Consider the following 57,671-nt stretch of genomic DNA (forward strand, 5'->3'; position numbering starts at 1 on the left):
CCAAGTTAAAACCTGTTGTAAAAGCAGACGGTACAGTAACCGCAGGTAATGCATCAGGCATTAATGATGGTGCTGCTGCGATTCTGATTGCTTCTGATGCAGCTGTAGAAAAATATGGTTTAAAACCTCGTGGCAAAGTGATTGGTGCAACCACCGTTGGGGTTGAACCTCGCATTATGGGCTTTGGTCCGGCACCTGCGATTAAAAAGTTACTGGCTCAAACAGGTTTAACACTAGAGCAAATGGATGTGATTGAGCTGAACGAAGCGTTTGCAGCACAAGCATTGGCGTGTACACGTGACCTAGGTTTAGCCGATGATGATGCACGTGTAAACCCAAATGGTGGTGCAATTGCATTAGGTCATCCATTGGGTGCATCAGGTGCGCGTTTGGTGACGACTGCTCTCAACCAACTAGAGGCAACTGGTGGCAAATATGCATTGTGCTCTATGTGTATCGGTGTGGGTCAAGGCATCGCTTTAATAATTGAAAAAGTTTAACAGCAATTTTTGGACAGACGCTTTATGGTGAAACACATGATGAAGCGTAATAGGGATAAGTTATGAGTCAGTTATATGCAAGTTTGTTTTATCAGAATGATGTAAATATCATATTTAGTGATGAAGCACTCGTAAAATATATGTTGCGTGCAGAGGTTGCACTGGCTCAAGCTCAAGCTGAAGTTGGTGTTATTCCCTTAATTGCTGCTGAAACGATTCAACGTGTTGCAGAACGAGAAATTCATTCCATTATTAATTTTGATCATTTGGCACAGTCCAGTGGTCTCGCTGGCAATATTGCAATTCCATTCGTAAAGCAATTCACTGCTGCTGTGAAAAAAATCAATGAAGATGCTTCTCGTTATGTGCATTGGGGTGCGACCAGTCAAGATATCATTGATACGGCCTTTATGCTGCAAGCTCAAGATGCGTTACAGCTGATCGAAATGCAACTTATCCAGGCTATTCAGGCAACTAAAAAACTGACGATTCAATACCGTGATCAGGTGATGATCGGACGTACATGGTTGCAACAAGGTTTACCGCTTACCTTTGGACATAAAACAGCACGGTGGCTCTCTAGTTTAGATCGAGATTTAAAGCGTGTTCAGCAGTTACAGCAACATGTCTTAACAGCGCAGTTAGGTGGTGCGGTAGGTACTTTAGCTTCATTAACTGAATATGGTTCGGCTGTAGTGAGTAACTACGCACAAAAACTTGGTTTAAATACACCCGTATGTACATGGCATGGGGAACGAGATCGTGTAGCCGAAATTGCACATGTACTTGCAACGATTACAGGAAACTTGGGCAAGATGGCCCGTGACTGGTCACTCATGATGCAAACAGAAATTGCAGAAGTGTTTGAACCGAGTGGTGCTGGGCGTGGAGGGTCATCGACGATGCCTCATAAGCGTAATCCTGTTGCAGCTGCTTCAATTCTAGCCGCTGCAAATCGCGTCCCTGCATTAATGTCAAGTATCTACCAAAGCTTAGTACAAGAACATGAACGAAGTTTAGGTGCATGGCATGCTGAATGGCTAGCGTTACCAGAGTTATTTCAACTGACGGCGGGTAGTTTAAGTAGAGCAATCGATGTATTTACGGGATTAGAAGTAGATCCTGAAAATATGTTCAGAAATTTAGAGTGCACGCAAGGATTAATCATGGCTGAAGCACTGATGATGTCACTCGCACCTCAGATGGGTCGATTGAATGCACATCATCTTGTGGAAGCTGCTTGTAAGCAAGCAGTTACCGAACAACGACACTTACTCGATGTTGTACAAAATAATCCAGAAATATTAGCTATTTTTGATCTAGATCAACTCCGTCAGATTTTTAATCCGCAACATTATCTAGGAAATACTCAAGCACAAATAGATGCGGTACTAGAGAGCGTTCAAGGAAGTACACCATAATGACATTAATCAATAATCGTAATGGTCAGCAGCTTGCGGTCTATCGTTTTGGTGACGATACAAAACCAAGCATCATTTTTTCAAACTCACTGGGCACTGATCATGGCATGTGGCAAGCCCAAATTGATTATTTTTCCAAAGATTATGATGTGATTTGCTACGACACACGTGGTCATGGAAGAAGTAATGTCATTGAAAATACCACAATCATTGATTTAGCCAATGATGTCCTTGATGTACTCAATCATTTCTCTATAGAAAAAGCGCATTTTTGTGGTATCTCCATGGGGGGAGTTACTGGGATTCAATTAGGCATAATTGCACCAGAGCGTTTTAACTCTATTACGATTGCAAATTCAGCAGCAAAAATTGGAAATGCCGAGGCATGGTTGAGTCGTGCAGATGCGGTTGAACAAAATGGTTTGGCTGATATCGTCAGTACTACACATACGCGTTGGTTTAGTGAACAATTTGATTATTTACACGATGTGACAGCTCAAAAAACCATTCAGAGTTTGTCTGTCACTCAACCTAAAGGCTATGCAGCCTCTTGTCGTGCTTTAGCTCAGACGGATTTACGCAATCAACTTGGGAAAATTATTGTGCCTTGTTTGGCATTATGTGGTGGCTTAGATCCTGTGACCACAGTGAATGATGGTGAGTTTTTAAAACAACATATACCTGACTGTCAACTTGCAGTCATAGATGCATCGCATTTATCCAATATTGAGCGACCAGTTGAATTTAACCAAGCATTGCTTGCTTTTATTCAGTCTTAAGCACATCTGAACATCAAATAATTTCAATTTTAAAGAGGAACAACCTCATGAATGATGAAGAACGTTATAAGCAGGGGCTAGAAGTCCGTACTGAAGTCTTGGGTGAAGCCCATGTCGGGCGTTCACTTGAAAATTTAAATGAATTTAATGCTGATTTTCAAAACTTCATTAGTCGTTTTGCATGGGGTGAGGTTTGGTCACGACCAGGATTGCCAAGACATACACGTAGTTTGGTGACGATTGGAATCTTACTTGCATTGGGGCGTGAAGCAGAGCTCAGAATGCATATTCGTGCTTGTTTCAACAATGGCGTCACTAAAGATGATCTTAAAGAATTATTTTTGCATGCGTCTTTATATGCAGGACTTCCTGCAGCCAATGCTGCAATGCATATGGCAGAAGAAGTATTTGCAGAGTTAGGCATTTCGCCTGAGAAAATTAAATAAACGGACGATATTTTAAATTGAATAAGGAGAGATTCATGTCTCAAATTCTGATGGGTGCTTATGCACAGCGAAATACAGATGATCATCCACCAGCATATGCACCGGGGTATAAAACCAGTGTATTACGTTCCCCGAAAAATGCACTGATTTCGATTGCGCAAACATTAACCGAGGTTACTGCACCTCACTTTAGCGCAGAATTATTGGGTCCTAAAGACAATGATTTAATTTTAAATTATTCAAAAGATGGTTTACCTGTTGGTGAACGCGTCATTATTCATGGTTATTTACGTGATCAATTTGGTCGTCCTGTTAAAAATGCTTTGATTGAAGTATGGCAAGCGAATGCCTCAGGACGTTATCGCCATCCAAATGATCAGTATGTGGGAGCTATGGACCCTAACTTTGGTGGTTGCGGTCGAATGCTCACAGATGAAAATGGATTCTTCATTTTTAGAACGATAAAACCAGGACCTTATCCGTGGCGTAACCGTATCAATGAGTGGCGTCCAGCACATATCCATTTTTCTGTGATGGCAGATGGCTGGGCACAGCGTTTGATTTCCCAGTTTTATTTTGAAGGCGATACATTAATTGATAGCTGTCCAATTTTAAAAACTGTTCCTTCAGAACAACAGCGAAGAGCTTTAATTGCGCTCGAAGACAAGAGCAACTTTATTGAAGCAGATAGTCGTTGCTATCGTTTTGACATTACTTTACGTGGTCGTCGTGCGACATATTTTGAAAATGATTTGACTTGATAGGGAGCATCAGGATGAATGGCTGGAAATTTGAAGAATTACATGAAACACCATCTCAAACAGGTGGTCCATATGTCCATATTGGATTAATGCCTAATCAAGCTGGTATAGAAGTATTTGAGCATAGCTTCAATAATCAAATGGTGAAAGATGGCACTCAAGGTGAACGTATTCGCCTCGAAGGGCAAGTTTTTGACGGATTGGGTTTACCACTTCGCGATGTACTCGTAGAAATTTGGCAAGCTGATGCCAATGGTGTTTATCCAAGTCAGCAGGATACGCAAGGGAAGCAGCCAGATCCAAACTTTTTAGGTTGGGGTAGAGCGGGTGCGGATTTTGACACTGGTTTTTGGAGCTTCGATACGATCAAACCAGGTGCTGTTCCTGGACGTAAGGGTTCACAGCAAGCACCACATATCGCGTTGGTTATTTTTGCGCGTGGTATCAATTTAGGTTTACATACTCGAGTTTACTTTGAGGACGAAGCTGAAGCGAATGCGAAAGACCCAATTTTGAATGGTATTGAGTGGGCGCCACGTCGTCAAACACTCATTGCTAAGCGTGAAGAGCGTGATGGTCAGATCGTTTATCGTTTCGATATTCGTATTCAAGGTGAAAATGAAACAGTATTCTTTGATATTTAAACTCTGAACAAGAAATTAAAAAGGTCAGTGATTTCACTGACCTTTTGTTGTTTCTATCAATAGAATTTGATGAAACAACTTATCTTAACAATACAAAGTTATATATTCGTGAGCATAAATTATTGAGGCTCTTTTTGTAAAACGACATATGGTGTATTGACTACGGATTTTTGTTTTAACTTATAGATGATGAAAATGGCAATAGCTGCTAAAACAAATGCAAAACCAAAATTTCCGTACAATTCTAAAGGCGAGTTCCCTAGGTCTAAAAAGTATCCCGCAATGATTGGAGAGAAAATACCACCAAAACGACCAACACCAGTTGCAATCCCCACGCCTGTTGATCGTACATCTGCCTCATAGAGCTGTGTAGAAATGGCATAGATTCCAGCTAAACAGCCATTAATAAAGAATCCTAGCGTTGTGGCAACGATGATTAATATATTTAAATTATCTGTATTGTTCACAAACAATAAAATACAAACGTACGTGAGGATTAAAAAGGCAATTTGATTGATGTATACGCTGACTTTAGAACTAAGAACACCAATGATAAAACTACCCAAAATACCACCCACGCTGATCATCATGGCAGTTTTAATCGATAATGAGTTATCTAGACCAGAACTATTGAGAATTTTAGGTGTCCAGCCCATCACGAAATAAAAACCAAAAAGAATAAAGAATATAGAAACCCATAATACAAGGGATTTAACTAAATACTTGTGGTTAAATATTTCTACGTAAGAAGACTTTTGATTTTCTTTGTATGCTTTAGGGAGTGCGAGAATTGGTTTTTTATGCATTTTAGAGAAAATTTGATTCAATTTTTCCAAAGCATGTTTTGGTTGTTTTAGTAATAAATAATCGATCGATTCTGGTAAAAATTTCAATGAGCAAAGAAAAGCAAATGTAGTAACGAATCCACCAATTAGAAATACTTGTCTCCAACCGATACTTTCTAAGCTATATACAGCAAGTAGTGCTCCGCTAATTGCTCCAATCCCATAACCGGCAGATAATATCCCAACACTAAAACTTTTATATTTAGTCGGAGAATATTCACTGGCCAAAATCATAGCACTGATTTGAACACCACCAATACCAACACCAGTGAAAAATCTGCACAGAACCAATTGCTTAAAATCGGTGGCAAATGCAGATGCAAACATGCTCAAACCACAGATTAATAGACAAAGGTTAATTAAATTACGTCTGCCGATTTTATCTGCGAGAGGTGCAAGTAAAAATGAACAGACGGTCATACCAATTAAACCAGCACTAATTAAAGTTCCTATATTAGTACCAGTTAATGAAAACTCATTGGCAACTGAACTTGCCAAATAAGCCATTATCATGAAATCGAATCCATCGATAATGTATAAAATAAAACAGAAAAAAACGACGAATTTTTGATATGAACTTATTTTGTCGTTATCGACACAGTCCTTTAATTTTAAGATATCCATTCTTTTTTTAATCCTTATAGAACCATAAATGCAGCACTGGTTTTTGCCACTAACTTTCCATGCTGCCAAGCTTCACTTTCAATGCTTAAAATTTTACGTCCTTCTTTGATGAACCACGCTTTTGCCAATACTTCACCAACTTCACATGGTCTGAAGAAATCAATTGTTAAATTAATTGTGGCAGCTGGTTTTTCTGTTTGATTTAAGGCAGCTAAAATGCCCATTGCATCATCAAGCATGGCACAGACCATGCCTCCTTCAACACTTCCCCTAGGATTAGTAAAACTTTCAAGAGCAGTATATTGAACTGAAATTTCTCGCTTTTCCTTGTCCCAGTGAAGTTGATGACCACCCAATAAATGATGAATAGGAGGTAAATTAGATAAAACTTGTTCGTCCATTGAAAAGTACTCCTTTTAATATTTATTTCACTGCAAATGCATCATAGATCACGGCTTTTCCGAGACGCATTGCACTTCCAACTGCAATTGTCTGATTTAACCACGCATATTTTTCTGAGCTAGTTTCAAACTGCATGGTTAACTTGAAGTAATATTGAGTGGGATTAACATCTTCGCCACGACTTAATTGTTCTAGTACTTGTGGTGAAGCATGGCGATAACCTTTAGTTTGTAAATAAATCAGAGCACCATCATCAGTTTCTAATAAATAGCGCGTATCTATATATGCCAAACCTTTGCTATCGACCTTTTGCCAATCTGCACCATTGTTAAGAATACGCCCCTTCAAACTTGGTCCAGAAAAAGTTCCTCCAGTGATTGGGATAATGCGTCTTTGCCCTAAATCTGAAGTTTTACCGAGTTCCCAAACTGGGGCTGTGAGTTCAACATTGAATGTCGCAAGGGGTTCAAGTTTTATGGGTTGTGGTGAATATTGGGTATTTGCCAAACTTAATGTAGTGGTGGTATAGACCAATAAGCCGATTAAATATTTCATACTTATTATCCTTAGAGAGGGTAGGGTTCCTCAGTAAAGAACCCTTTTGTTATTATTTAAATTTCCACGTGTAATCAATATTGATACGAGTTTCATTGGCTGGCTTAATATTGGCGGTAATTGGCATATCATTATCGTAGATCGCGTAACGCGCGCGTAAACCTAAATTTTTTAGTAGGCCATTTTGAACTATGTAAGCTAGATCAAAATCCAATTCATCTTCCGAAAAATCTGTACCACCCAACTGTGGTGCGTAAATATTGCTACCATGGGTATAGCGGGTCATAAAACGAAGACCTGGGATATAGTCTTTAAAATCGTATTCATAACGCAGGCTATAAACACGCTCTTTCGCATTCAAAAACTCACCAGTCCAAGTATCAATTGCTAGTCCAGTTTCTCCTCCAGTTAAGTACGGAAAAGCAGTATCTCCAAAGTGGTGAAATGTAGAAAAGATAAACTTATGGTTTTGGTGTTGAAGTTCTGAATGGCTATGAAGTAAATTATTGTCAACTAAACCTGCTTTAGCAGTCCCATCTTCATCGCTAATGTAGTAACGCAACTGTGTTGTAAAAGTGGATTGATTTGAGATTGGATATTTATAGGTTATGCCTAACAACGATTGGCGATATAAGTCGTTAACATCCATATGAAATGCAGTCAACCGCAATGGATTATGAGTCAAGTCATAATGTCCACCTAAGTAATACAAATAATCCGTTTCTTCAGAAATATAACGACCATTTACTCCAGAGATCTTTATAGCTTCATAATTTGTAGAATCACGTTGATTGACTTCATCAATATAGGATGCTTGGAGATCCAGACCTTGAATATCTTTAGATTGAACTGCAACACCTCGATACGTTTGAGGTAAAAGTCGTGCTGGAGAGCCGACTAAAACAGGAGTCATGGGTTGAAGAGTCCCTATACGTACCTCGGTTTCAGAAACTTTAGCTTTTAAAGTGACTCCAACTTCACCATATTGATCTGCAGGCTCATTGGTTGCCAAGGAACGAATTAAGTTTCCTGTACCTCCATATTTAGCATCAGCATCCAGTTTAAAACCTGCGGTCGCTAATAGATCTAAACCAAAACCAATCGTTCCATCGGTGAATCCAGATTGTGCTTTAAAGATAAATCCTTGTGTCCAGTCTCTTAATGCGGGGTATCTATTCTCAACTTTAAAGTCACGGTCAAAGTAGAAGTTACGTGCAGTTAATTCGACTTTACTTTGGTCGATAAAATTATTTGCAAATACTGGAGCGGTACATAATAGAAGTGGTGTGATCCATAATTTTTTCATCTTTATTTCATCCTGAAATAGTATTAATACATAGAGGTAATCTTTGTGTTATTTTCCTAAAAGTTCTCTTGCAACGATTTCTTTCATAATTTCATTGGTTCCCCCATAAATTTTTTGAACACGTGCATCGACATAAAATCGAGATATTGGATATTCCCGCATGTATCCATATCCCCCGAACAATTGCAGAAGTTGATCAATGACTTCACATTGGGTATCAGTGATGAAGCATTTCAATGCCGCAACTTCGCTTACATCCAATACTCCCTGTTGATAAAGCGACTTACATTTTTCGACAAAGGCTTCGGCTGCTAGAGTTTTAATTTTGGCTTGAGCGATTACAAAACGAGTATTTTGAAATTGTGCAATTGACTGTCCAAAAGCTTTACGTTCGAGGACGTATTCTTGAGTAATTTCTAAAGCACCTTGCAAAGCGCCTAATGCCATGAGTGAAATACTCAAACGCTCACGTGGAAGTTCTTGCATGAGATAGCTAAAGCCTTGACCTTCCTGACCTAATAATTGGTCTTTAGGAACTCTGACTTGGTCAAAAAATAATTCGGCAGTGTCTTGAGATTGAAGTCCAATTTTTTTTAGACCACGACCTTTTTTTACTCCATCTAAATGAGCATCCACCAATAAAATCGAAATACCTTTAGCTCTTGCTTGAGGATCAGTTTTAGCAACTAAAACTATGAGATCTGCATGTTGACCATTCGATATAAACGTTTTTGAGCCATTTACCACATAATGATCGCCATCTAATAAGGCTTGAGTGCGGATGGCTTGTAGGTCTGAACCTGCATTGGCTTCAGTCATTGCAATAGCTGTAACAACTTCACCGGATACCATTTTAGGTAACCAATATTGTTTTTGATCTTCACTACCAATATTCTGGATATAGGGTGAAACAAGTTCACTCTGACCACCGATTGCAACGGCTAACGCAGAGAAGCCCGCTCGAGCCGTTTCTTGAACGATCATTTGTGAATAATATATCGGTGCGCCGTAACCTCCATATTGTTCAGGCACATCGACGCATAAAAATCCATTTTGTCCAAGTTGATCCCAAACTTGTCGAGGCATGAGTCCTTGCTCTTCCCATGACTCATAATATGGGGCGACAAACTCTGCTAGGAAGCGTCGATAATTGTCCCGAAACAGCTCAAAATCACTATCTTTCTGCATAGCGTTATCCTAATTTTGAATGCAACTGTCTAAGCAGCGTTTGGCTAAACGCTGCTGAATAAAAAAGTTGAGTTAATTTCTAAGGGTTGGAATGCGAATAATGAGTGGATTATTGATGTTTTTTTCGTATAACTCTTCCACCATTGCTATGCGACGTTTCAAGATACCACTTTGATTGAGATTGCCTTTATCAGTGGTTTCTCCTGCATCAAGAAGTGGAGGTTCAATCATGAGGTAAAGCATCGAAACAGTGTTTGAACTACCTGTCGCATCTTTATTGAAATCAATTAAAAACTGCTTGAACCACTGTTGAACTTTAGGGTGTAGAAGCACCTCTTTAGCACTAACTAGACTTAAATCTAATCCTGCATACTCAGCGCAATCTGCAATTTTGGGAAATATTAAAAATCCAATCGCACTTAAATTAGAACCAGTAATACAAACATCTTGAATAAATCGATTACCTGTAATGAGAACTTTATTGCGTAAAGTTCCAACATTGACAAAGGTACCTGTATTTAACTTAAAATCTTCAGCTATACGGCCATCATACATGAGTCCCTGACTCGGGTCGGATGGATCCACTAATTTCACTGCATCCCCGGTGCGGTAAAAGCCTTCATCATCAAAGATGTCAGCTTGTTGTTCCATAGGTAGACGCCAGTAATGTTTCATGACATTTTTACCACGAACACAAAACTCAAGTTTGTCACCATAAGGAACTAATTTCACTTCACAACCTGGAGCTGGATATCCAATGAACCCAGCCATTACTTTGGGACCAGTTGTAAACACACATGATGGTGCAGTCTCAGTCATCCCCAAACCGCTCATGATACGAATACGTTCCCCACAGTGTGACTGCGCAATTTGGTCAAGTCTGTTCCAACCAGCTTCTGATAGTGCAGCACCAGCAAAAAACAAAATTTTAACTCGACTAAAAAATTTTTCACGTAACTCAGCATCTTGTTCAAGTGCTACGGTTATTTCTTCCCATCCTTTAGGAACGTTTAAATACACAGTAGGTGCAATTTCCTTAAGATTCCTGATGGTTTCTTCCATCTTTCCTGGAACTGGCTTGCCGTCATCAATATAAATTGTGCCGCCGTTATATAATGCGATTCCTACATTATGACTGCCACCAAAAGTATGATGCCATGCTAACCAATCAACTAATACTGGGGGGGTCTCTTCAAACTCAGGGAAGGTCTGAAGCAGCATCTGTTGATTGGTACATAGCATTAGATGCGTTGTAGGTACCGCTTTCGGCATTTTAGTTGAGCCAGATGTAAATAGAAATTTCGCTATTTGATGTTCATCAATGGTCTCATAATGATCTTTAATATCACTAATTTCAGAGGAGAGGAGTGAAGAGAAAGCAAGGCAATTTTTCTCACCAAGTTTTCCAGAATTCGTAACGATCACAATATCATCTGTATCACAGCAATGTTCAATCGCTTTAGCAAAAGCTTGACCATCATTAGCAAAAACCAAACCTGGTGTTAGAACATCAAACACATGTTTGAGCTTGCCAAAATCCTTAGAAATAAGTGAATAGGCAGGAGAAATTGCAGAGAATGGAATTCCTGCAAGCATTGCTCCCATTGACAAAGTAAGATGCTCTAGATCATTTCCAGATAGAATGACAATAGGACGTTCAGTTGAAAGATGTGAATATTGTTTCAAACTTTGTGCAATACGCCATGCTCGATCTAATGTTTCTGCGTATGTAAGCTTAATCCATTCATCATCATGACCACGTTTTGCTGCGAATACACGATCGGGATGTGTTTGAGCATATTGAATTAAACGGTCAGTAATTTTTTGTGGGTATGGTTTAAGTTGTTCTTTTGGGGAAATATACAAAGTGCCATTTTTAGATTGAAACTCAATCTCGTGACTGCCTAATTTAACAAATCGCTCAGGATATTTATGCGTATGAACCGTCATATTCGACATTGTTTTCACTCCATGTATTTTTAGCTATTCTTTTCCAACGAAAAGAGCTGACTTCATGTCAACTCTTTGAGATATTCGTTAAATAGGGTAGTGACGAGTTTTGGTTTGCATGGTGATCCAACGCAGCTCAGTGAACTCTGCAACTGAGACTTTACTCCCAAATCGTCCATAACCACTTTGTTTCACGCCACCAAAAGGCATTTGCGCTTCATCATGAACGGTTGCACCATTAATATGACAAATACCTGATTCGATACGTTTAGCAACATCTAGAGCTAGGGATAAATCTTGACTAAAAACTGCTGCAGATAATCCAAATTCTGAGTCATTTGCTAAATCGATTGCTTCATCAACAGTTTTAAAACGTTGAACGGTGCACACAGGACCAAAAGACTCTTCGGCATAAATCTGCATATCTTTAGTGACGTCAACTACGATAGTAGGTTGCATCATAGCACCATCAATGCTTAAACCTAGTGGTAAATATGCACCTTTTTCACGTGCATCTTCAATTAAATTTTTGATTCTTGTTGCAGCTTTTAAACTTTCTAGAACGCCCAGGGGTTCTTGACTCTCAAGTGGATTTCCTGCTCTGATATTCTGAACTTTATTGATCAATTTTTCGATGAATTGGTCTGCAATTTTTTCATCCACAAGAACACGCTCTGTCGACATACAGATCTGTCCCTGATTGAAAAAAGCGCCGAAACTGATGGCATTAACGGCTTCGTCCAGGTCCGCTTGCTCCAATACAATGACCGGTGCTTTGCCACCAAGTTCCAGCAACACTGGTTTGAGGTATTTCGCTGCAGTTTCTGCAATTATTCGTCCTACATGCGTTGAACCTGTAAAATTAATTCTTTTAGTCAATGGATGACTGATTAAACGCTCTACAATCTGTGGAGCATCTTGCGGGGCATGAGTAATGACATTGACAACACCATCGCCAATACCTGCTTCATGAAGTACTTCCCCAATTAATCGATGTGTTGCAGGGCAAGCTTCAGATGCTTTAAGTACGACTGTATTCCCACAAGCCAGAGGCATCGCTAAGGCACGAGTGGCTAAGATAACAGGAGCATTCCACGGCGCCATACCAACGATGACACCACATGGAACGCGAACACCCATAGCGATATTGCCAGGAACATCTGATGGAATAATATTTCCATCAATTTGTGTAGTCATGGCTGCCGCTTCTCTCAGCATATTGGCAGCAAGATGGACATTAAAGCCATACCACGTCGCAGTTGAACCTATTTCATGTATTGCAGTTTGAATAAACTGTTCAGTTTTTTGATCCATCAAATCTGCAGCTTTAAGCAATTTTAAACGTCGGTCTGTTGGTGATAGAACAGACCAAGTTTTAAATGCTTCATGCGCTGACACAATTGCACGATCAACATCGCTTAAAGTCGCTGCTGCACTCGTTGATGCGATTGAGCCATTAATTGGACTGATTCTTTGAAAAGTTTGTCCTGAACTTGCTGCAACAGATTGGCCGTGAATAAGTAACTGTACGTTTTGCATGGTGAATGTTTCCTTACATGTCCATCATGACGAAAAAAGTAGATTCTGCTTAAGCAGGACGTTTATAAGTTTGAAGACCTGGTTTGATTGTTTTGTCATCCAAGAATTGCTTCATACCTTGTGCACGACCACCTTCATCATCACGGTAGTTGCATTGATCCAGTTTGGCGTATAAGTAATCTTCGTTTTGCTCCCAAGTCAGCTCACGACAGCGCTTAAAACCATTCTTCGCTGTACGCAGTACAACTGGATTCTTTTCAAGCAAATTATTTGCCAATTCAGTTACTTCTGCACGTAATTGAGCAAGTGGAACACTCTTGTTCACTAAGCCCATATTTGCAGCTTCAACACCAGAGAAGGTTTTGCCTGTCATGATGTAGTACATAGAAGCACGATGACCGACTGTATCAGCCATAGCTTTGCTCACTAAGTTACCTGGAGGAATTCCCCAATTCACTTCAGACAAGCCAAATGTAGCTTCATCTGCTGCAATGGCTAGATCACATGCGACTAGTGGTGAGAATCCACCACCGAAGCACCAGCCGTTTACCATTGCAATCGTTGGTTTTGAATAAAAACGAAGTAAATGCCATTGCCAACGTGATGCATCACGACGAATTCGCTCTTGGAAAATTTCTGGCTGGCTGTCAACCTCACGGAAGTACTCTTTCAAGTCCATACCTGCTGTCCAAGAATCCCCAGCACCAGTGAGTACCAAAACACCTGCTTCTGGATCGAGTTCAAGCGTTTCAAGTACATCAATCATTTCTTTATTTAAGGTTGGACTCATCGCATTTTTCTTTTCTGGGCGATTTAAAGTGACCCAAGCAATGCCAGCTTCAACTTTTACATCAACAGTGGACCAGCGATTTTGATAAGACATGATAAGCTCCTTAGTGTTTGTTTTATGTCCTGTTGGAATTAAGATAATATCAGTTAAACTTACATACAAGTGTTTTTTTGAATTTTTTATAGAATTTTTATAATCTATTGATATTTAATAAAATAATATTTTAAATGAATTTTATTTAAAAAAAAATATTGATTATTTTATAAGTTTGGGTGATATTTTTTGAGTTGCCTGGACGGAGGCAATACATAGGATGTGTATTTTTTTAAAAGTATTTTAAAAGCTCTAAAAGGGACAATAAAAAATGGAACAAAGTGTAAGTAGTAAGACTAAAGCTACGCTTACACTCGTACTGTGTTTCGCTATCGCTGTATTTGAAGGTTTCGATCTTCAATCAATGGGCGTAGCAGCACCACGGATGCGAGCAGAGTTTGGCTTAGATAATACTCAAATGGCATGGGCATTTAGCGCGGCAATCTTGGGTACTTTACCTGGTGCATTATTAGGAGGTCGTTTCGCTGATAAAATTGGGCGTAAGGCAGTTCTATTGACCAGTATTTTAATTTTTGGAGTGATGTCAGTTCTAACGGCATATGCTTCTGATTATACACTGCTTTTAATCATTCGTTTCTTAACTGGCTTAGGGATGGGTGGCGCTTTACCAATGATGATCACCATGGCATCTGAGGCAGTATCAGAGAAACATAAAGGCATTGCAGTCAGTATTATGTATAGCGGTATTCCATTTGGTGGAATGTTGACATCATTCGTGGCAATGGGTTTAGCTGGTGATGCGCAATGGAGACATATCTTCTACATTGGTGGCTTCGCTCCAATTCTTTTAATCCCTTTGCTAATGAAGTATTTGCCGGAGTCTAAAGACTATTTAACAGCGACGAAGAATAAAACTTCTACCCCATTCTTTGAAGTGTTGTTTGCAAAAGAACGGCGTTTTTCCACGATTCAAATTTGGATCAGTTTTTTCTTTACGTTAGTTGTTTTATATTTTTTACTCAACTGGTTGCCACTATTGATGGGTGCACAAGGTTTAGGAAAAACAGAAGCGAACTATGTTCAAATTGGTTACAACATCGGTGGTATCTTCGGGTCGATTCTCATGGGAACTTTACTTGATAAGATTCGCATGAGTACTGTAATTAAATTTATATATATTGGCATCTTGTTATCACTGTGCTGTCTTGCAATCTCTCCAACTGTTGCTTTACTTGTATTGTCTGCTGTGGGTTGTGGTCTATTTATTGTAGGTGGGCAATCAGCGCTCTATGGATTGGCAGCGATGTTCTATCCAACAGAAATGCGTGGCACGGGTGTAGGCGCTGCAGTCGCAGTAGGGCGTATAGGATCTTTTGCAGGGCCCCTATTTGCTGGCATGCTACTGTCGTTAGGTTCTAGTTCAGCAATGGTCATTGGTGCAAGTATTCCACTGATTTTATTTGCAGCTGTTGCGGCTTTAATGCTTGTACGCAAGCCACGAGCAGAGCAGTCTGATGCTGTTCTAAATATAACTACACGTTAAACATATGTTAAAAGTATGATTACGACAGTAGTCATACTTTTGTTCATCTATTAAGGAATATAAAATGTCAGAAGTTAATCATTCGATTCCGACACTGAGCTATATAATTGCAAGGGTTGATCGTATTGTGAGTAAACTTTTAACTGAACGTTTAAAAGACTTAGATATCACCTTATCTCAGTTTACAGCATTGTCAGTTATCGCTGCGAAAGGCAATCTATCTAATGCAAAACTTGCAGAACGTTCATTTATTAAACCGCAGTCTACCAATAAAATTCTACAAGATTTACAAAACCACGATTGGATCAGTAGAGCTTCAGATCCCTCACATGGACGAAGAATTTTAATTAATGTAACGCCTAAAGGATTTGAAAAACTCGAACAATGTCGAAACATTGTTAATGAGATAGAACAAAAAATGTTAGATGGGGTAGATATCCATTTAGCTTATTTAATTCGAAACAATCTAGAGTTAATGGCAACCAATCTTCAAAAAATAAATATTGATGATACGAACTCATAATCACCTCAGTTATCAAAAATAGAATAGTGAATTTCCGGCCTAAAAGAGTCCTTTAAGTCAACAGAGATTGATATTCCAAATCTGACTCGTTAGGATCAATCATGATCAAAAAAATTGAGTAGTTATATGTCTTCAGGGCAGCAAGTGTTAATTGAACTTCGAAAAATGATTATTTCTGGGGAGATTGCAGGAGGTTCTCGTTTGGCTGAAATTCCGACTGCTGAAATGCTAGGTGTATCGCGTCAACCTATTCGAATGGCTTTTCGGCTTTTAGAGCAAGAAGGCTTACTCGTTAAAAATCCAACTCGAGGCTATACTGTTCGAGAAATTTCATCCAAATTAGTTCATGATGCGTTGCATGTACGTGGCGTTTTAGAAGGTCTAGCTGCAAAAACGCTTGCTGAAAAAGGCATGACGTTAGATCAACATCAAACACTTTTGAATTGTATTACGCAAATTGATTCCATATTCAATAAACCAGAATTAACAAGCGATGATTTAGAAACCTACCATCATTACAACACTATTTTTCACAATACTATTATTCAAGGCTCGGATAATGTCGCAATTGTGCAAGCACTCAGTAAAAACAATCAGTTACCTATGGCATCTGCACAAGCACTGACTTATGATAAAAATAATGCGCTGTCTGAAATTCGTCGTTTGCAATATGCGCATATCCAACACTGCTCAATATTCAATGCATTAAAGCAACAAGACTCAGCACGCGCTGAAAGTTTAATGCGTGAGCATAGTCATGTGGTTACTTTAGGGGAGACTATGCGTTCAATATTTCATACAGATGGGTCTATATAAAAAACCCTTCAATTAATGAAGGGCTACACTTGAAAATCTATCGATCCAAATTAAACATCAATGATAATTCGTTGAGATTTGGCTCTTGAGCAACAAGGTGTGAATTGATCATTTGCAGCTTGTTCCTCTTCAGTTAAATACATATCTCTGTGATCAATTTCACCTTCAACTACATCTACTAAGCAAGTGCCACAAATACCTTGTTCACAAGATAAAGGGATACAGATTCCAGCATGTTCTAAAGCTTGTGCTGCAGATTGATCAGCTGCGACATGAATACGTTGCCCTGTTTTTAAAATCTCAATTTCAAAACTGCCATCTTGACTGGTATCAATAGCTTGTGCGCTGAAATGCTCTTTATGTACTTGATGACTAGGCCAAGAGAGCGTATCTGCGGTATGGATCACATAGTTCATAAAACCATCTGGGCCACATACATAAATATGATGATCGATATGAGGAGAGGCAAAGACTGTATTCAAAAGAATATGTGTTTCAGGTTCATCATCAATATGGATGTGGACGGAATCTCCTAGAGCCTCTAAATCTTGTTGGAATGCAATAGAAGCTCTCGTTTTCACAAAATACAGTAATTGGAAGGGCTGATTATTGCGTTTAAGCTCTTTAGCCATTGCTAAGATAGGAGTGATACCGATTCCACCTGCACACAAATATGCATATTCTGTCTCAGGAACCAAGGCAAACAAATTTCGTGGTTCACTAATCTTGAGCTGCTGACCCTCACGAAGTTGTTCATGAATAAATTTAGAACCACCACGTGATAAAGGATCATTCAGGACACCAATGACGTAACGGTGCTGCTCTGAACTACAATTTGCCAAAGAATACTGTCTAATTAATTGATTACCTAAGTGCACATCAATATGTGCACCGGCTTGAAAAGCTGGTAATAATTCACCATGGGTGTTTACCAGTTCGAAAGATAAAATGTGTTCATTATGACGATAAATCTTCTGAATAGTCACATCCATGTGAGTATCGCTCCTTGGTAAAATGAAAAACTGATAAAATGTGGGTTTACTTTAAATAACATTCAAAGTTGTAATTTTCTGCTCATCATTCGTTTGCTCTAAGCTGATCAAGCGGTCAATTACTTTTCGAGATTGAACACCGCCTGCATCAATATTAAGCATTAGCAATTTACGATCAGGATGTCTCAATAAATTCTGTTGCTGTTGTTCAAGCATATCTAAATCTTCCGAGAAAATTTTGCCCTGTCCCTCACGAATTTGGTTAGTTAATTCGATGTTGTCGGGTTGGAAGTGTCGAGCCATTCCCCAGAAATACCAGTGAGACGTTTCCGTTTCGGGGGTAATAAAATCCACAACGATTGAAGACACTTTTTTATTTTCCGGTGCGTTGTAACCACCATGGCCTGCGTGGGCAACACCAACTTCAATATGAACATTGCTAGGTGCATGAAAGTGACAAATTTGCCAACGGTCTACTAGGACATCTGCAGCGAGATTATTACCTTTTAGAGCCATTTGCCAAAATGGAGGTGCATAAATGTTTTCCATATGACGTTCAGTCACAACGTGGTCACCATCAACACGAGTGGTTGGTGCAGCTTCATCGATTTCTTTTTGACCAATGCTGTTTGCATGAACATATGTTTCATGGGTGAGATCCATTAAGTTATCAATCATCAAGCGGTAATCACAGTTGATGTGGAATAGTCCACCACCATAGGCCCATTCTGGATTTTCAGCCCACTCTAAAGTTGGGAGTTGATCTTCACTTACAAGCGATTGGTCTCCTGGCCATACCCAAATAAAGCCAAATTTTTCAATTGCGCGATAGCTTTTATTGCAAGGAAAGCCACGTACACGTTGCCCAGGCATTGAAACCGTTTTGCCGTCACATCCCATCACTAACCCATGATAACCACAGACCAGTTGACCATCTTCAACAAAGCCTAATGACAAAGGTGCACCGCGATGTGGGCAAAAATCTTCAACGGCATGTATTTGGTTTTCTTTTCCACGATAAAAAACCATTTTTTCACCGCAAATTTGTCTTCCTAGAGGCTTATCTTGTACTTCTTCAGGTCGTGCCGCCACATACCAAGCATTTTTTACAAACATGAGTTGATCTCCTTATCAATTGGATCCAATAATTCTATTTTTTAGATAAAAAGTCAATAATAATCTTTAAAACTAAATATTTTGGATCCATTTTTGAGAGAGCATTTAAATAATAATTATTGTTGAGCAAAAATGATGGCAAATCACCATCCAAGAATATGGCGAAATTGATTCATTGTCAGAGAGGGCACGAGGGGTTAATTTATTAAACAAAAAATACTTAAACTTGATGGATTATTGGGATTTTATTTTTAGCTTCATTAGAAAATTAAAATTGACCTAATTTTTTCATTTGACGACGACGTCTCGTGAGCCCCAAGATTTCTTGGCGATCTTGAATTTCTTGAGCAGAATAAGGAAGCGTCTGTTGCAATGCTTCGAGTTGAAGATGACTGTTTTCAATGAGGAAGCAATCATGCTCAACTGGCCATGCACTGGTAATGGGTTTGCGTTTACGGGAATAGTTCATGGTTAAATTATAAAATTTGAGATATGAATAGTGTAGATGCGTATCAAGTTAAACGACAAAACATGTCGTAATGATTTAGAACACTAAGATTTTAAACCCTATTTTAATGAGACCTTTTAATATGCTTTTAAGTGATATTGATTAAGTAAAATTACCTAGATTTACACGGTTTACATAACATGTGGATTTTGAAATGAGTTGTTACGTTTCGTGCCATCGCTCTACTGGTTTTTAAGTTAATATTTTAAAAGTTAAAACTTAATAACACCAAGAAAATTAACAATAAAAATAAAGAAATAATCATTTCTGTAATGAACGATTCAATGAATAATCATCGGAATGAGTAAAAAATATGATGCTAATCGTGGTGTGTTTTGCTTTGGTCAGTTGCTATGCCGTATGGCGACTATTATTACAACCTAAATTGATTATGGGGAATACGCAGAGGCACTTTGATTTAACAAAACTCCTCAAGCCTACTGATCTCAGCCAGCCGGCGCGCTTGGTGTATGATACGGATTCTGTCGAAGATATTCGTATGTTTGATGAGGTTGCAAAATTACTGTTTGAGAAACGTGTAAATCATCGTGATATCAAGTTTGCTCAGCAAATTCAATATGAGTTTTTGAACAAGATGCCATCACGAACTTTATGTCAGATCAATCAATTTGATTTAGGTGAGTGGTCGATTTTATGGGAATATCGTAATCAATCCCTTGAATACTATGTGAGTCAATATGGCATCATGTATCGACATACTGACGCACAAGGGGTAGAGCATCAATCTGACTTTATTCAGTAATTTAGAATTTAATCATTAACTAAATTGAGATAATTTTGGAGCATGTCATCCCAAATTTTTTCTGCGCCTTTTTTGAAATATCCCATGTGTCCAATTGCAGGCATTTGATACTGTTTGGCTGTGATATCAATGTAGCGCATATCAGCAGAACGATAATGTTGCATAAAGGCTTGCCTCGAATTTGGGAGAGCCCAATCATCATCTAATGCTGAAACAGCATAAATTTTGGTTTTAACACTTGCATATTGTGCTTTTAAATCTTGTTGCTCGGGGTCAGCGAAAAAATATAACGGATTCTTGCACCAACGACGCCACTGTTGATATACCCCTAAAGGCAGATCAGAGCCCATATTGAATTTACTCCAAGGTAAATAACCTGTGACTGCGACAATGGGTGGAAACACAATACTCCACATCACGGATACTTTGAATCTTTCTTTGAACGGCATATATCCTGCCCAACCTGCACCTGTACCGTAGCAACACATGGCACTGACTTGATGATGATTAGGGGTAAGTCCCAAGGCTTGACCACCATAAGAGTGTGCAGTCACAAATAAGGGGAAAGTATCGCTAGAAAAGTATTCAATGGCACCAGCGAGATCAAGTTTCCCCCAATCCAAATAACTCATTTTAAAACCTTTGAGTTGTGCTGGAGATGATGCCCCCACACCACGATAATCAAAGGTTAGCACTTCAAAACCACGTTCTGCAGCATACTCTGCAAATCTGCGATAAAAAGGTTGGGGAACCGCCGTCGCTGAAGCCACAATAAGACGTGCAACAGTCTTCACACCAGATGATAGGTAGCGAGTGCCGGTGAGCATATAGTTATCTAAGGCAGGAAACTGAACTTGAGTTTTATTGATGCTTCTTGGCATCTGGTTCACATTTGGAATGGCTTGCATGTCTATATTTCCCGATATTGAACTATTGACCTTTAAAGCGAGGTTGACGTTTTTCGCTCATTGCTTGCATACCTTCGACTGCATCTTCAGATTGTATTAGTGGAAGAAGATGAGTCTTTAACTGATTAAAAGCGTACTGCTCATCATGTGAAATCGCTTCGTGAGCAGCCGTCAAGGTGGCTTGAACAGCGAGTGGAGCAGCTGAAGCGATGGATTCGGCAAGTTCAATGGCACGGTCAAGCGGATCTTGTTCTGTTACTTCAGTAATCAAATGAAGTCGAAATGCAGTTGCAGCATCAAAAAAATCCCCCGTCAATAAGTAGCGCATTGCATTAGACCAACCTGCAGTTTTAACGAAGCGTGAAGTTGCTCCGCCAAAGGGGAGGATGCCACGTTGCACTTCAAGTTGAGTAAATTGGGTATTTTGATGGGCAATACAGATATCGGCATTCAACATCAGTTCGATTCCAGCAGTAAAACAATACCCCTTCACAGCGACAACGACTGGTTTTTTTCGTTTACGACCAGTCGTGCCCCATGGGTTAATCAAGTTCATATCTTCCGAAAATATACCATCTGACATACGCGGCTGAAGCTCAACCAGATCTAATCCTGCTGTAAAGTGCTCTCCATGTGCATAAATCACAGCACAGCGTAAATCAGACTGGTCTTCATAGGTGGTAAGTGCTTGTGAAAGTTCATCAATCATATGACTGTCGAATGCATTGCGCTTCGCAGCACGGTTTAAACCAATCAACATCAGATGATTGCGAATTTCAATGGTTATTCTGGTAGTTTGAGTTGTATTCATCATTATTATTTTCCATTGAGGATATTCTATTTTTAGAGGAGTTTAATGGTTAGGTCAAAACTGTGCAGTTCAAATTGAACAGCGCTAAGTCGTGTTCGTTAAGAATCATGTATGGTGCCATTCAATATACGTTAGGATAGGCGTATCAAATAAACCACGATCATTTTAAGTAGTGTATGAGCCTTTTAGAAATTATTTCAGTATTGATGAGTGTATTGGGTGTAACCCTCACGATTCGTCGTAATATATGGTGTTGGCCTGTGAATCTCGTGGCTTATGGCTTATATGCAAAGTTATTTTATGACTATCAACTCTATGGTGAAACGATATTGCAATGCGTGTTTATCGGTTTAGGTGTGTATGGGTGGTGGATATGGAAAGCTCAGTTTAAACAGCAAGAGCAACTTGCCATCAATCGTATTCAAGGGTTGAGAATTATCAAACATGTGTTTTTTACAATGTTGGCAGGATTTATTTTTGGTTTAGGTTTGGATTATTTTACGGATGCTTCCATTCCTTATTTAGATGCTCAATTGGCAAGTTTAAGTCTGCTCATTACATATTGGACGTCAAAACGATATTTGGAAATTTGGCCTGCTTGGATCGTGGTGGATATCATCTATGTCATGATGTTTATGTATAAAGATCTATACTTGACGGCTGGTCTTTATGGCGCATTTATTGTTTTAGCCTTATTAGGTTATCTTCAGTGGAAGAAAAAATATCAAGTTCAACAGCAAACCGTCTACTCACTCTGAAAAATTTACATCCTTGGACATTGATTTGAATGATTCGATCTGCAAAATAAAGCAGATCGACGTAACAATGAAATTGAATTTAACCAGTAGACTTTAAATGTATGATTATCCACTTTTGGGAAGCTCGATTTCTGCAATTTGTAAAATCATTACAACAGCATCCTCATCGTTATCTTAACTTTGAATCCGTTGCCGATTTTTATCAAAGTCAGTGGTTAAAAACGCTTCCTCCTCATACTGAATATTTTTGTACTGGATTAGACGATGGTGCAGAGCAGTTTGATATTTTGATTCAATATTTGCATCATCGAGTCAGTATTCACATTGCACAAGAAATTAAAGTTATTTATCGAGAACTCGATCTCTAAGAGTTAGGAGTGTACTTAGCAATTTTTAGCTGAGTCAAATCAAAATGCTTGAGCGTATCGCTAGCTGGATTTAAGCAAAAAAAGCTTTAAAAAAAAATAGAATAAATGGTAAAAAAACCTTGATAAATCCTGATCTTAAGGTTAGATTGTGATAATAAGTGCAATTATAATAAAAAATATGTGATTTTATTCACTATATTTTGTAGGGGTGAAATAGATTTAATGATTACAGAGTTAAATGAAAATATAGTTTATTTTGATGAGCTGTTTCAATTGAGTTAGTTCATTATGTTAAGACTATTCAATCGAATTTTTCGCCCCTATACACTTCATTCATTTATGAATCAAAGTGTGTTGATGAATTGGAGTAACTTAAATAAATGTATTCTGGTCATGGTATTGGGCGGGCTTGCACATATCACCTGGATTACATGGTATTTATTTTCATTTCATCATCCTGCATTACATCATTGGCTCAATCCTGATTATTATTATTTTCACCTATCACGGATGTTGCTGTGCTGTGTATTACAGTTCTTACTGATTATTCCTTGTGTCATATGGCGTCATAAAGAATGGGTGAGACAATATTTACCTTACTTTATTATTTTGGTATTTTCCGTAAGCTTTATTTATGGTGGCTATTCGGTTGGTATCAGTAGTCCTGCTACCGTTGCGGGATTTATCAGTATTTTAACAGTTGGTCTGGTTTTATTTGAACGCAAGATTGTATATCTGCTTTTTTTACCAGTCACTGTATATATGCTCATTGCAATTGTCAGTAGTGCATTGGGTTATATGACCTACGCACCGGTCTTTAGTGATCAGCTCAATTATTCAGTCATGGTATTTAATGAATTCTGGGTTTATTCACAACTTTATTTTTACGTGCCTATTTTTTTTGCGACTTTTGTATTGTTTGAGATTTTGTTGACGCAATGGAGAAATCGAGAAAAACAAATTAATTTAATGAGTCAAATGGACCCGCTTACGGGGATTTATAACCGTCGAAAAATAGGTTTAGAACTCAATGAAATTCAATTACAAGAACGAAAATTTGCTCTCATTCTGTTAGATCTTGATCATTTTAAGAGTATTAATGATAACTATGGTCATGATATCGGAGACAACGTCTTAAAGCGTGTTGCCAATGTACTACGTCAAAATATACGTGATACAGATATTGTCGGGCGATTTGGTGGTGAAGAGTTTGTGATGCTGTTGCAGAATAAAAACCTCAGAGCTGCGATGGAGGTCGCAGAGCGGTGTCGCAAAGAAATTGAAAATGAGCTCTTTTATATCGATGAACGTACGACGATCAGAGTGACAGCAAGCTTTGGTATAGCCATTTCTGAATTTAATTTAAATAAAGAAGCGGTGATTCGTCATGCAGATCAAGCATTATATCTAGCAAAAAAACGTGGTCGTAATCAGGTTAGGCACTACTACGAACTTCAGGATGCTGATGTCATACAAAAAAGTGAAACTTGAGCCGTAAAATTATCAGGTCACAAATTCGTCATTTAAATCAGTTTTACTTCATCTTGAAATGCTTTAAGATTGGTTGACTATTAATCAAATATTTGATTTAAAAATTTAAAAAATTATGAAGATCAAATTCTTATCATAATTGAGATGAACGTATTATGACGATACTACCCGTTGCTCAAAAAGGTGAAGTGATCCTTGAATTGGTTGCATCGCCGGTAAGTGAACTTGAGTTTAGTAGTAGCTGGTTAACGCATCTGGTTGAAGCAATGAATTTTACGATGCAACAGCGCAATGGTGTCGGTATTGCAGCGCCACAAGTTTATGTCTCTAAAAGGATTATTATCGTCGCTTCAAAACCCAATATACGGTATCCCGATGCGCCTGAGATGGAGCCTATTTACATGATTAATCCAGAAATATTGGAGCGTTCTGATCATGTTGTTTTAGGAGAAGAGGGATGTTTAAGTGTAGAGAATCGACGTGCGGAAGTAGCTCGAGCTTCATCAATCCGTGTCCGTTATCGTAATATACAAGGACAGGAAATTACTGAGACTTTTTCAGGATTCCCTGCACGAATTATTCAACACGAAATTGACCATCTTGATGGGATCTTGTTTGTAGAGCGAGTTCACGCTGCTTAAAAAGACAATATAAAAGATAAAAGGACAGAATGAAGTTAATCAGGAAGATTCAACATATGATTAAGCGATTGTATCGTATGGCCAATACGTACATCCTTGATCCTCAAAATATGCTGATCAATTGGAGTGATTTTAAAAAGGGACGGCTTATCCTCTTTTTTGGAATTCTAAGCCAACTTGAGGTCGCTCGCTGGTTAATTGTGGCTTTTTATACCCCTGAAAAAGCACAGTGGTTAAATCCTGACTATTTTGAATTACGTGTTACCCAATTGTTGGTGACCTCCGTGATTTATCTTGTCCTGTTTTGGAGTTGTTTCAAGTTTCAGCATATCGCTAAGTTTCAAACCTTCATTGCTTACTTTGCCCCTAGTTTCTTTGGAATGACCATGATTTATTCAGGGTATTCGATTGGAATTTATAGTCCTGCAACAATGGCAGGGTTCATTAGTATTGTATTGGTCGGGTTGGTATTTTATAGCCGTAAAATTATTTATGGGATTGCAATTCCAATTACGATATACACGTTATTAACGTGTTACTTGACGCATATCGATCGAATTCGTTATGCACCTATGTTTAGTGATGAGTTGAATAAAAGTATCGTTTACCAAAATGATTTTTGGGTCATGAGCATGGTACAGCTCTACGTGCCCATTTTACTTATGAGTGTTTTATTCTTTGAGATTTTACTCACTCAATGGCGCAGTCGTGAAAAACAATTCGAAACCAGCAGTAAATTTGATGCGCTGACGAACGTTTATAACCGTCGTCAGATCAATGAAGTGTTATCACATTTTCAGCAGGATCGTGCTGATTATGCTGTGATCTTATTGGATTTAGATCATTTTAAACAAATTAATGATCAATATGGTCATGCAGCAGGAGATGAAGTCCTGAAACAGGTGGCGACGCGTTTGGAATATCATGTTCGTATTGGTGATACGGTTGGACGTTATGGCGGTGAAGAATTTATATTAATTCTGGACAATCTCAGTCGTGATCAAGCGGTTGATATCGCAGAACGTTGCCGTAACGCGATTGCACAGCAGCCAATTGTGCTGGATGATGGAACCTCGTTAAATGTGACGGCAAGCTTTGGTATTGCACTATCCCATGAGTTATCTGATCAAGATGTCATTACGCATTGTGCAGATCACGCTTTATATATTGCCAAAGAAAGCGGACGAAATCAGGTACAGTTATATCAGTCAGCTTAATTCAATGATTAAATTTCGGTTTTGGTACTACTAACTATAGAGAAACATACGTTTAGGTTTTTTTATAGCAATGCTTTTGTTTTGGTCAGTGATCATCAAATTCATACCATAAATTGATCTGAACGATAAAGCAGTCTTTTTAATGCTTAAAGCGCATTGACATGATCGCTGAATACATCCAAATTTTAATAAAAATAAATATGAATATTCGATAATACAATTAGATGATGACTCGAGAGAATGAAGTACAACAACAGCGCAGTTTATTGCAAGCTATCAAATATGTCTTGTTAGAATCTGATCGTTCTATTATTAACTGGTCCAACTTTAATAAAGGGATTCTGTTACTTATATTTGGGCTGTTGATGCTCATCGGTCATTGGTTGTGGTACTACCTAACTTTCCATTCAGAATATCAAATTTGGTTAGATCCAGAATATTATCCTCATCGGACATTGACCACATGTTTACAAGTGATTTTGACCATGTGTTTTCTGATAATCGCTTTAATGCTTCGTAAAAATGCTACTGCTCGCCGAATCTTGGGCTATTTAATCCCCTTATTTTATGGATTGATTGTCATTTTTTCAGGATACACGGTTGGGATTTATAGTCCTGCGGTGATGGCGGGAACGGTCAATATTGTATTAATTGGTTTTGTGTTATATGAACAGCGCATCATCTATAGCGTCTCTTTTATTATTGCTTGTATTATCTTGTGGTTGGCAGTACTGACGGCCAATGGTCAACTGACTTATGCACCATTATTTAGTGATGCACTGAATCAATCTAATTTGTATGCCAATCCTTTTTGGCTGAAAAGTATGGCGGTACTATATTTACCCATACTGTTGTGCTCAGCAGTTTTTTTTGAGTTGATCTTGTCGCAGTGGAGACGACGTGAGCGTAAGATTGAAATACTAAGTCAGAAAGATGCGTTAACCAACCTCTATAACCGTCGTTACATCAATCAGTTTATTAGTAAGTTAATTCAACAAAATCGCAGCTTTGCTTTCATCATCTTAGATCTCGATTTCTTCAAGCAGATTAATGACAATTATGGTCATGATGTTGGTGATCTTGTACTTAAACGTATTGCTCTCATTTTAAAACAGCAAACACGAGAAGAGGATATAGTGGGACGACTCGGTGGTGAAGAGTTTGTTCTAGTACTTAAAGATGGTGATATCGACGAAGCATTAATCATCGCAGAACGCTGCCGTCGAACGATCGAAAGTGAAAAAATTGAGATTAGCCCAGCGACTTTTATTCAAGTGACCGCAAGCTTTGGCGTGGCGATGTCACAAAATTTACCACATCTATACACAGACGAAGTAAAGCAAAGGATTTATAGTGCAGCGGATAAAGCACTATATCTTGCAAAGCAGAATGGTCGTAATCAAGTCAGATGTGACACGATATCGACAGCTGAATTTAACATTTGAGATCTTATTTTGGGTCTCCATTGATCACCAAGAGAATAAAAATGAAGACACCTGTACCTGATTATCTTGCCCATGTATTGGACCAATGTCATGCGAATACCGAAGGAGCATTGGCTGACTATATTCCAGAACTGGCAGCTGCCAATCCAAATCGTATCGCTTTAGCACTTTCAACCATTGATGGTACGATTTATTCTTCAGGGGATGATGAAGTTGAGTTCACGATTCAATCAATGTCTAAACCATTTGCTTATGCATTAGCGATTCAAGAACATGGTTTAGCTAAAGTATTAGAAAAAGTTGGCGTTGAGCCGTCGGGGGAAGCATTTAATCAAATCTCATTAGAAAAAGAACGATCGATTCCCAAGAACCCAATGATTAACTCGGGTGCGATTACGACACATTCTTTATTACCTCATAAAAAGACTGTTTCTCGTGCAGAACATTTACGACGTTTCTTGAGTGAACTGTGTGGGCGTGAATTAACCTTTGATGAGCAAGTCTATCAATCTGAACTCAAAACAGCATTTCGTAATCTTTCGATTGGATATATGTTGCGTACCGTCGGCGTGCTAGAAGAAGACCCAGAGCATATTGTTCATGGTTATATTCTACAGTGTGCGATTAAAGTCACCGTGAAAGATTTAGCGCGAATGGGCAGTGTATTAGCGAATGGTGGAAAAGATCCTGTTACGGGGAAATGTATTTTAGATCGTCAGGTATGTCGTCAGGTACTTAGCGTCATGATGACGTGTGGTATGTACGATGCAGCTGGAGATTGGTTGACCACCGTTGGTATTCCTGCCAAAAGTGGTGTGGCAGGGGGGATCATTGGTGTCTTACCAGGTCAGGTTGGAATTGCGGTTTTTTCGCCTAAATTAGACAGCCATGGCAACAGTGTTCGAGGTGTGGAAATCTTTGAACGTCTATCAAGTGATATGGGATTACATTTGATGGAGGGAACCCCTTCAGCACAAACCATTATCCAAAGTCGCCGTGAGTATGATGATGGCATGGTGGTATATGAGCTACGTGGTGTCTTACAATTTACAGAGACTGAAATGTTCTTGCGTGAGTTACAGAATGAGCCTGTAGGTAAAAATAAAGTAGTGCTTGATCTTACACATCTGACTTTAATCCATGATGTCGGTGCTCGAATGTTATTTGAAGGTGTGAAACGTCTACAGGATGATGGTCACAAAGTGGTGGTTTTAGATGCGGAATCATTGTTATCGGAACAACAAAGTAAAGGACACAAACGCGTCATTGTCCAACAGCACTTGCATGATTATTTAAAGTGATCAGCAAAGATGATGCACTTTAAGATGCGTGTATAATATTGAAAATTGTATACCGTTTTTTGGGAATGTTATGAAGTCTGAAGTCCAGCAAGGAAAAATTAAAATTTATCATGCCGATAAAGGTTTTGGTTTTATTGGTGGTGCAGGTGAGGATATTTTTTTCCACATTTCTGACTTTCCTGCAGATGAAGGTGAGCCAAAACGCAATGACCGAGTCAAATTTCAGGTTGTTGAAAATCAAGGTAAATTAAAAGCTGTCAAAATTCAACGTGTAGCTGACCAGTCAGCGAAAGCGAAGAAGTCTCGTGTGGCATCACATAATCAGGCGATTACCAGCGCATTATTATCAAGTTTTAAAAAATAAAAAGCAAAAAAAGCCCTGAATCATCAGGGTTTTTTTGTAGAACAGATCAATCATTCATGTCATGTTTAGATGTTATTTTAGATGATCGGCAATATCGGTAAAAATCACACCTAAACCATATGCACCTGCATCAGGATAGCCTAAGCTACGATCCCCGACAGTACCTGCACGACCCATACGTGCAACAATCTCTTTGGTCGATTCTGCGCCTTGAACAGCAGCTTGAGCACCTAAGATAAAGTTTTCCTTAAAGCTTTTGTCGGTGTTGTTTGACCATGAATCTGCGCATGGCACTAAAGCATCGATCAACGTTTTATCACCGACAACAGCGCCACGTCCAAATGAACGTTCGCCTGTGGTTTGAATACCTTTTACTGCGGCTTGCAGCATATCGGCAAAATCCGCCACGCTTAACGTGGTTTTACCTTGAATGGCTTTACTTGCGGCACGGAATGCAGAACCCCAGATGGGACCTGATGCACCGCCACAATGTTCCATAATGATCATGGAGCTATTGAGCAAGAATTCATCCATCTGCTGTGCTTGGATCAAGCTTTGCCATTCTTTCTTGAGTTGTTTAAAGCCTTTAGCCACACTCATGCCGAAGTCACCATCGCCTGCGTGTGCGTCTAACTCACAAAATGGCACTTCATTTTTAATGATACATGCTGCCATGACATCGACTACATAGCGCATGTTTTCAATGGTGAATTGCTCATTTTGAATTTCAGCATGTTCTGCTGCAGTTTCAACTTGGTTGTTACCTTGTTGTTGAGCATTAGTATTCTTTGTTGCAAACTCAATGGCTAAAGCAGGTGAACCATCAAGTTTAAAGGCAGGGGTGTTGGCTTCTGCATCTAAGTATGTTTTGAGTGCATCATCCAATTCAAGTAATGAAATGGATGCGCCATTCATGTCGATACTGGTCATGTAGTTGCCGACAAAAGTACGGTAAATTTTGATGCCTTTACGCGCAAGGTGTGTGCATACATCATGGTTAAACAGATACAGTTCTTGCATTGGCGTTGAGCCAAAGCCATTGATCAAAACTGCGACTTCTTTCATGTCTGGGCGATCTAAAAACAGATCATCGACCATACGTTGTGCCAGTTCTTTTGCCGGCAAGATTTTTTCACGACGGATGCCCGGTTCACCGTGAATACCCACGCCGTATTCCATTTCATCATCAGCAAGCGTGAAGGTTGGTGTACCTTTAGCAGGAACAGTACATGAGCTATAGGCAAAACCTAAACTGATGACATTGTCAGCCGCTTTTTGAGCGACTGTTTTAACTTCACCTAATTCTAAGCCTTTAGATGCTGCTGCGCCTGCAATCTTATGAACAAAGACTGTGCCTGCGACACCACGACGACCGACTGTATATAAACTATCTTTAACCGCAATGTCATCTGCAACTTTCACAAAGTCGACTTGAATTCCGTCTTCAGTTGCTAAAGCTGCACCGTTCTGGAAATTCATCATATCACCAGAATAATTTTTGATGATCATTAGCACGCCTTTGTCAGTTGCGACGTGCTGCAATGCTTTATAGACCTGAATTTGCGATGGAGATGCAAATACGTCTCCGCATACGGCTGCGTCTAACATACCTTTACCGACAAAGCCCGCATGTGCAGGTTCATGCCCGCTACCACCACCACTGATGAGAGCAACATTGTTATGTTTTTCTTTTCTTGAAATGATTTTGTGTGATTCAGTGAATGCAAGTTCTGGGTGTGCCAAGACAAAGCCTTTGCACATGTCGACAACCAAGTTTTCAGTGTGGTTGGTGAGTTTTTTCATGGAAATATCAAACTTTTGGTAATTTCATTAATAAGTATTAATTATTCACTAAACTTGAAACATTTGCTGATCTAAAAATGTTAAAACGGATGATTTGAGGGCGGGTGGTTAGAAAAGGGGCAGTTTTTAATGTATATATTGATGAAAAAATCTCCCTATATCCCCCTTTGCTGAACGTGGACTTATCTCCAATTTAATGGCGTTATTGGATTCATGACATCCCCCTCTTTTCCCTTGCGCCATATATGGCTCAGGGCTAGGGAAGATTCTAAAATGAGAATAAAAAATGAAACCCTACAATAAAAATTTAAAACAAACCTTGCGTGATTTGCGCAACAACATGACCGATGCTGAAAGGTTGCTGTGGTCACGATTACGCAATAAGCAAATTTTAGGTTTGCAGTTTTATCGACAAAAGCCGATCTTAAATTACATCGTAGATTTTTATTGTCCTGCTGCCAATTTGGTGATTGAGTGTGATGGTAGTCAGCACTTCAAAATTGAGGGTTTAGAAGCAGATCGGATTCGGGATGAAGCATTGGCTCAGCTTGGGCTAAAAGTGCTGAGGTTTGATAATGGGCAGGTGATGGGGCGGATTGATGATGTGGTGGAAGTGGTTTATCAGTGTTGTCTGAAAGAGCTTTCGAAAGAATCTCCCTAAATCCCTCTTTGGAAAAGAGGGACTTTACGCGAATTTGATTACGGTTGCTGATTCGCAGTGTTCCTCCCTTTCTTAGAGGGAGGTTAGGAGGGATTAACATCTAGAGAAAGCTTTTAGGAAATTGGTTGGATGTTGATGAAACCGTATATGATTGTCCGCTTTTAAATTCCTACGTTTTTCTTTAAAGGCAGGGACTATGTATCCCCATTCAGCGTTCCTTGAAAAGTAAATTACATAATCAATATCTGCGTCATCCCACTTGTTTTCTACAACGATATTATCATTTGCTGAATCGAGGCTTTTAACTTGGATACGATAAAGTGTACGACCATCTAATATTTGAATATCTGTTTTTGCATAGACATCCAAGCTAGGCATACTTGCATCCCAACCATCGCTGAGTAACCATGATAGTAATAAAAATTCGTAAGAATGATTTTTGTATTGAGATAAAGTTTGTTCTTTAAGCGCAGTCTGACGAACAGGCATAAAAACTCCTTAAAGTTTTAAATGCCGCAAAATTCGTCCTAGTCTCTACGATTTTACAATACAATTTTGTTGCATTGGTGCGGGGTGCATTGATTGTTGAAAAATACCATCGGAAGACAATGCTCTTCTACTGGCTGTTACTTAACTACTATTTATTCAGTAATCACAAATTACAAGGGTACTAGCCCTAATAAAGCCAATGAATGTAGGCGAATTATATTAAGTAATTTGAAGCGGTATAGCCCGTAACAAGATTAAATTAATAGAACATATATTAATTGTCAAATTAAAAAAATCCCCTCACTAGAGGGGATTTTTCTTTTCTAAACTATCGAGATTCTTAAACCACAGAATCATCCAAATTCGGCGCTAACCAACGTTTCGCCTCATCCAACGTCCAACCTTTACGCTTCGCATAATCTTCTAGCTGATCGCCAGAGATCTTACCCACGTTAAAGTATTCAGTTTCAGGGTTTGCATAGTAGAAACCGCTCACTGATGAAGGTGGCCACATCGCAAAGCTACTGGTTAAGTAAGTTCCGATCTTGTCAGTGGTGCCTAACCAATCAAACAGTGGTGCTTTTTCAGAGTGTTCAGGACAAGCAGGGTAGCCCGGCGCAGGACGAATACCTACATACTTCTCTTTAATCAATTCTTCATTAGAAAGCTGTTCATCAGCTTGGTAGCCCCAAAACTCTTTACGAATACGTTGGTGCAAGTGTTCTGCAAATGCTTCTGCAAAACGGTCACCCAAGGCTTGAACCATAATCGCGTTATAGTCATCACCTTTGGCTTTGTATTCTTGCGAAAGCTCTTCTGCTCCAAAGATCGATACAGTGAAACCACCCAAATAATCTTGCGCCACGTCTTTCGGCGCAACAAAGTCAGCCAGTGAGAAATTTGCTTTACCTGTGACTTTGTCAGACTGCTGACGAATATGCTCAAAGGTATGCGTCACATTGCCATTTTCATCAGTTACCGCAACAGTGTCTGCTGCAACACGGTTGGCAGGGTAAAGACTGAAAGTAGCGCGCGCATCGAAACGTTTATTTTCGATGATGTCTTTGAGCATCGCTTGTGCTTGTTCAAACAAATCACGTGCAGCTTCACCCACAACTTCATCTTCAAGGATTTTCGGGTATTTACCCGCCAAACTCCAAGAAATAAAGAATGGTGTCCAGTCGAAGTATTCCACCAAAGTTTCTAAAGGATAGTTGGTGAATGTTTCAGAACCAATGAAGTTTGGTTTTACAGGTGCATGCTTGTCAAAGTCAATTTTGAAACCATTTTCAACGGATTCAGCATAAGACAGTTTTGCAGCTTTCGGTTGCTTATTCGCTAGACGTGTACGGATTTTTTCATAATCCGCTGCATAATCAGCTGCCAATTGCGGCTTCATATCAGCAGATAAAAGCTGTGTTGCAACACCCACCGCACGTGAAGCATCAGCCGTGTAGTACACACCATCATTGTGATATTGCGGCGCAATTTTCACGGCAGTATGCGCTTTTGATGTTGTTGCACCACCAATCATCAATGGAATGTTAAAACCTTTACGTTGCATTTCTTTGGCAACAAAGACCATTTCATCCAATGACGGTGTGATCAAACCTGATAAACCGATGATGTCAACTTTTTCATCAATCGCAGTTTGTAAGATTTTCTCACAAGGTACCATCACGCCAAGGTCAACGATGTCATAACCGTTACAGCCCAGTACCACGCCGACAATGTTTTTACCAATGTCATGTACGTCGCCTTTTACTGTTGCAAGCAAGATTTTACCTTTGGCTTCGCCTTGGGTTTTTTCTGCTTCAATAAATGGGTTCAACCAAGCCACGGCTTGTTTCATCACACGTGCAGATTTCACCACTTGTGGTAAGAACATTTTGCCGGCACCGAACAGGTCACCCACCACGTTCATCCCTGCCATGAGTGGACCTTCGATCACATCAAGTGGACGAGCTGATTTTAAACGTGCTTCTTCAGTATCTTCATCGATATAAGTCGTAATACCTTTAACTAACGCGTATTCAAGACGTTTTTCTACAGGTTCATTGCGCCATTCAAGGTTTTCTTCAGCCTTTTGCGCACCCGCTTGACCACGATATTTTTCCGCAACAGCGAGTAATTTTTCAGTCGCTTCTTGACCGCTTGCGCCTTGGTTACGGTTCAGTACCACATCTTCAACAGCTTCTTTTAGCTCAGCATCGATATCATCATAAATTGCAAGCTGACCTGCGTTGACGATCCCCATGGTTAAGCCTTGTTGAATGCCGTGATACAAGAACACCGCATGGATCGCTTCACGAACAGGCTCATTACCACGGAATGAGAACGATACGTTTGAGATCCCGCCTGACACCATCGCATTTGGAAGGTTTTGTTTAATCCAACCGGTTGCTTCAATGAAGTCCACACCGTAGTTATTGTGTTCTTCAATACCTGTTGCGACCGCAAACACGTTCGGGTCAAAAATAATATCTTCAGATGGGAAACCCACTTCGTTGACTAAGACATCATAAGAGCGCTTACAGATTTCTTTTTTACGTTCAGCAGTATCCGCCTGACCGTTTTCATCAAACGCCATGACAATCACTGCCGCACCGTATTGACGGCATAGGCGAGCACGTTCTACAAACTCGTCATAACCTTCTTTTAAGGAAATTGAGTTAACAACCGCTTTACCTTGTACGCATTTTAAACCTGCTTCGATGATTTCCCATTTCGAAGAATCGAGCATGATTGGCACGCGAGAGATATCAGGTTCAGATGCGATCAGATTCAGGAAATGCACCATCGCTTCTTGCGAATCGAGCATACCTTCATCCATGTTGATGTCGATGATCTGTGCACCGGCTTCAACTTGTTGACGAGCAACATCTAAAGCTTCAGTGAAGTTACCTTCTTTAATCAGGCGTAAGAATTTTTTAGAACCTGTCACGTTGGTACGTTCACCGACGTTCACAAACAATGAATCTTTAGTAATGTTAAATGGCTCTAAACCACTTAAACGACATGCAGGTTCAATTTCAGGGATTTGACGCGGTGCAATACCTTCAACCGCTTGCGCAATCGCACGAATATGATCTGGCGTCGTACCACAACAACCACCCGTAATGTTAATTAAGCCACTTTCAGCAAATTCTTTAATAAATGCTGCAGTTTCTTCAGGAGTTTCATCATAACCACCGAAGGCATTTGGTAAGCCTGCGTTTGGATGCGCTGAAACAAAAGTATCCGCAACGTCAGACAAGGTTTTGACGTGTGGACGCATCGCATCTGCACCCAGTGCACAGTTAAAGCCAATCGATAAAGGCTCTGCATGGCGCATTGAGTTCCAGAATGCTTCTGCGGTTTGACCTGTGAGTGTCCGGCCAGATGCATCGGTAATGGTGCCCGAAATCATAATTGGCAGTTCGTAACCAATTTCTTTAAACACTTCTTTCACTGCAAAGATCGCAGCTTTGGCATTTAGGGTATCGAAGACCGTTTCAATCAAGATGATATCTGCACCACCTTCAATCAATGCCTTAGTCGCTTCAATGTAGTTAACTTTTAACTCATCAAAGGTGATGTTACGGAATGCCGGATCATTTACATTTGGTGAAATTGAAGTGGTACGTGACGTTGGTCCTAATACGCCCGCAACAAAACGTGGCTTTTCAGGTGTTGAATATTTTTTACATGCTTCTTTGGCAATTCGAGCTGCTTCACGGTTAATCTCAGGAACCAAATCTTCCATATGGTAGTCAGACATTGAAACACGCGTTCCATTGAACGAGTTGGTTTCAATAATATCTGCACCAGCTTCAAGATAAGCTTCATGAATGCCTTGAATAATCTGTGGCTGAGTTAGAACCAATAAGTCGTTATTACCCTTAAGGTCGTAGGCCCAATCCTCAAAACGTTCACCACGGTAATCAGCTTCTTCCAATTTGTGGCGTTGGATCATGGTACCCATTGCACCATCAATAATCAGGATACGTTTGGCAAGAAGCGCTTTTAAGGTGGCGAGGGTAGACATCAAATGACTCTCACAAAAATCTGCACAAATAATGGTGCAATATTTTAGCAGAGTTACGTCCACTTTTCTGATAAATAAAAATTTATGAACCTATTCCCAAAAAATTAAGGATGAATTTCATCCATCGACTACGATGACCAACCTATCAAAACTGAAACTGTCTATATTTCATCATGTTGTCATAATCTAATGTAATAATAATTGCCGTTGTAACAAATGTGACAGTGATGTCATCTTTATTTCATCTATTTAATTACCGATTGAAATAAAGATTAAAGACGAGGTTTTTGTATTAACTATATGATTATTATTGTTAAATTTTGAATATTATTAGTTTTTAAAGTTTAATTTTCTTAAATAAGTGTCATTTGGATGACTTATATGACAGCTCTTTGTCATATAATTGTAATAATTAAATTGAACAATAGAGGGGATATTTATCCTCTTTCTCTGCTTGCATGAATTCTAATCAAACTCCAGTTTCAGATTCAGCACAATCGTCAACGCCTATGCAGTCGACGAATGTTCACGTGCCAACGCCGAAATTCTTTATGCCAGTGTTCCTTACACTGATTGTTTCAACCTTGATTTACATTGGTTTTCAGTTGGCTGCTGATTTATCTCATGTGCCTGCTTTAAATCTTTATGCTGTGATCATGTTGGCCACGGCATTGTTTATCGCATTGGGTTTCGAGTTCGTTAACGGTTTCCATGACACGGCCAATGCTGTGGCAACGGTCATTTATACCAACGCTTTATCTGCACCTGTCGCTGTAATGTGGGCAGGCTTCTGTAACTTCCTTGGCGTAATGGTCGCAAGTGGTGCAGTTGCCTACGGTATTATCGCGCTATTGCCTGTTGAATTGATTATGAACGTCGGTTCAGGTGCTGGTTTTGCCATGGTCTTTGCCATGTTGATTGCCGCAATCGTATGGAACTTAGGAACTTGGTTCCTCGGTATCCCTGCTTCTAGCTCTCATACACTGATCGGTTCGATTTTAGGTGTGGGCATCATGAACTACATCTTAAACGCAGGTAATGGTGCGTCAGGTGTAGACATGGAACAGGTGATGAAAGTGGGTAAAGCACTTTTATTCTCACCATTAATCGGTTTTGCATTTGCGGCTGTATTGTTCTTATTGGTTAAAAAAATCTTTAAGAAACAAGTGGAATTATTCCAACCACCAGAAGGGAATAAACCGCCGCCGCCACTTATTCGTGCCATTTTGATTTTCACGTGTACCGGTGTAAGTTTTGCACACGGCTCAAATGATGGTCAAAAAGGTATGGGTCTGATTATGTTGATTCTGATCGGGATCGTGCCATTGGCATACTCTTTAAACAAGAGTCTAGATCAACAACATATCCAAACGTTTGGTCAGTTATCTGCTCAAACTGCTGATTTGATTTATCCAAATCACCAAGATATTCCAGATGAAAAAGCGCGTCAAATTATCACGTCATATATCCAAACCAAAGAAATCACACCTGAAGTTGTGCCAGCTTTGGCAAGTTTAACGGATCATTTAGGTGAAAAAGTAGGAAGCTACACATCCATTAAAGATGTTCCTGAAGATCAAGTAGCTGAATTCCGTAATGATATGTACCTCAGCACGACTGCATTCAAGCGTTTAGATAAAGCAGAAGCTTTACCTGCCATGACTGAAGCGCAAGAAAAAACAGTGGACAACTACCGTGATAACTTAGATTCATTCCTTCAATACATCCCAACATGGGTGAAAGTTGCGACTGCATTGGCATTAGGTCTAGGGACGATGGTAGGCTGGAAACGTATTGTTGTTACTGTTGGTGAGCGTATTGGTAAACAACACATGACTTATGGTCAGGGGATGTCTGCAGAGTTAGTTGCAATGTCAACGATTGCTGCTGCTGATGGCTTTGGTATGCCAGTGTCAACAACACATGTTTTAAACTCTGCTGTAGCAGGTACGATGGTTGCGAATAAGTCGGGCTTAAACTTCCAAATGGTTCGCACAATCTTATCAGCGTGGATTTTCACACTGCCAGCAACAATCTGTTTGTCAGGTGGTTTATTCTGGTTGTTCCTCCAGTTCACCTGATTGAATTCAATACTTAAAGACTAAAAAAGCGCTGAACAATCAGCGCTTTTTTTATGATCAATTGTTTATGACACTTATTTTTGGAATTTAGACCAAAGTTTTTTCAAGGGGAGTTTTTCCTCAGCAAAACCATATAATGCGGCAAATGGTAGGGCGGTGCGTGCGAGATATGCTACACGCCATAATCCACCATGATTAGCACCATGCATGATTAAGTCTAATGGATGATTGAGGGCGATGTCAGGATTGGCAACCGACTGTGGGTTTCTCAAATCATGAATCCACAACGCAGCCATAATCGCATTGGTCGTCGCGGGTTCAAATGCTTCAACATCAAACAAATTGGCACCATTGAAAGCAGCTTTTAATAATGGGTTTTTGGTTACCGAATGTGTAGTGGTCGATGGAGCAATATTAATGCTGACACGTTGACCTTGTGACCGTGCTAACGTAGCGCGCCATTGTTGAATCCTTTTCGCCAACGCATAATTTGGACCTTGTTCTACCACAAGACAGTCGCAGATCCCATACTGTTTATCATGACATTGGAATAAGCGTTCTTCGTTTTGTTTGAAAAAATAATCACGAGAGACAGTCGAAATACTCTTGGACAGAATATTTTCAAGTTTAGAGCGTGATTTAAACTTATCTAATCCACCTTGAATCACTTCCTGTGGTACAGCGTAGACGTCAGTGGGCGTACACATATACATTAAACTGGTATTGGATTTTTGTTGGCTGACATGTTGCATAATGGTGTCCATCGCCATAGAAACACGAACGTGCTTTTCGCCATCTAAATAGGCAATCGCGGCAAGATCTAAGTCTTGATCAAACTGGGTGAGCCAATGTGCAATCTCAGGGGTATCTGTTAATAAGTTAACGCCTAAACGCTCTGCAGCTGCACGTATTGATGAAGATGAATCTATTGATTCGACACTTGGAGCGTATAAGGTCGCATTGCCTTGCAGAACAGTATTCAAAATCTTTGTCCATACTCGCTCATGATTTAAATCAAGCGCCACGATATTGGCTTTCCATTTCGCCAGCCAAGGTAAAGGTCCTGCTTCAGAAGCTGCACCAAACAGCACCATTGTTCGATCCGAAAGGTCAAACCACTCTGGATGCTGCACACACGCTTGTAGTGCCTGAGCATGTGATGCTTCTATAATACCTCGGTCTAACCAAAGTTGAATTTGGTCGAGTAGGGCTTGACCTTCTAAATTTTTACCCTGATAAGGTACAAACCATTGCGGCTCAGCATTAGAGTTTCCTTGAAGTGTGTAGGTATTTAAATCTTTTGATTTAAGATTCATCACTTCATTCAATGCATGTGTATGTTGATCACGTTGAAAACTAAACTCTTCATAAGCTTGTTGAAGTCCATCTTGAGCGATGCGCAGCGCAGCTTCAGGTGATGAGAGCCCACATTCTACCAACCGTTTAAAATGAATCGGATAGGATTTTCGCCAATTCTTTTCATTGATAACTGCATCAGCGTATTCTGGCTGAATTTGTTGTAATGCCGCACTGACGATGCGTTGGCCTGATTTTGAACTGCTGGGTTTAGAGGACGTGTTAGAGGAAAATTGTAAACCATCAGGTTGATTAGACATGCAAAAAATCTCAAAAAAAAATGAATAAATTCGCGGATGCCTACATTATCCTGACAAAATTAATGATCTAGGTGGCATTAATTACCAGATATTGATTGAATTATTACGAGATATTTCTAAAAAAAGGAAGCCGAAGACTTCCTTTATAAATAAAATCAATTATTTAGTATTTTTTATACCATTGATCAATTCTTCTAACATAAATGCAGTGTTATCTAAGCCAGCGCCCGTTAAATACCAGGCATCGGCATCAACAAAGATGACACGATTCTCTTTGATTGCTTGACTATTCTTGAGTAATGGATGTGATTGAATATGTTGTTTCGCAGCATAGTTTTGCGTGTTTACAGCACCACGGTCTAACACAATGATGAAATCAGGATTTTGTTTTATTGCTTGTGCTAGACGCTCTAAATTGCGTTGCGCGGCAGCAAGCGCTTCTGGTGAGTTTGGAGCAGGTCGAGTACTTGAGGCTTGAGGTGCTGCAGTCGGCACCACTGACTTTAAGCCAGAAATATCATAGGCAAATCCAAATCTTTCATTCTTTGCATGCGGTATAAAATTATCACCCATGGCAAAAAGCATCAGGCCGGATTTGCCTTTAGTGAGTTGTTTAAGTTGTGCTTGAAGGGCATAGACATGATCTAATTTAGATTGTGCGAGTTGTTCCTTATTAAACATTTTTGCTAAAAAAAGTGTGCGGTTTTTCAGGTCTTGATTGAAGTTTTGAGTATCAGGCCAGAGGTTGATTGCAGGTGCAATTTTTTTGACCTCATTTAATTTTGCAGCAGAACGCCCGCCGACAATGATGAGATCTGGCTTTTGTTCTTTTAATAAGGTTTGGTTGGGTTCAAATAAAGATCCAGCCTTTAAATATTGTTTGTCATTAAATTTTTTCAAAGCACCAACAAAAGTAGTTTCGGGTACGATTGATGCTTGAATACCTAAAGCATTCAGTGTATCCAACGCGGATAGTTCGTACACAGCCAGCTTCTGTGGTGTATTTTGAAGTTGAATAGTTTGATCTTGATAAGTGAATTGAACAGGTTGAGCATATGAAACAAAGGCACTGAATGAAAGAATGAGTGCCAATGGAAGTTTAATGTAAGTCATATCAATACCTCGAGGTTTGATAAAAGCTTAACATGAATATATAAATGATAATCATTATCATTGTTGAATTTGTGTTTTTGATTTATTTACCAGCATCAACTTTGAATTTAAGGGTATTTGTGCGGAGTGTTTTAACCCTCCGCAATGATCAAAGAATTAGAAAGGTAGTTGAAGCAACTTGCTGAAGAAGTGTGGAATAATTTGAGGTTCAATCAATATCGTTACCACGACACCGTAGGCTGCACCCCATAAATGTGCGCTATGGTTGATGTTACTGTTTCCACGTTTACCTGACCAAATACTATAAGCAACATAAAGCACGGCAAAAATAATGGCTGGAACAGGAATAAAAAAGACAAATATCAGTTTCCAGGGCTGAAATAAAATATAAGCAAACAAGACTGCTGACACTGCTCCAGAAGCCCCTAGACTTGCCCAGCGGTGATCATTTTTATGTTTTAAATAGCTTGGAATAATTGCCGCGATTAAACCGCCTAAATAGAACAGAACAAATCCGAGTTCATATAAGTATTGTCGATAAAAACTCTCAATTACACTTCCAAAGAAAAAGAGTGTGATCATATTGAACAGTAGATGTGTTCCATCTGCATGTATAAAACCATGCGTGATAAATCGATCGTATTGACGTTTCTGCATGGCTGGAGGCCAAAAAATCAAACGATTCATAATATTTTGATTGGAAAATGCAACCAGTGAAATGGCAACCGTAATTAAAACGATGGTGACAGTATGATTAAAAGGTAAATCAAGCATATGGATAAGATTGAATAAATTGCTTTAATTCTGTTCATCATGCCATTTTTTTAAATTTAATTGTTATTAATATAATAATTCTGACAAATTTAGTTGAATTTTAAATATTACCCCCGATCTTCAGTTAAAATAGAGTCTTCAGCTTGAGGAAAAATTGTTATGTCGACTGAGAACACCAGCACTGCAGTTGCTGAAGAAATTCCAAATTTATTAATTACACCAACTGCGCAAGAGTATTTGTTTGAACTTTTAGAGAAGCAAAATACTCCTGGTATCGCGGTACGTGTTTTCGTAGAACATCCGGGTACACCACGTGCTGAATGCTGCATGGCGTATAGTGCACCAGATGAAGTCGTTCCAACCGACTATAAACAAGAATATCCAAAATTTGCTGCATATATTGATACACCATCAATCCCATACTTATTGGATGCAGTGATTGATTACAACAAAGATCGCTTTGGTGGTCAGTTAACTTTCCGTGCACCTAACTCGAAAGTGCCACGTGTAGGTCCAGATGCATCGATTGAAGAACGTATAACCTATGTATTACAGTCAGAAATTAACCCTGGTTTAGCAGGGCATGGTGGAAACTGTGCATTGGTTGAAGTGGTTGAAGATGCTGAGCATGGTTTAACAGCGGTCTTGAAATTTGGTGGTGGCTGTCAAGGGTGTTCAGCAATTGATGTGACACTTAAACAAGGTGTTGAAGTTACGCTAAAACAGCATATCCCAGAGTTACAACGTGTTGTGGACCAGACAGACCACAGCCAATCAGAAGGCGCTTATATGAAATAAGTTGCCTTTAAATTTACAAAAGTTGATTTGAAAAGCTCCCATTAAAAGGGGGCTTTTTTTTTATGAAAACTGAACAAAATGAGTAATATCAATAAAATTGAAATGTAAAAACAAAACTATAAATGAGAATAGTTATCATAATCTATTGCAAAGTGATTATCATTTGTTACAATGCGACACAATTCGAACAAGATCTCTCCACACATTCTTTGGTAATTACACAATGCAAAAGACATTTTTAAAATCTAAGTTAGCGTTTGCTGTCTTAACCACCATGTCGGTTTCAAGTTTTGCACAAGAGCAAATTGGTCAAGATACTAATGCAAAACAAGATACAACTAAGTTAAAAACAATTGTCGTAACTTCAGCGAGTGGTTATGAGCAAAATATAGCGGATGCTGCTGCTACGATTTCAGTGATTACTGCCGAAGAATTAGAAAAGAAATCTTATAGTGATGTAACTGATGCATTGAAAAATGTTCCAGGTGTATTTGTACAAGGCGGTGGAACGAACCAGACGATCTCCATTCGGGGTATGGGATCAGCTTATACCCTATTTTTAGTAGATGGACGTCCAATGAATGATGGTAGTCTTTTAACAACAAATGGGGGGGTTCAAGGAGCATCAGTAAACTTCTTACCGCCAATAGAATCGATTGAACGTATTGAAGTGATTCGAGGCCCGTCATCCTCTCTATATGGTTCTGATGCAATGGGTGGTGTAATTAACATCATTACTAAAAAGCATCAAGATCGTTTGACTGCAAGTATTCGAACAGAATATATCAAAGCTGGTAAATCGAATGACGTTAACAACGACGCAACCAATACCAGCTTGTATGTAAATGCACCATTAATTGATAAGCTTCTTTCGGTTCAAGTTACAGCTGGTCTTCAAACGATTGAAGAAAGTTCATTACAAAAAAATACAGCCGAAACAGGTGAGAGTGAACCAGATTTTCAAAAAACAAATCTAGGTACAAAGTTTGTTTTTACACCAGATGAAAAAAACACACTCACTGCTGAATATGTAAGAACTCAACAAGAGCGTACACACAACCCAGGTAAAAGTTATACCCAGTATGTTTCAGTAACGGGTCCTAAAGTTGATATTGATGGTAAAGATTTCGTTCTATCTAATGGAAATTATTATCCAGCATATAATACGAATAATCGTAATGATGATGGTGAGCTAATCTATCGTTCAGATGTCGTACCGAATACAGGGACTTACTCAGAATTAGAAAAAAATAATTTTAGCCTTACTCATGATGGTGAGTACGGCAATCTAAAACTCACTTCTTACTTGCAATATGATAAAGATAAAAATAATGCAATTACAGGGCGTACTGTGGGTAAAGTTCAAAATCCAGGGGGGATTTTATTTGAGACTATCACAGCCAATACACAAGGAACGTACTTTTTCGAAGATCATAGTCTGACCATTGGCGGGCGATATTTAAAAGAAAATCTTGAGGATGGTACAAGTAACCAAAATGCAGCGATGGCTGGTAAAGTCACTAAAATGGATCGATATCAATGGTCTATTTTTGCAGAAGATACTTGGAATGTCAGTGATAAGTTAGCACTAACCTTAAGTGGTCGTTTCGATGAAAATGAGTTTTTTGGTGATAATTTCAGTCCAAAGGCATATGCAGTTTATAAAGCTACAGACAACGTGACTTTAAAAGGAGGTGTAATTTCAGGCTATAAAGCGCCGAGCTTACGTAATTCTTCTCCAGATTACATGCTGAACTCAATGGGCGGGGCAATTATGCCAAACCCAAATTTAAAGCCAGAAACCAGTTTAACGTATGAAACAGGTTTTGCATTCACTCATCCTGAATTGGGTTTATCTGCAAGTCTTATGGTCTATCAAACTGACTTTAACGATAAAATTACTCGATCTGGTCGTTTAGATGGTAGTCGACTTCCCCCAAAAAATGACGGTGAGCCGCCTTACACTCAATCTGAAATTAATGATTTCGTTGATAGCAGTGCTTTCTATCAGTCCAACCCTAATCTGCCATATAACGCAAATGGTTATACACTCAACTATAACATTGATAAAGCCGAAATTAGAGGGCTTGAACTGACCACAGATTACAACATTACAGATTACTTAAAATATAGACACTCTTATACATTCACAGATAGTGAGCAAAAATCTGGACAGTATGAAGGTAAACCATTGAATAATTTGCCTAAACATATGTTTAATGCAGGCTTAGATTGGGACTTTAATGATCAATTGTATTTATGGACTCAATTGAATTATCGTGGCAAAACAGTGGGTGATACCGATGGAGATAAAACACCAGCTTATACATTTGTAGATGTTGGAGCTGTGTATAAGTATAGTGACCAATTCCAGCTATCTACTGGTGTATATAATGTTGCAAACAAAAATGTACTGAAAGATGGAAATGATTGGGTGCTTGATGGTCGACGTTACAGCTTTGCCTTGAATTATAAGTTTTAATGTCTTGTGCTTGGAGTGAGAGCGAGAATCTCACTCCAAGCTTTGAATAGTCGAGTTTAGAAGGAAAATAATGAAGCGCGTCGATGGCTATGTGGTTGACACCATCTATCCTATGTTTTTTTATCCAGAGATGCAGCCAATTTGGCTGAGTACAATCAGCCAATTTCAAGGTTATATAGCGCCAGATATATCTCAAAATTTTCGATATTTAGAGTTAGGTTGTGGTTGTGGTCTTAACTTGATTGTGGCAGCAATTGCAAATCCGCACGCTGAGTTTGTCGGAGTGGATTTTAATGACAAACACATACAACGAGCTACAGAGCTTGCTCAATCCTTACAGTTAAGCAATATAAGATTCTTAAATATAGACTTTGAAAAATTTAACAAAAATAATAATGAAGTGTTTGATTTCATTGTCTGTCATGGAGTGTATTCTTGGGTTTCTGAACACAATCAATATTTTATTAGGCAGATTCTAGATAAATCTTTAAAGGACCAAGGGCTATTCTATTTACACTATATGTGCTTTCCTGGATCCGCTACTTTACAGCCTATTCAAAAAATCTTTAACTTGGTTGATAAAAATACGTCTCAGCAATCTGCTCAAAGTATTGAATTGTCTACAGCACTAGTGAGTGAATTAAATCGGAGAGGCGCTTTTATTGGATATGACAAAATACAAGGAATTGTGAATACATTAAAAAATGATACCAATTATCTCGCTCACGATCTTTTAACTGATTATTGGCAACCCCTTTATAGTGTAGATGTACATGAGATTTTAAAGATCGAAGCTGATCTATCATATATTGGGAGTGCAGTTCCAACTGAAAACTTAGATTCGCTTAGCATTCCAATCGACTTGCAACAGTTGATATCAGATGTGAATATTTCGAATACAAAAGAGTATCTAAAAGATATTGCTCGGGATTCAAAGCAGCGTATGGATTTGTTTCAAAAAAAATCAGTGAATTACCGTTTTGAAGACCATTTAGGAATTTTACATAAGATTAGATTAGATCTTATTCTTAACAATGAGCGATTGGATAATATTAATTTAAAAACATCAATTGGCCCAATTCAAGCTCCGAAGGAGGTGATCAGTGCCATTATTGAAAGTTTAAGAACAGGTTCTAAAACTTTTCAACAGTTACATCACCTTCCTTGTTTTCAGCAAAATTTAAAACTACTTGTTGAGAGTATTTTTTTATTGATGAATTGCCATTATATCTACCCTATAAGCGAGCATAGAAAATCAAAGGACCTACGTAAAATAGAACGTCTCAATTCATGGCTGAGTGAGCATCAAATTGAGATTCAAATACCGACGACATATTTCTGATAAACCGCTCTAAGGAGCGGTTTTCTAATTAAGATGTGAGAATACTTAGTGCTGGTTCAGAATAGTAGAATTTTTCAAGATATACACGTGCACGTTGTTTAAGGTGTTCACTAGAAATCATATGCTTAATTACGGGGCAGAGTAGAGCACTTAATTCATTTTGAACAAGGCTTTCGTTGATATTGATATCTTGCATGATCAGATCAAAAGAGCGGTCTTGATTATGGCAATACCACGTGTAAATACCATCGTGTACTTGTTGCTTTAGATATTCAGTTTGACGGAGGTTGTCCCAAATATCATGTCCCATTGCCACAGTATTTGGTAGATCATTGATCTCAACATAGTTTTTAACAGCAGAGAGTGGGACTTGCTTTATTTTGTGCCAAAGATTGGCTTGAAAGTGGTATAGCTTATTATCATCAAAGTGTTGGTTAATCACTTGTTCGCTAATTTGACTGATCTTGATAATATTTTTTTGAAGATAATGTTTGACCGTATCATCAAGATTTGAATCAGTGACACTTTCAAGAACTGATTTCCCCATTTTCATAAAGCGGCCGACACCGGGTACTTTTTTATTCATCACTGAATTATCAATATAATCCTGAATAGAATGATGGATTAACTCGGTGAGCATACTCGAAAATGCGGGATTGTTCACAATACGTTTAATTAGAGCTTGGCGGTGAGCACTTTTAGATGAAATATAAAGTGCAATTCGATCAATGGTGTGAACCGAGATAATATCTTCGATTTGAGTCGTTTCATTAAGCGGGTGAACCAACGCAAATCGAATATGCTCCGCAATCTGTTGAATGAGAGAATCAGTTGTAGGTGTATTTAGAATTTGTTTTTGAAGCAGTGCATTAATCGCCTCGAAAGACCAAATTTGCCTTAAAGGTTGTTTTCGAAACCATTGATAAAAATATAAAAATTCATTTTCAATGGTGTCATCTTGAGAAAATTCATGATCAAGAAATGCCAAATGCGCCTCAATCAACTGTTCGATTTTAGGATTTTTTTCCATGAAAATTCTCAATATCCTTAATTTGACGATGACGTTTTAACGGTATTCATCTTATTTAAAAAACTTAAGTAATGTTGCGCCACAAGATCAGGAGTTTCTACGATAGGTGTATGACCAATTTGATCTAATAGAATAGGGGGATGTGCTTTTTTTAAGGCGGTCCCTAATTCATGTGCAACTTCAACATTGACTATCTGATCTTGTTTTCCCCACAAAATCAATGTTTCAACCTCAATATTTTTTAACAATTGAGCAAATGATTCAACGGTGTACTGTTGATTGAGTTTTACAAGCTGATGAATCAGCTCAGATGTATCCGCCGCGCGTTGAATAAGTGCTTGCTCTTGTTGTTTCTTGATTAAACTGGGTACGAAGGGAGCTTTATGCATGACTCTCCTAGAAACATAATTCAAGTCACCAGGTTGTGAGATTAAAAGCTGCTTTAAATAAATTGGGTTATTGAGGAAAAATGTTTTGTTGCTTCTGAATAATCCACCGGCACTGATCAGAAATAAACTTTTCATTTCTTGAGGATATTTAGCAGCATACATCAGTCCGATTGATCCACCGACAGAGTGACCCGCTAGATTAAGCTGGTTTTCAATGCGTAATGCTTCTGCAAAACGACGTAACTGTTCAGTCAGATGAGGAAGTGATAAGTCAAATCCCTTCGGTGTTAGCGTTTGTCCACTTCCAGGCAAGTCAACGATAATGACGCGATATTGCTGTGTGAGATTCCGAGCGACATGATTCCAACTGTCTCGGTTCATGCCTATACCATGAATTAACAGTAAGGCAGGTCGATCAGCAGGACCACCTTCGCTATAAGACCACACAACATCACCGACGCGAATTGTTTTATTGGATAGTCCTGCCCAAGCACGTTCTTCATTTAAAACTTTTTGATAGTCGATGAATTCAACAGTATTTGCTCGGGTAGATGAGATGCCGAGGCTGAGCATTAACGTGAGTAAAATGCAAAATAAATGTTGATGCTTTAATGTGGGTAAAGGAAGATGAACAAACATGCAGGTGAAATCCCTTAAAACAGGGCGACATTATAATCAAGTGACTTTTATAAAGTAGTAGTTAAAAGTAAAAAATAAATCCTATTTTTGTGATAATTGGTTCTCGATTTAAATAAGTTTTACTTCATAAACATAAATTTAAGCGCTGAATCAGCTGCTAAAGTGTTTAGTAAGGAATGATCATAATCATCAGATTTGAAGAAATTGAAGATATTTTTAGCAATTAACAAAAATTGTAACAGAGTTTAAATTTTGTCAGTGACAATCAAAAAGCACAGTATTAAAATTACCTCAAACCTTGATAAACCATGGATACAAGATGCTAACTGCACAAGAAGCTTTAGAACGTTTAAAAATTGGTAATCAACGTTTTGTTGAAGGTCAAACCAAGCATCAACGATTATTGACGCATCATGAGCGCGCTCAGATGGCTGAAACTCAAGAGCCATTTGCGATTGTATTAGGATGTTCTGATTCACGTGTTCCAGCTGAAATGGTTTTTGATCAGGGCTTAGGTGATTTATTTGTTATTCGTGTAGCAGGCAATATCGTAGCTCCATCTCAAGTTGGAAGTGTGGAGTTTGCAGCCGAAAGTTTTAATTGTCCTTTAGTGATTGTATTGGGTCATACACATTGCGGCGCAATCGACTCAACGATTGAAGCATTACGTAATCCTCAACAACCGCCATCTGTTAATTTGATGTCTATTGTCAATCGCGTACGTCCATCAGTCGAAATTTTAATGCAAACTGAGTTAAAAGATGATTTGAAAAAGCTTTCAGTACACGCGGTTCGCTCAAATGTTTTTGCTTCAGTTAACCAGTTGCGCCATGGTTCTGCGGTGTTGGAAAACTTGATTGCACAAGGTAAATTAAAAGTTGTAGGTGCAGAATACTCACTTGAAACAGGTGAAGTTACATTCTTTGACTTCTAATATCAGCATTTTAAAAAAGCCAGCTTAAGCTGGCTTTTTTATTGATTGGGATTTATGGATCTATATGTCTATAACTTTATAGAGCGCCTTTAATATAAGAATATGCATTATTTAAGAGTTTAGGTTGAGCTTGTTCATTGGGATGAATCAGATCTTTTTGCATGAGTTTATTATTTCCAGCAACACCTTCTAGAAAAAAAGGGAGCAACTTCACATTAAATTGCTGGCTCACAACTTTATAATTATTTTCAAAGGCTTTGCTAAACGCTGAGCCATAGTTTGGAGGAATCTTCATGCCAAATATGAGTACTTTGGCATTAGATTTTTGGCTCAATTGAACTAATCGAGTTAGGTTTTGTTGAATCATTTTTGGAGGTTGACCTCGTAAACCGTCATTACCTCCCAATTCAATTACGACAATATCTGGTTTGTGTGTTTGAAGCAATTTAGGCAAACGTGCTAATGCACCACTGGTTGTTTCACCGCTGACACTTGCATTGACCACTCGATGTTGTTTCGGATACTGTTGATCAAGACGTTTTTGCAAAAGATTGACCCAACCTTTCTCGGTGGGTACGCCGTAACCAGCACTTAGACTATCACCAAGAATAAGGATAGTTTTTGCAAAGCTATTGATCGGTAAAAGAAACAGACAACTGCAGATAAATAAAAAGGCAGTTTTTCTCAACGTAACAATATTTAAACTTTGACTGATTTGCATAAAGGCTTTCTATGGTTTGTAATGACTCAACTTCTTCAATCATGCCACAAGCGTTAATTTCTGCACAGCAATTGACACAAACAATACAGATCCAACAAAAAAAGTTGAAGATTTTTGAGAATTTAAATCTACAAATTTATCCTGGCGAGCAAGTCGCAATCACAGGCAGATCGGGTTCTGGAAAATCTACACTCTTGGGAATTCTGGCGACATTAGATCAGCCAAGTTCAGGAACATTGTCGATTAATGGTATAGCAGTTGAGCAATTAAGCGAAGAGCAACGCGCTCAAATTAGACTTGAAAATATTGGTTTTGTATTTCAATCCTTTCAGCTTTTACCTTCTTTATCTGCGCTTGAAAATGTCATGTTACCGCTGAGAATTCAAAAGAATTTTGATTATGCCAAAGCAGAACAACAAGCCCTTTATTGGTTGAATAAATTGGGTTTAGATCGTCAAAGTACTCAAACACCTAAAGTATTGTCTGGGGGAGAGCAACAACGTGTAGCAATTGCACGCGCTTTAATTGCTGAGCCCAAAATTGTATTTGCGGATGAACCAACGGGAAATTTAGATGGGACGACAGCCCAGGAGATTGAACAGCTTTTATTTGATTTGAATCGGGAGCTGGGCACTACATTGGTTTTAGTCACCCATGATCAAAAGCTAGCACAAAAATGTGAGACGCATTATGAATTGATCGATGGTCAATTAGAAAAAGTGCAAGGCGCTTCAGCATCTGGAGAGCGTGTATGAGTGCGCTATTCAAACCTTTGTTGAAGCAAAGTTTTGCTAGCACAGGGATTTATTTGCTCATTTTTGCATTGAGTCTCGCGATTAGTGCGACAACCGCTTTAAAGTTCAGTAATGATCAGATTCAACAAGCTGTTTCATTGCAGGCTGCTAAGCTTCAAGCTGCAGATCTAGTGTTGAGTGATCAATATCCGCTCAATGAAAAATTTAAACAGAAGGCGAACCAACTCAATCTACAACAGTCCCAAGTGACGGTTTTTGGTTCAATGGCACATACTGATGAACAATTTGTCATGGTGAATGTCAAAGCGATTGAGTCCAATTTTCCGCTACGTGGTGAACTCATTATTCAACCTGATCAGACTGCTATTCGGTCAGAAGAGGTATGGCTGAGTCAACGTGCTTTAGATTTATTAAATGTCAAAATAGGGGAGAGGGTTCAAATCGCAGATGCGAGTTTTACAGTCACAGGAGTCATTGAAAAGGATTCTAACCAAGAACTCGGATTTTCAGCCTTTTCACCTACAGTGATCATTTCACAATCTGATGTTGCGGCAACCAATGCGATTCAGCCTGGAAGTCGTATCGAATATCGTCTGCTTATGTCTGGTGAGCCGAATAGACTTAATGAGTTTACGGCTTATTTTGATCAGCTCTATCCTAAAAAAATGATTGAACCAAATGCAGATGATCAGCAAGCAATGGAAACCCAAAGCTCAATTCGCTTGAGAACTGCGGATGAGGCGAATACCCGCTTGATGCGTCCAATTGAAAATCTAGATACTTTTTTACAGCTTGCAAACATTCTTACAATTTTACTGTGCGGTATTGCAATTGCGTTGACCAGTCAACGGTACGTTCAACAAAATCAAGATCATGTTGCTTTAATGAGATGTATGGGGGCTGCAAAGTTCCAAATTCTTAAGAACTATATTGCATTGCTTATGATTGCCGTCGCAATTGCGATGTTCATCGGTACTGGGTTAGGGATTGGTCTAGGCTATATTTTATTGCAGTTTATGTTGCAACTAATTCCGCATTTAGACATCCAATTTAGCTTGTTTGATTTGGTTTTGGGGCCTTTGCCGATTGCAATATTTACCAGTGTCATTGTGATGTTTGGATTTATTGTCCCAAGTTTGATGCAGCTCTTAAATACGCCTCCAATTCGTGTTATCCGTGAGGATGTTAAATCTACGCGTTCTCTCTTGACCTTATTGGGAGCGGGAGCTGTAAGTCTTATTTTATTTTGTATTTTGCTAACTCAAAATATACAGCTCTCATTGCTCGTTATCGGTACGATCCTCGCATTGTGTGCAAGTATGTTCAGCATAGTTTGGTTGCTATTAAAGATGATCAAATCTTTGAAAAATAGATGGTCAGCCTATGTACGTGTACCTAATCAAACAGCACTTCAAATTACTGCACTTGCATTAGGTCTGAGCCTGATTACAGTTCTTGTAGTATTAAGGACGGATCTATTAGATCGTTGGCAGCAACAGTTACCTGAAGGTACGCCAAATCAATTTATTTATGGTCTTCCTCCATTTGAAGTTGAGCAATTTAAAGCTCAGATCGAAAAAGAAGGTTGGCCAAGTACACCCTTGTATCCGAATATCCGCGGACGCCTAATTAAACATAATGGTCAGCCATTTTCAGAATCATTAAGAGCGCAAAATAACTCACTCAGACGAGAGTTGAATTTGACTCAAGCTCAAGGCTATCCAGAAGATAATGTTATTGTCAGTGGGCAGCCACAATTGCAGCAGGTAGGAGATGTTTCTGTTGAAGCAAATCTTGCTGAAGAGTTAGGGATAAAAGTGGGTGATCAACTCAGCTTTAGCTTGCCAGAAGGTGAACTTCAAGCCAAAGTTGTAAATTTAAGAACAGTCGAGTGGGAAAGCTTCAGTCCAAATTTTTTCTTCATTTTTGCACCGAATACGATGGATGAAAATGCTGGAAGTTATTTAGGAAGTTTTTTTGTACCTCAAGATGAAAAATCCAAGTTGGTCAATCTGATTCAGCAGTTCTCAAATACTGTATTTATCGATGTTTCCTTAATTTTAGAGGAAATTAAAAACTTAGTATCTGTTCTGGTTCAGATTATTACCATTCTTGCGCTTCTCGTCAGTGTTTCAGGTTTTTTGGTGTTGATTGCTTGCATTAATTTATTGATGGATGAGCGAAAGCGAGAAGTCGCGATTTTAAGATCATTTGGCAGCTCAAAATCCAATTTGAAAAATATGCTGAGTTTAGAAATTGGGTTTATCGGCTTTATGGCTGGCTTAGTATCGTGTTTTTTTGCTGAGGTCATCAGTGCGATCGCCAGTTATAAAATGGATCTCGCAATACAACCGCATTGGGAAATCTGGGTGATTCTACCTATGAGCATGATGATCTTATGTGCGCTGATTGGTCGTTATCGTTTAAGCTACTTAACTGAGATTCCTCCATTAAAAAGCTTGCGCGAACTCAATCAATCATAAAATTTATGAGGTCTAAAAAATGCAATTGGAATTAATACGCCAATTGCATTTTCATTTGTTGCAACATTTCAGCCCAAATGGGTTGTATTCCGCTCACTAAGCCTAAGTTATATTGATACATGAGCCAACATAAGAAGATGCCTAGAGGAAGTACCACGATGGTAGTGGTGAAGCCTAGTCTAAATCGTTGACCGATGTACCAACATAAAGCCATGACTGCACCCATCAACATTCCACCAATATGCGCTGCATTATTTATTCCAGGGATCATGAATCCCATACCAATATTTAATGCCAAGATGATCAGCAGCGATTTACGATCAAAGAGAAATTGTTGTTGTGGTAAAGGGGGAAAAAGAGATAAGAGCGTTAAAGCACCACCTAAACCCATAACGGCACCTGATGCACCTGCGGATACACGTGGAAATAAATCATGGTTGACATGCTCCAATAACTCGTAACTATTCCGAATATCAATCAGTCCACTGATCAAGCTTCCCATAATGCCTGCTAATAGATACAAGCCTAAAAAATAAACGTGTCCAAGTGTTTTCTCAGCGACATTGCCAAAGATATACAATGCCCACATATTGAGCATTAAATGAATAAGACCAAAATGAAAAAATGTACTGCTGAAGATTCGGAGGGGTTCCTCTAAATAAGTCAGCGGTGCATAATCAGCACCCCAGCGCAAAGCATCTATTGTTGCTGGGTTTGATATATCCACCCCGCTAAAGATTTGCCAGATAAAAAGTCCAACATTCAGTGTAATGATTAAAAACGTAATCTGACTTAAGGGTAGACGTGATTGGCTTTGAAATTGGGGTGGTTGCATTTCAGTCATGTCATTGTATTCTGTGATAATGATATGGATTAAGGTCAAGCATGTACTACGCTAACAAAAGGAGCAACACACTGACATGAAAGCATTTATTGTTCGAACTTTATTGGTCATTGTCAGTATCATCCTTGTAATTCAACTATGGATTTTTTCAAGTCTTGCATGGTGGAGAACCAATGCTGTTGATACAACGATGCTCATGCGTTGGACATATTGGACCGACAGTTCGAAGCCTATTCAGCATCAATGGCGTGATTATGAGAATATCAGTGATCATCTGAAACGTGCGATTATTGCAGCTGAAGATGCTAAATTTATGCAACATCATGGCTTTGATTTTGACGGCATAAAACATGCTTTGGAAAGAAATAAAGAAAAAGAACAAGTGGTTGCGGGTGGATCTACCATTTCCCAACAATTATCCAAAAATTTATTTTTATTTAATAAGCGTTCTTTTTTACGTAAAGGACAAGAGGCTGTCGCTACTGTCATGATGGAGCGTATGTGGTCAAAACAACGCATTCTTGAGGTATACATGAACTCCATTGAATTTGGAGATCATATTTTTGGTGTGGAAGCTGCAGCACGTCATTATTTTGGAAAATCGGCAAGCAGTCTAACACGTGAGCAAGCCGCATTTTTGGCAGCGATCTTGCCGAATCCGCGTTATTATCAACACCACCGTCAAGATCGTAAACTCAAAAATAAACAGCGAATTATTTTGCGTTACATGAATGCTTCAAGAATTCCGTGAGATGTAATTGTCTAAAAAACTTTCGTGAGATCAAAAATGCACAGTGATCATGTGCATTTTTTATGAAATTGTCATAAATTTGAAGCATACTTAAGACAGATCTTTAGCATGCAGGTTTTGTGGTATGAATACCGCGATGACAAATACTCCAACTGAATATACTTATAATGAACGATATATCAATCGTGAACTTTCAATTTTAGATTTTCATCTTCGTGTTTTAGAACAAGCGGTTGATCCATTGCATCCATTGCTTGAGCGAATGAATTTCTTATTGATTTTTTCAAGAAATATGGACGAATTCTTTGAAATTCGTGTTGCGGGTGTTATGGAGCAATTGGAGCTCGGTAATGAAAGCCGTAGTCCAGATGGGTTAACACCAAAGCAAGTTCTTGAGAAAATTTCACAGACTGCGCATGCTGCAATAGAGCGTCAATATCGTATTTTGAATGATGAAATTTTTCCAAAATTACGTGAAGAAGATATCTGCTTCTTACGTCGTGGAGAGTTGACACCTGCTCAATCCCAATGGATTAAAAAATATTTTCAGGAACAAGTTGCGCCAGTACTTACTCCAATTAGTTTAGATCCAGCACATCCATTCCCGCGTTTAGTCAACAAATCACTCAACTTTATTGTCACGCTAGAAGGCAAAGATGCTTTTGGACGACAGATTGATTTAGCCGTTGTCCCTGCGCCACGTTCTTTACCACGTGTGGTTCGTTTACCTGACGAGTTAACCGATGGTAAAGAACACCACGTGATGCTGTCAGCGATTATTCATGAGCATGTTTCTGATTTATTCCCAGGAATGACTGCGACAGGTTGCTATCAATTCCGTGTGACGCGAAATGCGGATTTAGCCCTTAATGAAGATGTCGAAGATTTGGCAAAAGCATTAAAAGGGGAGTTAAACTCTCGTCGATTTGGACGTGCTGTCCGTTTAGAAGTGACAGAAAATTGTCCAAAACATATTTATGATTACCTTCTCAACGAATTCGACTTACATGAAGAACAATTATATAAAGTTGATGGACCTGTGAACTTGGCACGTTTAGTGTCTAATTTTAAACGTCCGCATTTGAGATATGACTCACATACGCCGGTCATTCCTAAAGTATTAAAGAAGTCTGAAAATGTTTTTTCTGCAATGAAGAAACAAGACATTCTTTTACATCATCCATTTGAATCATTTGCTCCAGTTATTAATTTATTACGTGAGGCAGCACGAGATCCACAAGTTTTAGCGATTAAGCAAACATTATATCGAAGTGGGCCTGATTCTGAGATTGTTCAAGTGTTGGCTGAAGCTGCACGTAATGGTAAAGAAGTCACAGCTGTCATTGAACTTCGAGCGCGATTCGATGAAGAGTCAAATATTGCGGTAGCAAATGTTTTGCAAGAGGCTGGTGCTGTGGTGGTTTATGGCATCGTAGGCTATAAAACACATGCAAAAATGATTCTCGTTGTGCGCCGTGAAAATAATAAATTGGTTCGTTATGTGCACTTAGGTACAGGGAATTATCATGCAACCAATGCCCGGATCTATACCGATTACGGATTGATGACAACGGACAAAGAGCTTTGTGAAGATGTGCATCGTATATTCCAAGAGTTGACTGGAATGGGCAAAATGGCAAAATTGAAGAAATTACTTCATGCGCCATTTACGTTGCATACACAGTTAATTAGTTATATTGATGAAGAGATTGCTCACGCCAAAGCGGGTAAGCCAGCTCAGATTATCGTAAAAGTGAATGCGCTGACTGAAGTGCAACTGATTAATAAACTTTATGAAGCATCACAAGCTGGTGTGCAGATTGATTTAATCATACGTTCAATTTGTTGCTTAAGACCGGGTTTACCAGGGCTTTCTGAGAATATCCGTGTACGCTCTATCGTTGGACGATTTTTAGAGCACACACGTGTGTATTATTTTGGAAATGCAGGGCAACCACGACTGTATTGTTCAAGCGCAGACTGGATGGATCGTAATTTATTTAATCGTGTTGAAGTTTGTTTCCCTGTTGAGGATCCAACTTTGAGAAAGCATATTTATCAACATGGTTTATTAAATTATATGAAAGATAATCAACAAGCTTGGTTGTTAAATGGTGATGGAACTTGGTCACGTGCGCAATGCGATGAAGGTGAGACTCCTCATAATGCGCAACATAAATTGCTTGAACTTTTTAAATCTTAAATGATTTTTATAAAAAAAGGAGCCAAATGGCTCCTTTTTTGTGATGGCTTATTAGCAAATATCAGCAGTAATGCGCTGTAGAATTTGTAAAAGGACATCAAATTCGCTTTGCAATGGCGTACTTTTACGCGTCACTAATGACAGAATGCGTGAAGGGGCATTCTCAATTGGTCGGATCACCAAGTGATCATTATTTTTCAGCATATGTGTATTTACCGCAATCTGAGGTAGTAATGTAAAGCCCAGATTAGAACTCACCATTTCAACCAAGGTTGGTAATGAGCTCGCTTTAAGACGATGATCATTTTTGCGTTCACCGATAGGGCATACACTTAAAGTATGGTCTCTTAAGCAATGACCTTCTTCA

General features: G+C 39.0%; 52 protein-coding genes (1 of these 52 running past the window's edge). 28 read left to right on the forward strand and 24 right to left on the reverse strand.

The window, feature by feature from the left end; all coding sequences use genetic code 11:
• The 6 genes from AC1M9M_RS05195 to pcaG all read left to right on the forward strand — a co-directional run.
• A partial coding sequence (locus AC1M9M_RS05195; RefSeq protein ID WP_481595792.1) for a thiolase family protein occupies nt 1–500 on the forward strand: 500 nt, incomplete at its 5' end.
• A gap of 62 nt (nt 501–562) precedes the next feature.
• Entirely contained in the window at nt 563–1,921 is a 1,359-nt protein-coding gene (gene pcaB / locus AC1M9M_RS05200) for a 3-carboxy-cis,cis-muconate cycloisomerase (RefSeq protein WP_481595793.1), read from the forward strand.
• The gene (gene pcaD / locus AC1M9M_RS05205) at nt 1,918–2,700 is read left to right on the forward strand and encodes a 3-oxoadipate enol-lactonase (RefSeq protein ID WP_481595889.1); all 783 of its coding nucleotides are present in this window, start codon (nt 1,918–1,920) and stop codon (nt 2,698–2,700) included. The genes pcaB and pcaD overlap by 4 nt, the downstream gene beginning before the upstream one ends.
• Nucleotides 2,701–2,747: 47 nt before the next feature.
• Nucleotides 2,748–3,146 carry a 4-carboxymuconolactone decarboxylase gene (gene pcaC, locus AC1M9M_RS05210; protein ID WP_035269644.1) on the forward strand — a complete coding sequence of 133 codons (399 nt, stop codon included), beginning with the start codon at nt 2,748–2,750 and terminating at the stop codon, nt 3,144–3,146.
• A gap of 35 nt (nt 3,147–3,181) precedes the next feature.
• On the forward strand, nt 3,182–3,907 hold the full coding sequence (pcaH, locus tag AC1M9M_RS05215) for a protocatechuate 3,4-dioxygenase subunit beta (RefSeq protein WP_481595794.1): 726 nt from the start codon (nt 3,182–3,184) through the stop codon (nt 3,905–3,907).
• A gap of 14 nt (nt 3,908–3,921) precedes the next feature.
• Nucleotides 3,922–4,551, forward strand: coding sequence for a protocatechuate 3,4-dioxygenase subunit alpha (gene pcaG, locus AC1M9M_RS05220; RefSeq protein ID WP_092766915.1), 630 nt, complete (start codon nt 3,922–3,924; stop codon nt 4,549–4,551).
• A gap of 119 nt (nt 4,552–4,670) precedes the next feature.
• Here the strand turns inward: pcaG and AC1M9M_RS05225 are convergent, their stop codons facing one another.
• The 8 genes from AC1M9M_RS05225 to AC1M9M_RS05260 form a co-directional block, all read right to left on the reverse strand.
• A complete protein-coding gene (locus AC1M9M_RS05225) occupies nt 4,671–6,020 on the reverse strand; it encodes an MFS transporter (protein ID WP_481595795.1) in 1,350 nt (449 codons plus the stop codon).
• Between the two features lie 14 nt (nt 6,021–6,034).
• Nucleotides 6,035–6,421, reverse strand: a complete 387-nt coding sequence (locus AC1M9M_RS05230) for a PaaI family thioesterase (RefSeq protein ID WP_481595796.1) — start codon at nt 6,419–6,421, stop codon at nt 6,035–6,037.
• Between the two features lie 22 nt (nt 6,422–6,443).
• Nucleotides 6,444–6,977 carry a DUF3237 domain-containing protein gene (locus AC1M9M_RS05235; RefSeq protein WP_481593932.1) on the reverse strand — a complete coding sequence of 178 codons (534 nt, stop codon included), beginning with the start codon at nt 6,975–6,977 and terminating at the stop codon, nt 6,444–6,446.
• Between the two features lie 52 nt (nt 6,978–7,029).
• Nucleotides 7,030–8,283: an OprD family outer membrane porin gene (locus AC1M9M_RS05240; RefSeq protein WP_481595797.1), complete on the reverse strand. Its 1,254-nt coding sequence runs from the start codon at nt 8,281–8,283 to the stop codon at nt 7,030–7,032.
• A 48-nt stretch (nt 8,284–8,331) separates the two neighbouring features.
• Nucleotides 8,332–9,471: an acyl-CoA dehydrogenase family protein gene (locus AC1M9M_RS05245; RefSeq protein WP_035270077.1), complete on the reverse strand. Its 1,140-nt coding sequence runs from the start codon at nt 9,469–9,471 to the stop codon at nt 8,332–8,334.
• Between the two features lie 72 nt (nt 9,472–9,543).
• Nucleotides 9,544–11,430 (reverse strand): feruloyl-CoA synthase, encoded by a 1,887-nt coding sequence (locus AC1M9M_RS05250; RefSeq protein WP_481595798.1) that lies wholly within the window; start codon nt 11,428–11,430, stop codon nt 9,544–9,546.
• A 78-nt stretch (nt 11,431–11,508) separates the two neighbouring features.
• Nucleotides 11,509–12,960, reverse strand: a complete 1,452-nt coding sequence (locus AC1M9M_RS05255; RefSeq protein ID WP_481595799.1) for an aldehyde dehydrogenase — start codon at nt 12,958–12,960, stop codon at nt 11,509–11,511.
• Nucleotides 12,961–13,009: 49 nt separating this feature from the next.
• A complete protein-coding gene (locus tag AC1M9M_RS05260; protein ID WP_035270071.1) occupies nt 13,010–13,843 on the reverse strand; it encodes a p-hydroxycinnamoyl CoA hydratase/lyase in 834 nt (277 codons plus the stop codon).
• A 271-nt stretch (nt 13,844–14,114) separates the two neighbouring features.
• Between AC1M9M_RS05260 and mhpT the strand changes: the two genes are divergently transcribed.
• From mhpT to AC1M9M_RS05275, 3 genes are all read left to right on the forward strand, one after another.
• A complete protein-coding gene (mhpT, locus tag AC1M9M_RS05265; RefSeq protein WP_092766908.1) occupies nt 14,115–15,347 on the forward strand; it encodes a 3-(3-hydroxy-phenyl)propionate transporter MhpT in 1,233 nt (410 codons plus the stop codon).
• A 64-nt stretch (nt 15,348–15,411) separates the two neighbouring features.
• Entirely contained in the window at nt 15,412–15,870 is a 459-nt protein-coding gene (locus AC1M9M_RS05270; protein WP_179997673.1) for a MarR family winged helix-turn-helix transcriptional regulator, read from the forward strand.
• 126 nt (nt 15,871–15,996) lie between these two features.
• Nucleotides 15,997–16,686, forward strand: coding sequence for a GntR family transcriptional regulator (locus tag AC1M9M_RS05275; RefSeq protein WP_035269117.1), 690 nt, complete (start codon nt 15,997–15,999; stop codon nt 16,684–16,686).
• 50 nt (nt 16,687–16,736) lie between these two features.
• Here the strand turns inward: AC1M9M_RS05275 and AC1M9M_RS05280 are convergent, their stop codons facing one another.
• The 3 genes from AC1M9M_RS05280 to AC1M9M_RS05290 all read right to left on the reverse strand — a co-directional run bounded on the left by AC1M9M_RS05280 (nt 16,737) and on the right by AC1M9M_RS05290 (nt 19,263).
• Nucleotides 16,737–17,678, reverse strand: coding sequence for a PDR/VanB family oxidoreductase (locus tag AC1M9M_RS05280; protein ID WP_481595800.1), 942 nt, complete (start codon nt 17,676–17,678; stop codon nt 16,737–16,739).
• 51 nt (nt 17,679–17,729) lie between these two features.
• Complete coding sequence (locus tag AC1M9M_RS05285; protein WP_481595801.1) at nt 17,730–18,794, reverse strand: aromatic ring-hydroxylating dioxygenase subunit alpha; 1,065 nt, start codon at nt 18,792–18,794, stop codon at nt 17,730–17,732.
• 268 nt (nt 18,795–19,062) lie between these two features.
• Nucleotides 19,063–19,263 carry a hypothetical protein gene (locus AC1M9M_RS05290; protein ID WP_035269110.1) on the reverse strand — a complete coding sequence of 67 codons (201 nt, stop codon included), beginning with the start codon at nt 19,261–19,263 and terminating at the stop codon, nt 19,063–19,065.
• 352 nt (nt 19,264–19,615) lie between these two features.
• Here AC1M9M_RS05290 and AC1M9M_RS05295 point away from each other — a divergent pair, with 352 nt between their 5' ends.
• The gene (locus AC1M9M_RS05295; protein ID WP_051586611.1) at nt 19,616–20,065 is read left to right on the forward strand and encodes a hypothetical protein; all 450 of its coding nucleotides are present in this window, start codon (nt 19,616–19,618) and stop codon (nt 20,063–20,065) included.
• Nucleotides 20,066–20,073: 8 nt separating this feature from the next.
• Here the strand turns inward: AC1M9M_RS05295 and AC1M9M_RS05300 are convergent, their stop codons facing one another.
• Together AC1M9M_RS05300 and AC1M9M_RS05305 are read right to left on the reverse strand one after the other, a co-directional pair.
• On the reverse strand, nt 20,074–20,973 hold the full coding sequence (locus AC1M9M_RS05300; protein ID WP_481595802.1) for an alpha/beta hydrolase family protein: 900 nt from the start codon (nt 20,971–20,973) through the stop codon (nt 20,074–20,076).
• Nucleotides 20,974–20,995: 22 nt separating this feature from the next.
• Nucleotides 20,996–21,787 (reverse strand): crotonase/enoyl-CoA hydratase family protein, encoded by a 792-nt coding sequence (locus tag AC1M9M_RS05305; protein ID WP_481595803.1) that lies wholly within the window; start codon nt 21,785–21,787, stop codon nt 20,996–20,998.
• Nucleotides 21,788–21,960: 173 nt separating this feature from the next.
• Here AC1M9M_RS05305 and pnuC point away from each other — a divergent pair, with 173 nt between their 5' ends.
• From pnuC to AC1M9M_RS05345, 8 genes are all read left to right on the forward strand, one after another.
• Nucleotides 21,961–22,542, forward strand: coding sequence for a nicotinamide riboside transporter PnuC (gene pnuC / locus AC1M9M_RS05310; protein ID WP_481591918.1), 582 nt, complete (start codon nt 21,961–21,963; stop codon nt 22,540–22,542).
• Nucleotides 22,543–22,643: 101 nt separating this feature from the next.
• Nucleotides 22,644–22,910 (forward strand): hypothetical protein, encoded by a 267-nt coding sequence (locus AC1M9M_RS05315; protein WP_481591919.1) that lies wholly within the window; start codon nt 22,644–22,646, stop codon nt 22,908–22,910.
• A gap of 357 nt (nt 22,911–23,267) precedes the next feature.
• Nucleotides 23,268–24,401: a GGDEF domain-containing protein gene (locus tag AC1M9M_RS05320; protein ID WP_481586539.1), complete on the forward strand. Its 1,134-nt coding sequence runs from the start codon at nt 23,268–23,270 to the stop codon at nt 24,399–24,401.
• A 152-nt stretch (nt 24,402–24,553) separates the two neighbouring features.
• On the forward strand, nt 24,554–25,042 hold the full coding sequence (def, locus tag AC1M9M_RS05325; protein WP_481595890.1) for a peptide deformylase: 489 nt from the start codon (nt 24,554–24,556) through the stop codon (nt 25,040–25,042).
• A 56-nt stretch (nt 25,043–25,098) separates the two neighbouring features.
• Nucleotides 25,099–26,259, forward strand: a complete 1,161-nt coding sequence (locus tag AC1M9M_RS05330) for a GGDEF domain-containing protein (protein ID WP_179997681.1) — start codon at nt 25,099–25,101, stop codon at nt 26,257–26,259.
• Between the two features lie 224 nt (nt 26,260–26,483).
• Nucleotides 26,484–27,704, forward strand: a complete 1,221-nt coding sequence (locus AC1M9M_RS05335; RefSeq protein ID WP_481595804.1) for a GGDEF domain-containing protein — start codon at nt 26,484–26,486, stop codon at nt 27,702–27,704.
• Nucleotides 27,705–27,745: 41 nt separating this feature from the next.
• A complete protein-coding gene (locus AC1M9M_RS05340; protein ID WP_481595805.1) occupies nt 27,746–29,005 on the forward strand; it encodes a glutaminase in 1,260 nt (419 codons plus the stop codon).
• A gap of 70 nt (nt 29,006–29,075) precedes the next feature.
• Nucleotides 29,076–29,369 (forward strand): cold shock domain-containing protein, encoded by a 294-nt coding sequence (locus tag AC1M9M_RS05345; RefSeq protein ID WP_481586536.1) that lies wholly within the window; start codon nt 29,076–29,078, stop codon nt 29,367–29,369.
• 72 nt (nt 29,370–29,441) lie between these two features.
• Here AC1M9M_RS05345 and dhaK read toward each other — a convergent pair whose 3' ends face one another.
• Nucleotides 29,442–31,172, reverse strand: a complete 1,731-nt coding sequence (dhaK, locus tag AC1M9M_RS05350; RefSeq protein ID WP_481595806.1) for a dihydroxyacetone kinase subunit DhaK — start codon at nt 31,170–31,172, stop codon at nt 29,442–29,444.
• A 286-nt stretch (nt 31,173–31,458) separates the two neighbouring features.
• Here dhaK and AC1M9M_RS05355 point away from each other — a divergent pair, with 286 nt between their 5' ends.
• Nucleotides 31,459–31,833: an endonuclease domain-containing protein gene (locus AC1M9M_RS05355; protein ID WP_481595807.1), complete on the forward strand. Its 375-nt coding sequence runs from the start codon at nt 31,459–31,461 to the stop codon at nt 31,831–31,833.
• 93 nt (nt 31,834–31,926) lie between these two features.
• On the opposite strand, the gene AC1M9M_RS05360 is transcribed toward AC1M9M_RS05355, so the two are convergent.
• On the reverse strand, nt 31,927–32,322 hold the full coding sequence (locus AC1M9M_RS05360; RefSeq protein ID WP_481595808.1) for a PDDEXK-like family protein: 396 nt from the start codon (nt 32,320–32,322) through the stop codon (nt 31,927–31,929).
• Nucleotides 32,323–32,662: 340 nt separating this feature from the next.
• Nucleotides 32,663–36,349, reverse strand: coding sequence for a methionine synthase (metH, locus tag AC1M9M_RS05365; protein WP_481595809.1), 3,687 nt, complete (start codon nt 36,347–36,349; stop codon nt 32,663–32,665).
• 458 nt (nt 36,350–36,807) lie between these two features.
• On the opposite strand from metH, the gene AC1M9M_RS05370 reads away from it, so the two are divergent.
• Entirely contained in the window at nt 36,808–38,430 is a 1,623-nt protein-coding gene (locus AC1M9M_RS05370; protein WP_180027990.1) for an inorganic phosphate transporter, read from the forward strand.
• A gap of 74 nt (nt 38,431–38,504) precedes the next feature.
• Here the strand turns inward: AC1M9M_RS05370 and AC1M9M_RS05375 are convergent, their stop codons facing one another.
• The 3 genes from AC1M9M_RS05375 to AC1M9M_RS05385 all read right to left on the reverse strand — a co-directional run bounded on the left by AC1M9M_RS05375 (nt 38,505) and on the right by AC1M9M_RS05385 (nt 41,933).
• Nucleotides 38,505–40,046, reverse strand: a complete 1,542-nt coding sequence (locus tag AC1M9M_RS05375; protein WP_481595810.1) for a hypothetical protein — start codon at nt 40,044–40,046, stop codon at nt 38,505–38,507.
• 159 nt (nt 40,047–40,205) lie between these two features.
• Entirely contained in the window at nt 40,206–41,159 is a 954-nt protein-coding gene (locus tag AC1M9M_RS05380) for an ABC transporter substrate-binding protein (RefSeq protein ID WP_481595811.1), read from the reverse strand.
• 156 nt (nt 41,160–41,315) lie between these two features.
• Nucleotides 41,316–41,933 (reverse strand): rhomboid family intramembrane serine protease, encoded by a 618-nt coding sequence (locus AC1M9M_RS05385; protein WP_481595812.1) that lies wholly within the window; start codon nt 41,931–41,933, stop codon nt 41,316–41,318.
• Between the two features lie 159 nt (nt 41,934–42,092).
• Between AC1M9M_RS05385 and nfuA the strand changes: the two genes are divergently transcribed.
• The 3 genes from nfuA to AC1M9M_RS05400 all read left to right on the forward strand — a co-directional run bounded on the left by nfuA (nt 42,093) and on the right by AC1M9M_RS05400 (nt 46,555).
• A complete protein-coding gene (gene nfuA / locus AC1M9M_RS05390) occupies nt 42,093–42,731 on the forward strand; it encodes a Fe-S biogenesis protein NfuA (RefSeq protein ID WP_035269609.1) in 639 nt (212 codons plus the stop codon).
• Between the two features lie 223 nt (nt 42,732–42,954).
• Nucleotides 42,955–45,213: a TonB-dependent receptor domain-containing protein gene (locus AC1M9M_RS05395; RefSeq protein ID WP_481595813.1), complete on the forward strand. Its 2,259-nt coding sequence runs from the start codon at nt 42,955–42,957 to the stop codon at nt 45,211–45,213.
• A 91-nt stretch (nt 45,214–45,304) separates the two neighbouring features.
• A complete protein-coding gene (locus tag AC1M9M_RS05400; RefSeq protein ID WP_481595814.1) occupies nt 45,305–46,555 on the forward strand; it encodes a class I SAM-dependent methyltransferase in 1,251 nt (416 codons plus the stop codon).
• Between the two features lie 28 nt (nt 46,556–46,583).
• On the opposite strand, the gene AC1M9M_RS05405 is transcribed toward AC1M9M_RS05400, so the two are convergent.
• Nucleotides 46,584–47,585, reverse strand: a complete 1,002-nt coding sequence (locus AC1M9M_RS05405; protein ID WP_481595815.1) for a hypothetical protein — start codon at nt 47,583–47,585, stop codon at nt 46,584–46,586.
• Nucleotides 47,586–47,602: 17 nt separating this feature from the next.
• A complete protein-coding gene (locus tag AC1M9M_RS05410) occupies nt 47,603–48,613 on the reverse strand; it encodes an alpha/beta fold hydrolase (protein ID WP_481595816.1) in 1,011 nt (336 codons plus the stop codon).
• Nucleotides 48,614–48,932: 319 nt separating this feature from the next.
• Between AC1M9M_RS05410 and AC1M9M_RS05415 the strand changes: the two genes are divergently transcribed.
• The gene (locus AC1M9M_RS05415; RefSeq protein WP_035266649.1) at nt 48,933–49,547 is read left to right on the forward strand and encodes a carbonic anhydrase; all 615 of its coding nucleotides are present in this window, start codon (nt 48,933–48,935) and stop codon (nt 49,545–49,547) included.
• Nucleotides 49,548–49,623: 76 nt separating this feature from the next.
• On the opposite strand, the gene AC1M9M_RS05420 is transcribed toward AC1M9M_RS05415, so the two are convergent.
• Nucleotides 49,624–50,268 carry an arylesterase gene (locus AC1M9M_RS05420; RefSeq protein ID WP_481595817.1) on the reverse strand — a complete coding sequence of 215 codons (645 nt, stop codon included), beginning with the start codon at nt 50,266–50,268 and terminating at the stop codon, nt 49,624–49,626.
• Nucleotides 50,269–50,309: 41 nt separating this feature from the next.
• Here AC1M9M_RS05420 and AC1M9M_RS05425 point away from each other — a divergent pair, with 41 nt between their 5' ends.
• Together AC1M9M_RS05425 and AC1M9M_RS05430 are read left to right on the forward strand one after the other, a co-directional pair.
• Nucleotides 50,310–51,023: an ABC transporter ATP-binding protein gene (locus AC1M9M_RS05425; RefSeq protein WP_481595891.1), complete on the forward strand. Its 714-nt coding sequence runs from the start codon at nt 50,310–50,312 to the stop codon at nt 51,021–51,023.
• The gene (locus AC1M9M_RS05430) at nt 51,020–53,506 is read left to right on the forward strand and encodes an ABC transporter permease (RefSeq protein ID WP_481595818.1); all 2,487 of its coding nucleotides are present in this window, start codon (nt 51,020–51,022) and stop codon (nt 53,504–53,506) included. Before AC1M9M_RS05425 ends, AC1M9M_RS05430 begins: the two co-directional genes overlap by 4 nt.
• Nucleotides 53,507–53,537: 31 nt before the next feature.
• On the opposite strand, the gene AC1M9M_RS05435 is transcribed toward AC1M9M_RS05430, so the two are convergent.
• Nucleotides 53,538–54,350, reverse strand: coding sequence for a rhomboid family intramembrane serine protease (locus tag AC1M9M_RS05435; protein ID WP_481588885.1), 813 nt, complete (start codon nt 54,348–54,350; stop codon nt 53,538–53,540).
• A gap of 76 nt (nt 54,351–54,426) precedes the next feature.
• Here AC1M9M_RS05435 and mtgA point away from each other — a divergent pair, with 76 nt between their 5' ends.
• Nucleotides 54,427–55,101: a monofunctional biosynthetic peptidoglycan transglycosylase gene (gene mtgA / locus AC1M9M_RS05440; RefSeq protein ID WP_035266660.1), complete on the forward strand. Its 675-nt coding sequence runs from the start codon at nt 54,427–54,429 to the stop codon at nt 55,099–55,101.
• 124 nt (nt 55,102–55,225) lie between these two features.
• Nucleotides 55,226–57,304 (forward strand): polyphosphate kinase 1, encoded by a 2,079-nt coding sequence (gene ppk1, locus AC1M9M_RS05445; RefSeq protein WP_035266707.1) that lies wholly within the window; start codon nt 55,226–55,228, stop codon nt 57,302–57,304.
• A 51-nt stretch (nt 57,305–57,355) separates the two neighbouring features.
• Here the strand turns inward: ppk1 and oxyR are convergent, their stop codons facing one another.
• A protein-coding gene (gene oxyR, locus AC1M9M_RS05450; protein WP_481595819.1) for a LysR family transcriptional regulator OxyR crosses the window boundary here: on the reverse strand, nt 57,356–57,671 show its 3' portion. Its footprint extends 590 nt past the window's final position; the window shows 316 of its 906 coding nt (coding positions 591–906); its start codon lies off the right edge, out of view; it ends in the stop codon at nt 57,356–57,358.

It is taken from the genome of Acinetobacter sp. ANC_7503 (genome assembly GCF_056780035.1).

Bases quoted from the DNA above. Each gene is read 5' to 3' on its own strand.
- pcaB (WP_481595793.1), top strand. From the start codon at position 563: ATGAGTCAGTTATATGCAAGTTTGTTTTATCAGAATGATGTAAATATC.
- pcaC (WP_035269644.1), top strand. From the start codon at position 2,748: ATGAATGATGAAGAACGTTATAAGCAGGGGCTAGAAGTCCGTACTGAA.
- pcaH (WP_481595794.1), top strand. From the start codon at position 3,182: ATGTCTCAAATTCTGATGGGTGCTTATGCACAGCGAAATACAGATGAT.
- pcaG (WP_092766915.1), top strand. From the start codon at position 3,922: ATGAATGGCTGGAAATTTGAAGAATTACATGAAACACCATCTCAAACA.
- AC1M9M_RS05225 (WP_481595795.1), bottom strand. From the start codon at position 6,020: ATGGATATCTTAAAATTAAAGGACTGTGTCGATAACGACAAAATAAGT.
- AC1M9M_RS05230 (WP_481595796.1), bottom strand. From the start codon at position 6,421: ATGGACGAACAAGTTTTATCTAATTTACCTCCTATTCATCATTTATTG.
- AC1M9M_RS05235 (WP_481593932.1), bottom strand. From the start codon at position 6,977: ATGAAATATTTAATCGGCTTATTGGTCTATACCACCACTACATTAAGT.
- AC1M9M_RS05240 (WP_481595797.1), bottom strand. From the start codon at position 8,283: ATGAAAAAATTATGGATCACACCACTTCTATTATGTACCGCTCCAGTA.
- AC1M9M_RS05245 (WP_035270077.1), bottom strand. From the start codon at position 9,471: ATGCAGAAAGATAGTGATTTTGAGCTGTTTCGGGACAATTATCGACGC.
- AC1M9M_RS05250 (WP_481595798.1), bottom strand. From the start codon at position 11,430: ATGTCGAATATGACGGTTCATACGCATAAATATCCTGAGCGATTTGTT.
- AC1M9M_RS05255 (WP_481595799.1), bottom strand. From the start codon at position 12,960: ATGCAAAACGTACAGTTACTTATTCACGGCCAATCTGTTGCAGCAAGT.
- AC1M9M_RS05260 (WP_035270071.1), bottom strand. From the start codon at position 13,843: ATGTCTTATCAAAATCGCTGGTCCACTGTTGATGTAAAAGTTGAAGCT.
- mhpT (WP_092766908.1), top strand. From the start codon at position 14,115: ATGGAACAAAGTGTAAGTAGTAAGACTAAAGCTACGCTTACACTCGTA.
- AC1M9M_RS05270 (WP_179997673.1), top strand. From the start codon at position 15,412: ATGTCAGAAGTTAATCATTCGATTCCGACACTGAGCTATATAATTGCA.
- AC1M9M_RS05275 (WP_035269117.1), top strand. From the start codon at position 15,997: ATGTCTTCAGGGCAGCAAGTGTTAATTGAACTTCGAAAAATGATTATT.
- AC1M9M_RS05280 (WP_481595800.1), bottom strand. From the start codon at position 17,678: ATGGATGTGACTATTCAGAAGATTTATCGTCATAATGAACACATTTTA.
- AC1M9M_RS05285 (WP_481595801.1), bottom strand. From the start codon at position 18,794: ATGTTTGTAAAAAATGCTTGGTATGTGGCGGCACGACCTGAAGAAGTA.
- AC1M9M_RS05290 (WP_035269110.1), bottom strand. From the start codon at position 19,263: ATGAACTATTCCCGTAAACGCAAACCCATTACCAGTGCATGGCCAGTT.
- AC1M9M_RS05295 (WP_051586611.1), top strand. From the start codon at position 19,616: ATGATGCTAATCGTGGTGTGTTTTGCTTTGGTCAGTTGCTATGCCGTA.
- AC1M9M_RS05300 (WP_481595802.1), bottom strand. From the start codon at position 20,973: ATGCAAGCCATTCCAAATGTGAACCAGATGCCAAGAAGCATCAATAAA.
- AC1M9M_RS05305 (WP_481595803.1), bottom strand. From the start codon at position 21,787: ATGATGAATACAACTCAAACTACCAGAATAACCATTGAAATTCGCAAT.
- pnuC (WP_481591918.1), top strand. From the start codon at position 21,961: ATGAGCCTTTTAGAAATTATTTCAGTATTGATGAGTGTATTGGGTGTA.
- AC1M9M_RS05315 (WP_481591919.1), top strand. From the start codon at position 22,644: ATGATTATCCACTTTTGGGAAGCTCGATTTCTGCAATTTGTAAAATCA.
- AC1M9M_RS05320 (WP_481586539.1), top strand. From the start codon at position 23,268: ATGAATTGGAGTAACTTAAATAAATGTATTCTGGTCATGGTATTGGGC.
- AC1M9M_RS05330 (WP_179997681.1), top strand. From the start codon at position 25,099: ATGATTAAGCGATTGTATCGTATGGCCAATACGTACATCCTTGATCCT.
- AC1M9M_RS05335 (WP_481595804.1), top strand. From the start codon at position 26,484: ATGATGACTCGAGAGAATGAAGTACAACAACAGCGCAGTTTATTGCAA.
- AC1M9M_RS05340 (WP_481595805.1), top strand. From the start codon at position 27,746: ATGAAGACACCTGTACCTGATTATCTTGCCCATGTATTGGACCAATGT.
- AC1M9M_RS05345 (WP_481586536.1), top strand. From the start codon at position 29,076: ATGAAGTCTGAAGTCCAGCAAGGAAAAATTAAAATTTATCATGCCGAT.
- dhaK (WP_481595806.1), bottom strand. From the start codon at position 31,172: ATGAAAAAACTCACCAACCACACTGAAAACTTGGTTGTCGACATGTGC.
- AC1M9M_RS05355 (WP_481595807.1), top strand. From the start codon at position 31,459: ATGAAACCCTACAATAAAAATTTAAAACAAACCTTGCGTGATTTGCGC.
- AC1M9M_RS05360 (WP_481595808.1), bottom strand. From the start codon at position 32,322: ATGCCTGTTCGTCAGACTGCGCTTAAAGAACAAACTTTATCTCAATAC.
- metH (WP_481595809.1), bottom strand. From the start codon at position 36,349: ATGTCTACCCTCGCCACCTTAAAAGCGCTTCTTGCCAAACGTATCCTG.
- AC1M9M_RS05370 (WP_180027990.1), top strand. From the start codon at position 36,808: ATGAATTCTAATCAAACTCCAGTTTCAGATTCAGCACAATCGTCAACG.
- AC1M9M_RS05375 (WP_481595810.1), bottom strand. From the start codon at position 40,046: ATGTCTAATCAACCTGATGGTTTACAATTTTCCTCTAACACGTCCTCT.
- AC1M9M_RS05380 (WP_481595811.1), bottom strand. From the start codon at position 41,159: ATGACTTACATTAAACTTCCATTGGCACTCATTCTTTCATTCAGTGCC.
- AC1M9M_RS05385 (WP_481595812.1), bottom strand. From the start codon at position 41,933: ATGCTTGATTTACCTTTTAATCATACTGTCACCATCGTTTTAATTACG.
- nfuA (WP_035269609.1), top strand. From the start codon at position 42,093: ATGTCGACTGAGAACACCAGCACTGCAGTTGCTGAAGAAATTCCAAAT.
- AC1M9M_RS05395 (WP_481595813.1), top strand. From the start codon at position 42,955: ATGCAAAAGACATTTTTAAAATCTAAGTTAGCGTTTGCTGTCTTAACC.
- AC1M9M_RS05405 (WP_481595815.1), bottom strand. From the start codon at position 47,585: ATGGAAAAAAATCCTAAAATCGAACAGTTGATTGAGGCGCATTTGGCA.
- AC1M9M_RS05410 (WP_481595816.1), bottom strand. From the start codon at position 48,613: ATGTTTGTTCATCTTCCTTTACCCACATTAAAGCATCAACATTTATTT.
- AC1M9M_RS05415 (WP_035266649.1), top strand. From the start codon at position 48,933: ATGCTAACTGCACAAGAAGCTTTAGAACGTTTAAAAATTGGTAATCAA.
- AC1M9M_RS05420 (WP_481595817.1), bottom strand. From the start codon at position 50,268: ATGCAAATCAGTCAAAGTTTAAATATTGTTACGTTGAGAAAAACTGCC.
- AC1M9M_RS05425 (WP_481595891.1), top strand. From the start codon at position 50,310: ATGCCACAAGCGTTAATTTCTGCACAGCAATTGACACAAACAATACAG.
- AC1M9M_RS05430 (WP_481595818.1), top strand. From the start codon at position 51,020: ATGAGTGCGCTATTCAAACCTTTGTTGAAGCAAAGTTTTGCTAGCACA.
- AC1M9M_RS05435 (WP_481588885.1), bottom strand. From the start codon at position 54,350: ATGACTGAAATGCAACCACCCCAATTTCAAAGCCAATCACGTCTACCC.
- mtgA (WP_035266660.1), top strand. From the start codon at position 54,427: ATGAAAGCATTTATTGTTCGAACTTTATTGGTCATTGTCAGTATCATC.
- ppk1 (WP_035266707.1), top strand. From the start codon at position 55,226: ATGAATACCGCGATGACAAATACTCCAACTGAATATACTTATAATGAA.